Origin of the sequence: Bradyrhizobium sp. 191, from assembly GCF_023100985.1 — a bacterium.
Taxonomy (GTDB): domain Bacteria; phylum Pseudomonadota; class Alphaproteobacteria; order Rhizobiales; family Xanthobacteraceae; genus Bradyrhizobium; species Bradyrhizobium diversitatis.
In genome coordinates this window covers 5735572-5791841 of record NZ_CP064692.1, presented here as the reverse complement: position 1 = coordinate 5791841, position 56270 = coordinate 5735572, and the positions used below count along the sequence as shown (strand labels likewise).

The 56270-nt window shown below is 65.8% G+C and carries 49 protein-coding genes and 1 pseudogene (1 of these 50 running past the window's edge); 25 read left to right on the top strand and 25 right to left on the bottom strand.

The features are described from left to right. From IVB23_RS27010 to mdlC, 3 genes are all read left to right on the top strand, one after another. A protein-coding gene (locus IVB23_RS27010; protein ID WP_247800625.1) for a CaiB/BaiF CoA-transferase family protein crosses the window boundary here: on the top strand, positions 1–959 show its 3' portion. Its footprint begins 160 nt before the window's first position; only the last 959 of its 1119 coding nucleotides appear in the window; its start codon lies off the left edge, out of view; the stop codon is at positions 957–959. Then, positions 956–1807, top strand: coding sequence for a MaoC family dehydratase N-terminal domain-containing protein (locus IVB23_RS27005; protein ID WP_247800624.1), 852 nt, complete (start codon positions 956–958; stop codon positions 1805–1807). Before IVB23_RS27010 ends, IVB23_RS27005 begins: the two co-directional genes overlap by 4 nt. A 139-nt stretch (positions 1808–1946) precedes the next feature. Next, positions 1947–3581 carry a benzoylformate decarboxylase gene (gene mdlC, locus IVB23_RS27000; RefSeq protein WP_247800623.1) on the top strand — a complete coding sequence of 545 codons (1635 nt, stop codon included), beginning with the start codon at positions 1947–1949 and terminating at the stop codon, positions 3579–3581. Positions 3582–3749: 168 nt separating this feature from the next. Here mdlC and IVB23_RS26995 read toward each other — a convergent pair whose 3' ends face one another. Beyond that, positions 3750–4526 carry a glucose 1-dehydrogenase gene (locus IVB23_RS26995; protein ID WP_197967185.1) on the bottom strand — a complete coding sequence of 259 codons (777 nt, stop codon included), beginning with the start codon at positions 4524–4526 and terminating at the stop codon, positions 3750–3752. Positions 4527–4601: 75 nt separating this feature from the next. On the opposite strand from IVB23_RS26995, the gene IVB23_RS26990 reads away from it, so the two are divergent. Further along, positions 4602–5057 carry a MarR family transcriptional regulator gene (locus IVB23_RS26990; RefSeq protein WP_247800622.1) on the top strand — a complete coding sequence of 152 codons (456 nt, stop codon included), beginning with the start codon at positions 4602–4604 and terminating at the stop codon, positions 5055–5057. 192 nt (positions 5058–5249) lie between these two features. Here IVB23_RS26990 and IVB23_RS26985 read toward each other — a convergent pair whose 3' ends face one another. Together IVB23_RS26985 and IVB23_RS26980 are read right to left on the bottom strand one after the other, a co-directional pair. Beyond that, positions 5250–6044 carry an SDR family oxidoreductase gene (locus IVB23_RS26985; protein ID WP_131869338.1) on the bottom strand — a complete coding sequence of 265 codons (795 nt, stop codon included), beginning with the start codon at positions 6042–6044 and terminating at the stop codon, positions 5250–5252. 55 nt (positions 6045–6099) lie between these two features. Next, complete coding sequence (locus tag IVB23_RS26980) at positions 6100–6795, bottom strand: hemolysin III family protein (RefSeq protein ID WP_061878960.1); 696 nt, start codon at positions 6793–6795, stop codon at positions 6100–6102. 181 nt (positions 6796–6976) lie between these two features. On the opposite strand from IVB23_RS26980, the gene IVB23_RS26975 reads away from it, so the two are divergent. After that, positions 6977–8446, top strand: a complete 1470-nt coding sequence (locus IVB23_RS26975; protein WP_247800621.1) for a YcjX family protein — start codon at positions 6977–6979, stop codon at positions 8444–8446. Further along, the gene (locus IVB23_RS26970; RefSeq protein ID WP_197967181.1) at positions 8443–9471 is read left to right on the top strand and encodes a TIGR01620 family protein; all 1029 of its coding nucleotides are present in this window, start codon (positions 8443–8445) and stop codon (positions 9469–9471) included. The genes IVB23_RS26975 and IVB23_RS26970 overlap by 4 nt, the downstream gene beginning before the upstream one ends. 207 nt (positions 9472–9678) lie before the next feature. Here the strand turns inward: IVB23_RS26970 and IVB23_RS26965 are convergent, their stop codons facing one another. Then, positions 9679–11184 (bottom strand): glycosyltransferase family 39 protein, encoded by a 1506-nt coding sequence (locus IVB23_RS26965; protein WP_247804970.1) that lies wholly within the window; start codon positions 11182–11184, stop codon positions 9679–9681. 457 nt (positions 11185–11641) lie between these two features. On the opposite strand from IVB23_RS26965, the gene IVB23_RS26960 reads away from it, so the two are divergent. The 4 genes from IVB23_RS26960 (at position 11642) to IVB23_RS26945 (ending at position 15625) form a co-directional block, all read left to right on the top strand. Then, positions 11642–13375: an adenylate/guanylate cyclase domain-containing protein gene (locus tag IVB23_RS26960; RefSeq protein WP_247800620.1), complete on the top strand. Its 1734-nt coding sequence runs from the start codon at positions 11642–11644 to the stop codon at positions 13373–13375. Positions 13376–13697: 322 nt separating this feature from the next. Then, positions 13698–14897: a molybdopterin-dependent oxidoreductase gene (locus IVB23_RS26955; RefSeq protein WP_247800619.1), complete on the top strand. Its 1200-nt coding sequence runs from the start codon at positions 13698–13700 to the stop codon at positions 14895–14897. 12 nt (positions 14898–14909) lie between these two features. Further along, positions 14910–15218 (top strand): hypothetical protein, encoded by a 309-nt coding sequence (locus tag IVB23_RS26950; RefSeq protein WP_061878995.1) that lies wholly within the window; start codon positions 14910–14912, stop codon positions 15216–15218. A 206-nt stretch (positions 15219–15424) separates the two neighbouring features. Next, positions 15425–15625 carry a cold-shock protein gene (locus IVB23_RS26945; protein ID WP_008563500.1) on the top strand — a complete coding sequence of 67 codons (201 nt, stop codon included), beginning with the start codon at positions 15425–15427 and terminating at the stop codon, positions 15623–15625. 168 nt (positions 15626–15793) lie between these two features. Here IVB23_RS26945 and IVB23_RS26940 read toward each other — a convergent pair whose 3' ends face one another. Beyond that, the gene (locus IVB23_RS26940) at positions 15794–16255 is read right to left on the bottom strand and encodes an Lrp/AsnC ligand binding domain-containing protein (RefSeq protein ID WP_028182007.1); all 462 of its coding nucleotides are present in this window, start codon (positions 16253–16255) and stop codon (positions 15794–15796) included. 114 nt (positions 16256–16369) lie between these two features. Here IVB23_RS26940 and putA point away from each other — a divergent pair, with 114 nt between their 5' ends. The 3 genes from putA to IVB23_RS26925 all read left to right on the top strand — a co-directional run bounded on the left by putA (position 16370) and on the right by IVB23_RS26925 (position 21669). After that, on the top strand, positions 16370–19381 hold the full coding sequence (putA, locus tag IVB23_RS26935) for a bifunctional proline dehydrogenase/L-glutamate gamma-semialdehyde dehydrogenase PutA (protein WP_247800618.1): 3012 nt from the start codon (positions 16370–16372) through the stop codon (positions 19379–19381). A 116-nt stretch (positions 19382–19497) separates the two neighbouring features. Further along, complete coding sequence (locus IVB23_RS26930; protein WP_247800617.1) at positions 19498–20703, top strand: CoA transferase; 1206 nt, start codon at positions 19498–19500, stop codon at positions 20701–20703. 318 nt (positions 20704–21021) lie between these two features. Further along, entirely contained in the window at positions 21022–21669 is a 648-nt protein-coding gene (locus IVB23_RS26925; protein ID WP_247800616.1) for a glutathione S-transferase family protein, read from the top strand. A 146-nt stretch (positions 21670–21815) separates the two neighbouring features. Here the strand turns inward: IVB23_RS26925 and IVB23_RS26920 are convergent, their stop codons facing one another. The 6 genes from IVB23_RS26920 to IVB23_RS26895 form a co-directional block, all read right to left on the bottom strand. After that, positions 21816–21980 carry a hypothetical protein gene (locus IVB23_RS26920; protein WP_165935865.1) on the bottom strand — a complete coding sequence of 55 codons (165 nt, stop codon included), beginning with the start codon at positions 21978–21980 and terminating at the stop codon, positions 21816–21818. Positions 21981–22004: 24 nt separating this feature from the next. Next, positions 22005–23555: a hypothetical protein gene (locus tag IVB23_RS26915; RefSeq protein WP_247800615.1), complete on the bottom strand. Its 1551-nt coding sequence runs from the start codon at positions 23553–23555 to the stop codon at positions 22005–22007. Positions 23556–23647: 92 nt separating this feature from the next. Continuing rightward, complete coding sequence (locus IVB23_RS26910) at positions 23648–24610, bottom strand: hypothetical protein (protein ID WP_247804969.1); 963 nt, start codon at positions 24608–24610, stop codon at positions 23648–23650. A gap of 327 nt (positions 24611–24937) precedes the next feature. Further along, a complete protein-coding gene (locus tag IVB23_RS26905) occupies positions 24938–25435 on the bottom strand; it encodes a TPM domain-containing protein (protein ID WP_247800614.1) in 498 nt (165 codons plus the stop codon). A gap of 5 nt (positions 25436–25440) precedes the next feature. Further along, positions 25441–26355: a YgcG family protein gene (locus tag IVB23_RS26900; protein ID WP_247800613.1), complete on the bottom strand. Its 915-nt coding sequence runs from the start codon at positions 26353–26355 to the stop codon at positions 25441–25443. Between the two features lie 132 nt (positions 26356–26487). After that, entirely contained in the window at positions 26488–27096 is a 609-nt protein-coding gene (locus IVB23_RS26895; RefSeq protein WP_061878947.1) for a LemA family protein, read from the bottom strand. Positions 27097–27351: 255 nt separating this feature from the next. Here IVB23_RS26895 and IVB23_RS26890 point away from each other — a divergent pair, with 255 nt between their 5' ends. The 3 genes from IVB23_RS26890 to IVB23_RS26880 are packed head-to-tail and all read left to right on the top strand — an operon-like array spanning position 27352 to position 30572. Beyond that, on the top strand, positions 27352–28206 hold the full coding sequence (locus tag IVB23_RS26890; RefSeq protein ID WP_247800612.1) for an enoyl-CoA hydratase: 855 nt from the start codon (positions 27352–27354) through the stop codon (positions 28204–28206). 5 nt (positions 28207–28211) lie between these two features. Next, complete coding sequence (locus IVB23_RS26885) at positions 28212–29360, top strand: acyl-CoA dehydrogenase (protein ID WP_247800611.1); 1149 nt, start codon at positions 28212–28214, stop codon at positions 29358–29360. 15 nt (positions 29361–29375) lie between these two features. Continuing rightward, positions 29376–30572 (top strand): acyl-CoA dehydrogenase family protein, encoded by a 1197-nt coding sequence (locus IVB23_RS26880; protein WP_247800610.1) that lies wholly within the window; start codon positions 29376–29378, stop codon positions 30570–30572. Positions 30573–30823: 251 nt separating this feature from the next. Here IVB23_RS26880 and IVB23_RS26875 read toward each other — a convergent pair whose 3' ends face one another. From IVB23_RS26875 to IVB23_RS26865, 3 genes are all read right to left on the bottom strand, one after another. Next, the gene (locus IVB23_RS26875) at positions 30824–33148 is read right to left on the bottom strand and encodes a xanthine dehydrogenase family protein molybdopterin-binding subunit (protein ID WP_247800609.1); all 2325 of its coding nucleotides are present in this window, start codon (positions 33146–33148) and stop codon (positions 30824–30826) included. Between the two features lie 126 nt (positions 33149–33274). Next, positions 33275–34375: a trypsin-like peptidase domain-containing protein gene (locus IVB23_RS26870; RefSeq protein WP_247800608.1), complete on the bottom strand. Its 1101-nt coding sequence runs from the start codon at positions 34373–34375 to the stop codon at positions 33275–33277. Between the two features lie 171 nt (positions 34376–34546). Further along, a complete protein-coding gene (locus tag IVB23_RS26865; RefSeq protein WP_247800607.1) occupies positions 34547–35422 on the bottom strand; it encodes a dihydrodipicolinate synthase family protein in 876 nt (291 codons plus the stop codon). A 174-nt stretch (positions 35423–35596) separates the two neighbouring features. Between IVB23_RS26865 and IVB23_RS26860 the strand changes: the two genes are divergently transcribed. Further along, entirely contained in the window at positions 35597–36733 is a 1137-nt protein-coding gene (locus tag IVB23_RS26860; RefSeq protein ID WP_247800606.1) for a GGDEF domain-containing protein, read from the top strand. A gap of 15 nt (positions 36734–36748) precedes the next feature. Here the strand turns inward: IVB23_RS26860 and IVB23_RS26855 are convergent, their stop codons facing one another. Next, a complete protein-coding gene (locus IVB23_RS26855; RefSeq protein ID WP_247800605.1) occupies positions 36749–37714 on the bottom strand; it encodes a VOC family protein in 966 nt (321 codons plus the stop codon). 184 nt (positions 37715–37898) lie between these two features. Between IVB23_RS26855 and IVB23_RS26850 the strand changes: the two genes are divergently transcribed. Beyond that, entirely contained in the window at positions 37899–38765 is an 867-nt protein-coding gene (locus IVB23_RS26850; RefSeq protein ID WP_061878939.1) for a S1C family serine protease, read from the top strand. Continuing rightward, a complete protein-coding gene (locus IVB23_RS26845) occupies positions 38762–39133 on the top strand; it encodes a helix-turn-helix transcriptional regulator (protein ID WP_061878938.1) in 372 nt (123 codons plus the stop codon). Before IVB23_RS26850 ends, IVB23_RS26845 begins: the two co-directional genes overlap by 4 nt. Before the next feature lie 12 nt (positions 39134–39145). Here IVB23_RS26845 and IVB23_RS26840 read toward each other — a convergent pair whose 3' ends face one another. From IVB23_RS26840 to IVB23_RS26825, 4 genes are all read right to left on the bottom strand, one after another. After that, the gene (locus IVB23_RS26840) at positions 39146–40222 is read right to left on the bottom strand and encodes a HAMP domain-containing sensor histidine kinase (protein ID WP_247800604.1); all 1077 of its coding nucleotides are present in this window, start codon (positions 40220–40222) and stop codon (positions 39146–39148) included. Beyond that, positions 40209–40901 carry a response regulator transcription factor gene (locus tag IVB23_RS26835; RefSeq protein WP_247800603.1) on the bottom strand — a complete coding sequence of 231 codons (693 nt, stop codon included), beginning with the start codon at positions 40899–40901 and terminating at the stop codon, positions 40209–40211. Before IVB23_RS26835 ends, IVB23_RS26840 begins: the two co-directional genes overlap by 14 nt. 100 nt (positions 40902–41001) lie before the next feature. Further along, entirely contained in the window at positions 41002–41466 is a 465-nt protein-coding gene (locus IVB23_RS26830; RefSeq protein ID WP_247800602.1) for a hypothetical protein, read from the bottom strand. Between the two features lie 193 nt (positions 41467–41659). Beyond that, positions 41660–43996: a Tex family protein gene (locus tag IVB23_RS26825; RefSeq protein WP_247800601.1), complete on the bottom strand. Its 2337-nt coding sequence runs from the start codon at positions 43994–43996 to the stop codon at positions 41660–41662. 281 nt (positions 43997–44277) lie between these two features. Between IVB23_RS26825 and IVB23_RS26820 the strand changes: the two are divergent. After that, positions 44278–44538 (top strand): annotated as a pseudogene (locus IVB23_RS26820) (ring-opening amidohydrolase); the annotation flags it as partial. A gap of 193 nt (positions 44539–44731) precedes the next feature. Beyond that, positions 44732–46207 carry an amidase gene (locus IVB23_RS26815; protein WP_061878932.1) on the top strand — a complete coding sequence of 492 codons (1476 nt, stop codon included), beginning with the start codon at positions 44732–44734 and terminating at the stop codon, positions 46205–46207. Between the two features lie 19 nt (positions 46208–46226). Here the strand turns inward: IVB23_RS26815 and IVB23_RS26810 are convergent, their stop codons facing one another. Beyond that, complete coding sequence (locus IVB23_RS26810; protein ID WP_247800600.1) at positions 46227–47453, bottom strand: LON peptidase substrate-binding domain-containing protein; 1227 nt, start codon at positions 47451–47453, stop codon at positions 46227–46229. A gap of 184 nt (positions 47454–47637) precedes the next feature. Continuing rightward, positions 47638–47958 carry a hypothetical protein gene (locus tag IVB23_RS26805; RefSeq protein WP_061878930.1) on the bottom strand — a complete coding sequence of 107 codons (321 nt, stop codon included), beginning with the start codon at positions 47956–47958 and terminating at the stop codon, positions 47638–47640. Between the two features lie 151 nt (positions 47959–48109). Between IVB23_RS26805 and IVB23_RS26800 the strand changes: the two genes are divergently transcribed. Next, complete coding sequence (locus IVB23_RS26800; protein WP_247800599.1) at positions 48110–49018, top strand: PaaI family thioesterase; 909 nt, start codon at positions 48110–48112, stop codon at positions 49016–49018. A 69-nt stretch (positions 49019–49087) separates the two neighbouring features. Next, the gene (locus IVB23_RS26795) at positions 49088–49453 is read left to right on the top strand and encodes a hypothetical protein (RefSeq protein ID WP_061878928.1); all 366 of its coding nucleotides are present in this window, start codon (positions 49088–49090) and stop codon (positions 49451–49453) included. 65 nt (positions 49454–49518) lie between these two features. Here the strand turns inward: IVB23_RS26795 and poxB are convergent, their stop codons facing one another. From poxB to IVB23_RS26780, 3 genes are all read right to left on the bottom strand, one after another. Further along, complete coding sequence (gene poxB, locus IVB23_RS26790) at positions 49519–51255, bottom strand: ubiquinone-dependent pyruvate dehydrogenase (protein ID WP_061878927.1); 1737 nt, start codon at positions 51253–51255, stop codon at positions 49519–49521. A 114-nt stretch (positions 51256–51369) separates the two neighbouring features. Further along, on the bottom strand, positions 51370–51996 hold the full coding sequence (locus IVB23_RS26785) for a 2-dehydro-3-deoxy-6-phosphogalactonate aldolase (RefSeq protein WP_247800598.1): 627 nt from the start codon (positions 51994–51996) through the stop codon (positions 51370–51372). Position 51997: 1 nt separating this feature from the next. Further along, positions 51998–52924, bottom strand: a complete 927-nt coding sequence (locus tag IVB23_RS26780; RefSeq protein ID WP_247800597.1) for a 2-dehydro-3-deoxygalactonokinase — start codon at positions 52922–52924, stop codon at positions 51998–52000. A gap of 217 nt (positions 52925–53141) precedes the next feature. Here IVB23_RS26780 and IVB23_RS26775 point away from each other — a divergent pair, with 217 nt between their 5' ends. Together IVB23_RS26775 and IVB23_RS26770 are read left to right on the top strand one after the other, a co-directional pair. Next, entirely contained in the window at positions 53142–54239 is a 1098-nt protein-coding gene (locus tag IVB23_RS26775; protein WP_247804968.1) for an LLM class flavin-dependent oxidoreductase, read from the top strand. A 57-nt stretch (positions 54240–54296) separates the two neighbouring features. Next, positions 54297–54851, top strand: coding sequence for a flavin reductase family protein (locus IVB23_RS26770; RefSeq protein WP_247800596.1), 555 nt, complete (start codon positions 54297–54299; stop codon positions 54849–54851). A gap of 31 nt (positions 54852–54882) precedes the next feature. Here IVB23_RS26770 and IVB23_RS26765 read toward each other — a convergent pair whose 3' ends face one another. Next, positions 54883–56190: an FAD-binding protein gene (locus IVB23_RS26765; protein WP_247800595.1), complete on the bottom strand. Its 1308-nt coding sequence runs from the start codon at positions 56188–56190 to the stop codon at positions 54883–54885. Positions 56191–56270: the final 80 nt, after the last annotated feature.

Here is a 56270-nt window from a genome sequence, read left to right as displayed (position 1 = left end):
GCAGCTATTTCGTCTGGCTCAACCGCGGCAAGCAATCCGCGGTGGTTGACCTCACGACAAGGGAAGGCCGCGACGAGCTGGAGAAGCTGATCGCCGGCGCCGACGTGCTGATCCAGAACCTCAAGCCCGGCTCGATGGACAAGCTCGGCTTCTCGCGCGAGCGGCTGTTGAAGGACTATCCCAAGCTGATTTCCTGCACCATCACGGGCTATGGCGACGAGGGACCCTATGCGCATCGCAAGGCCTACGACTTGCTGATCCAGGCCGAGAGCGGGCTTGCCTCGATCACCGGCAATCCCGACGGCGCCTCGCGCGTCGGCATGTCGATCGTGGATGTGGCGACCGGCGCCACCGCCCATGCGGCGATCCTGGAAGCGCTGATCGCGCGCGGGCGCACCGGCAAGGGCGCCGATATCCGCATCTCCATGTTCGACGTGATGGCGGACTGGTGCACCGTGCCGCTGCTCAACTCCGAAGCCGGCAACCCGCCCAAGCGGATGGGCCTGCGCCATCCCTCGATCGCGCCCTATGGCGTGTTCACCTCCAAGGACGGCAAGGACATTTTGATCTCGATCCAGAGCGAGCGCGAGTGGAAGACGCTGTGCGCCAAGGTGCTGGACCAGCCCGATCTGCCGGCCGATCCGCGCGTTGCCAACATGGTCGAGCGCGTGCGCAACCGCGACTTCACCGACCAGACGGTGGCGGATGCCTTCGGCAGGATGACGCGCGATGAGCTGCTGAAGCGGCTGTCGGATGCCGACATTGCGTTTGCCGAGGTCAACACCATGGCCGACCTCGCCAACCATCCGCATCTGCGGCGGATCGAGGTCGACACGCCGAACGGCCGTGTCAGCTATCCCGCGCCGGCGCCGATCATCGTTGGCGAGACGCGGAGCTACGGCGCCGTGCCCGCGATCGGCGAAAAGCCCCAGAAGAAGTCACAGAGCGAGGCGTCATGACCGAGAAGCTCGACATCGATCATTTGCGGCAATGGATCGGCCGCAGCCAGGATGCCACCGACATCGTCACCGCGCAGCTCGTGATGGGCTTGCGTGCAACGCTGTTCCAGGAGGTCAGCGAACCCAAGAAAGGCGACGCCGCGCCGTTCACGGTGCATTGGTGCCTGGCGCAGCCGGTGTTTCCGATGTCGATGCTCGGCCCCGACGGTCACCCGACCCGTGGCGGCTTCCTGCCGCCGGTGCCGCTGCCGCGCCGGATGTGGGCCGGCGGCGAGATCGAATTCCTGCAGCCGCTGCAGGTTGGCGATGAATCGACGCGGACCTCGCGCATCGCCGATGTGCAGGTCAAGTCAGGCTCGACCGGCACGCTGTGCTTCGTCTCGGTCGAGCACAGCATCTCCTCGCCGAGGGGCACGGCGATCCGCGAGCGGCAGGACATCGTCTACCGCGAGATGACCGGCAGCACGCCGGCTGGCGGCAAGGCGCCGCCTCCGCCGCCGAAGGCGCAGCACCGCGAGACGCATGTGTCCGATCCCGTGCTGCTGTTTCGCTACTCCGCGCTGACATTCAACGGCCACCGCATCCATTACGACCGTGACTACGTCACCAAGGTCGAGGGTTATCCGGGCCTGATCTTCCACGGACCACTGCAGGCGGCGCTGATCGTCGAAATGGCGGCCAAGCTTCGCGGCGGCAAGGCGCCGAAGAAGTTTACCTATCGCGGCCTGCAGCCGCTGTTCGAGGGCAGCGAGTTCTCGGTCAATGCCAATGAGATCGAGGCGGGCATGGAGCTGTGGACCGCGAACGCGGAGGGACAGCCGACGATGAAGGGCATGGCGGTGTGGTGACAGTCTCTCCCCGTCATTGCGAGGAGCTCTTGCGACGAAGCAATCCAGACTGTCACCTTTGAGGCAGTCTGGATTGCTTCGCTTCGCTCGCAATGACGAGTGGGGCTGATAGCGGCGAGAAGCAACAGGGACGGAAACCATGGCCAAGAACGGCAAGAGCTTTGGCAAGAGCGGCAGCAAGTCCGTCACCGTGAAGCAGGCAACGCTCGACCTGCTGCGGGCCTTCGGCATCACAAAAGTGTTCGGCAACCCCGGCTCGACCGAACTGCCGTTCCTTAGCGACTGGCCTGACGATATCGACTATGTGCTGGCGCTGCAGGAGGCGTCCGCGGTCGGCATGGCCGACGGCTATGCGCAGGCGACGCGCAATGCCGGCTTCGTCAACCTGCATTCGGCGGCCGGCGTCGGCAACGCGCTCGGCAACATCTATACCGCGCATCGCAACCAGACGCCGCTGGTGATCACCGCGGGCCAGCAGGCGCGATCGATCCTGCCCTTGCAGGCGTTCCTCTATGCCGAGCGCGCCTCGGAATTCCCGCGGCCTTACGTCAAATACAGCGTCGAGCCGGCCCGGCCCGAGGACGTGCCGGCCGCGATCGCGCGGGCCTATTACACCGCGATGCAGCCGCCATGCGGGCCGGCCTTCGTGTCGATCCCGATAGACGACTGGGCGCATGCGGCTGCTCCGATCGAAGCGCGCAAGGTCAGCCGGGAGATCGGTCCGGAGGCTGACGCGATGAAGGCGCTGGTTGCCGCACTCGGCTCCGCAAAACACCCCGCCCTCGTCGTCGGCCCCGGCGTCGACCGCGCCGGCGCGGTCGACCTGATGATGCGCGTCGCCGAGAAAGCGAAAGCCAGCGTCTGGGTGAGCCCGTTCTCTGCGCGCTGCTCGTTCCCCGAGCGGCATCCGCAATTCGCGGGCTTCCTGCATGCTTCGCCCGCGCAGCTCTCCGATGCGCTACGCGCGCACGATCTCGTCGTGGTCGTCGGCGCGCCCGTGTTCACGTTCCATGTCGAGGGCCATGCCGCGATCTTCGATGGCGCGGCGACCATTTTTCAGATCACCGATGATCCGGATGCCGCCGCGGTGACGCCGGTCGGCACCAGCATCATCGCGACGATGAAGCCGGCGCTCGCCATGCTGCTCGAGTTGCTGCCGGAGAGCAAGCGCGCGGCGCCGAAGGGCCGGACGCTGCCGCCGGCACCGCAAGCCGCCGATCCGTTGCCGGTCGAATTCCTGCTGCACTCGCTGTCGCAAGCGATGCCGGACGGGGCGTCACTGGTCGAGGAAGTGCCCTCGCACCGGCCGGCGATGCAGAAGTTCATGCCGATGCGCGGCCAGGACAGCTTCTACACCATGTCGAGCGGCGGTCTCGGCTACTCCCTGCCCGCCGCCGTCGGCATGGCGCTCGGCAAGCCGAGCAGCCGCACCGTCTGCCTGATCGGCGACGGCTCGGCGATGTATTCGATCCAGGCGCTGTGGACCGCGGCGCAGCGCAAGCTGCCGCTCACCGTCGTCGTCATCAACAATTCCGGCTACGGCGCGATGCGCTCGTTCAGCCAGGTGATGCAGGTGCGCAACGTGCCCGGGCTGGAGCTGCCGGGAATCGATTTCGTGCGACTCGCCGAAGGCATGGGCTGCCATGCGGTGCGGGTGACCAAGGCGGCGGAGCTGGGCGAAGCGCTGAAACGCGGGATGGCCTATGCAGGCACGAGCCTCGTCGAGGTCATCGTCGATTCAGCGGTGCCGGTGTTGTACGGGCAGAAGCATTGAGGATGTCGTCCCTGCGAACGCAGGGATCCATACCGCGTGATCTGTCAGTCAAGCGCAGGTGTCAGTACCGCGGGCAGAAACACTACCAGTCTTCGCCAAACTTCTCCCTGGGGATATGGGTCCCTACGTTCGCAGGGACGACACTGAATTTGTCGCGCCACCTCGACATCACGACGCCAGAAATCCGCCGTCCGCCGCCAGCACATGCCCGACGACATAGGATGACGCGTCGGACGACAGCCACACCACGGCTTCCGCCACTTCTTCTGGGCTTCCCATCCGCCGCAGCGGCAGGCCGGCGCTGACGGTTGCGACATCGCCGACGCCGGCACGCAGCATCATGTCGGTGACGACGCGGCCGGGGGCGATGGCGTTGATGCGGATACCGCGAGGCGCGTTCTCCATCGCGGCCGAGCGCGTCAGCGAGATCGCGGCGGCTTTCGAGGCCGAATAAAGCGAGAAGCCGGGATTGGGATTGCGCACGCCGCTGACGGAGGCGTTGACGACGATGCTGCCGCGCCCCTGCGCCAGCATTGCCGGCAGTTGGTGGCGCAGGCACAGGAACAGCGCGCGGACATTGGTATTGAACACGTTATCGTAGATCTCCGTGCCCTGCTCCTCCAGCGGCGCGCGGCGCTCCTGGAATCCGGCATTGTTGAAGGCAACGTCGAGCCGGCCGCAGCGCTCGACCGCCGCGCGCACCATGCGCGCGACGTCGTCCTCCTCAGTGATATCGGTCTTGACCGGCACGGCCTCCGCACCGAGCTCACGGCACGCCGAGGCGGCGGCGTCGATCTCGGCTTCGCGCCGGCCGGCGACGAAAATCGCTTCGGCGCCTTCGGACGCCATCCTCATCGCCGTGGCGCGGCCGATGCCGCTGCCGCCGCCCGTGACGAGGCAGACCTTGCCCCTCATCCGCATCCCGGTTGGCAAAGTTCCGCTCATCGTCCACTCCAAAACGCTTGCGCGCGGCGTTGCGCCCATTTAGTTGTATGATACAACTATATGCCGGGAGTCAAGATGGCCGAGCTTTCGCTGATCGACGACATCCGCGCCGCGTCGCGCCTGATGGTGCGCGAGCTCGGCTTCATGGACGCGACGGTGGCGGCATCGGACTATCCGCCCTCGGCGGTCCACACCATCCTGGAAATCGGCATCCGCGGCCCGATGACATCAGGCGAGCTCGGTGATTTCCTGCGTCTGGAGAAATCGAGCGTCAGCCGCCTGGTGCGCAAGCTGATCGACTGCGGCGAGGTCAGGGAGACGCCGGACGAGCTTGATGCACGCAGCAAGCTGTTGTCGCTGACGGCGAAAGGCCGCCGAACGCTGGAAGCGCTGCATGCATTCGGGCGGCAGCAGGTGCGTGGTGCGCTGGCGGCGTTGACGCCGGCCGAGCAGCGCATCGTGCGCGAGGGCATGATGCTCTATGCGCGGGCGCTGAGGGCGAGCCGGGAGGAGCATGAGGCTGCAGCCTAGTCACCGGTGTCGTCCCTGCGAACGCAGGGACCCATACCGCGTGATCTATCGAGGAAGTGGGGCGTCAGTACCGCGGCAACGGCAACTAGCAGCCTCCGCCAAACTTCTCCCTGTGGTTATGGGTCCCTGCGTTCGCAGGGACGACAGCGAGGAGTTGGCGCGAGCTAGCCTCAATTGGACCGCCCCTAACGGTCACTTCCCGAACTCTTCCCGCATCTTCGCCTGGATCTTGGCCATGCCGCCGATCCAGCGGTCGTAATTCTCGGTCTTCTTGCGCATGTAGCCGAGCACCTGCGGGTGCGGCAGGATCAGGAACGTTTCCTGTTCGAGGCCGGCGAGCACGTCTTTCGCCACCTGCTCCGGCGTCAGGTCGCCGTCGCCGGATTGCGGGCCCTTGGGGATCGAGCGCAGCATGTTGGTGTCGACGCCCTGCGGGCAGAGGATCGAGACCTTGATGTTGTGGGCCTTGTGCGAGATCGCGAGATTCTCGGCAAAGCCGACTGCAGCGTGCTTGGTCGTCGAATAAGCGGGGCTGCCGACCTGCGACAGCAGGCCCGCGGCCGAGATGGTGTTGAGGAAATAGCCGCCGCCGCGCGCCCTCATGCGGGGGACGAGATGCCGCGCCGCGTAGACGTGGGCCATGACGTGGATCGCCCAGCTGCGCTGCCAGGGTTCATCCGAGGCGCCGCCGGCATTTTCCGACATCGGATCGAAACCGCCGCCGATGCCGGCATTGGAGCAGAACAGCTCGATCGGCCCGAACTGACGTTCGGTCTCCTCGATGACGTGAGCGATGTCCTTTTCCTGAGCGACGTCGCATTTGAAGGCGGCGCCATCAACCATGGCTGCGACCGCCCGCGCATTGGCGGCGTCCATGTCCGCGACCACAACCTTGGCTGCGCCCGCATGGTGAAAGGCCTCGCACAGCGCCTTGCCGATGCCGTTTGCGCCGCCCGTGACGACCACGACCTTGCCGGTCACCTGCATGCGACGTCTCCTCTTGCCTTACCGCGTTTCTTATCCCGCTTCGCGGGAAACCTGCTCAGCTCAACACGAGGTCGAGCACCGCGGTATAATGGCATGCCGCGCCGGCCAAGACAAAGCCGTGCCAGATCGCATTCTGGAATCGCAGACGCCGCCAGGCGTGGAAGATCACGCCGAAGCTGTAGAGCAGGCCGCCCGCAACGATGAAGCCCAGCACCAGCGCGGGCAACGCCCTGACCACGGCGTCGTAGAGCATCATGCCGCTCCAGCCCATCGCGAGGTAGATGCCGACCGAGACCCGGTCGAACCGGCCGGGATAGAGAAGCTTCAACACGATGCCGAGGATTGCCACGCACCAGACCCCGGCGAGCAGCACCAACGCGAACACGCTGTCCTTCACCTCCAGGATGAACGGCGTGTAGGTCGCCGCGATCAGCAGATAGATCGCGGAATGGTCGAACCGGCGCAGCAGCCATTTGGCCGGCGAGACCGGCCAGAGATTATAGGTCGCCGACAGCACCAGCATCGAGAGCAGGCCGGCGACGTAGATCGAGACGCCGACGACGTCGGTCGCATCCGCATAGATCGCCGTCAGCACCACCAGCACGGTCGCGGCGACGATACCGGCGAAGACGCCGACCGCGTGGATGACACCGTCGGCGATCAGCTCGGCACGGTCGTAATGCCAGCCGACCATGTCGGCTGCGGCGTGGACGGAGCTGGATGCGAACTCTTTCAATTGGAAGACGGTCATGGGCAATCCGCTAACGTGAGGCAATCGTCCTCTTGTATGGGTGCTTCGGGATCGGCACATCGTTCAAACGGCTGACTGGCCGACAAAGGCGGTGGAAGTATGGAGCTTGATTTTCCTCACGCAATTGCCACTTTTGTGATCGGCCGCACATTCCTCCCGCCCCGGATCCTCTTACGTTCATATGGCATTCAGTTTCCAGGATATGGTCGAAGAGGCGCGGCTGTCGGCAAGGGCGCTGATCGACTATGGCGAGCACTTCTTCAACCCCACGGTGCGGCTCGGCGTCACCGGGCTGTCACGGGCGGGTAAGACCGTATTCATCACCGCCCTGATCCACGGCCTGACGCGCGGCGGCCGGTTTCCGGTGTTCGAAGCCTATGCCTCCGGCCGCATCGCGCGGGCGCATCTGGCGCCACAGCCGGACGACGCCGTGCCGCGCTTTGCCTATGAGAACCACCTGCGCGCGCTGATCGAGGAACGGCGCTGGCCGAACTCGACGGTCGACATCAGCGAGCTCAGGCTCGTGATCGAGTACCAGCGCCCGAACGGCGCGGACCGCAATTTGACGCTCGATATCGTCGACTATCCCGGCGAATGGCTGCTCGATCTGCCGCTGCTGCAGAAAAGCTATGAGCAATGGTCGGCGGAAAGCCTGGCGCTGTCGCGCGAGGCACCGCGGGCGCATCTCGCGGCGGACTGGCACGCGCATCTCGCAACGCTCAAGCCCGAAGCGCGCGAGGACGAGCAGGCGACGCTGACGGAAGCAAAGCTTTTCACCGATTATCTGCGCGCGTGCCGCGAGGAGCGCTTCGCGATGAGCCTGTTGCCGCCGGGCCGCTTCCTGATGCCCGGCAATCTCGCAGGCTCCCCCGCACTGACCTTTGCGCCGCTCGATCTGCCCGCTGGCGGACAAGCGCCCGACGGCTCGCTCTGGGCGATGATGGTGCGCCGTTTCGAGGCCTACAAGGATGTCGTGGTGCGGCCGTTCTTCCGCGATCATTTCGCGCGGCTCGATCGCCAGATCGTGCTGGCGGATGCACTCGCCGCATTCAACTCGGGCCCCGAGGCGCTGCACGATCTCGAAGCCGCGCTTGCCGGCATTCTCGGCTGCTTCAACATCGGCCGCAGCACCTTGCTCTCCAGCCTGTTCCGGCCGCGCATCGACCGCATCCTGTTTGCGGCGACCAAGGCGGACCATCTGCATCATTCCAGCCATGACCGGCTCGAGGCCGTGCTGCGCCGCGCCGTATCGGGCGCGGTTGCGCGCGCGGAAAATACCGGTGCGGCGATCGACGTCGTTGCACTCGCCGCCGTCCGCGCCACGCGCGAGGCGCAGGTGTCCCGTGGCCGCGACAAATTGCCGTCGATCCTGGGAACACCGGCCGCGGGCGAAAGCGCCGGCGGCGAGTTCTTCGACGGCAACACGGAAGTCGCGACCTTTCCGGGGGATCTACCCGTCGATCCCGAGCCGCTGTTCAACGACACCGATGCATTCCGCGGGCTCTCGACGGAGGCGGCCGAGACAAGCGACTTCCGCTTCCTGCGCTTCCGCCCGCCCAAGCTCGAACGCGAGGGCAACGACGAGCCCACACTGCCACACATCCGCCTTGACCGTGCCCTGCAGTTCCTGATCGGAGACAAGCTGTCATGACGGAGCGATCCCAGCAGCGGCGGCCGGCGACGTTCCGGCTCGACGATCCCGGCGTCGTCGTCACCGAGGCCGACGAGACGGGACGGCTCGGTCGCGGCACGATCCAGATCACGCCGGAGAACGATCCATCGACGCTGCCGGTGCCGATTCAGGCCACACTTCCCGCGCGGCGCCGCTTTCCCTGGGGCGCGCTGTTCTGGTCCGGCCTCGCCGGGTTGACGCTGCTCGGGGTCGGGCTCGGCGTCGTCCATCTGATCGAGGATTTGTTCGCGCGCAGCGAGAGCCTCGGCTACGTCGGGCTTGCCTTTGCGCTCGTCACTGCGTCGGCGCTTGCCGTCGTGATCGGACGCGAGGCGTTTGGACTGGCGCGCCTCGCAACAATCGAGAAGCTGCATCAGCGCGCCGCCGACGTGCTCGCCAGTGACGATCGCGCCGAGAGTCGCGTCATCGTGCAGGACCTGCTGAAGATCGCGCACCAGAACCCGCAGCTCGCGCGGGCCCGCGCCACGCTGGAAAGCCATGCCGGCGAGATCATCGACGGCGCCGACATGATCCGGCTCGCCGAGCGCGAACTGATGTCCCCGCTGGATGCGGAAGCGCGGCGGCTGGTGTCGTCAGCCGCGCAAAAGGTCTCGATCGTCACAGCGGTCTCGCCCCGCGCGGCGATCGACGTGCTGTTCGTGTTCGTCGCCGCGCTGCGCCTGATCCGCCAGCTCGCCTATCTCTATGGCGGCCGCCCTGGCGCGCTCGGCATGATCCGCCTGCTCCGTCACGTCATCGCCCATCTCGCCATCACCGGCGGCATGGCCGCGAGCGACAGCCTGGTGCAGCAGATGCTCGGCCATGGCATCGCGGCGAAGCTGTCGCAGCGGCTGGGTGAAGGCGTGCTGAATGGATTGCTGACGGCCCGATTGGGCCTTGCCGCGATCGACGTGACGAGGCCATTGCCGTTCGCGGCACTACCGCCGCCGAAACTGTCGGATTTGGCGACGGATTTGATACGGAAGAAGGATGAGGAAGAGTAGCCTCTCGCCACGCGCTCTCTGTCACCTCTCCCCTTGTGCGAGACGGGTGAGGGGTATCTCTCCGCGTACGCAGCTTTTGCCGTGTGGATAGATACCCCTCATCCGGCGCCATAGCCGAGCTCCGCTTCGGCGTTCTTGAGAACGGCGGCCGAAGGCCGCCTATGCCACCTTCTCCCACAAGGGGAGAAGGGAAAGAGGTCTGCCGCTCTATCCGAGCGAACGCTCTTCAAACTCCCCCGCCAACACCCGCCACTGGAACAGCGGCGAGTCCTTCGGCGGTGACAGCTCCGGGGTCCAGCCGGTGAGCTTTTCAAGCACATAGGTGTCCATCACGAGGCCGCGCCAGCGGCGCTCGGCGTCGCCGAGCTGCTCGCGCCTGGCCGGGATGTTCTGCCACAGCGACGAACGATCGTCCGGCGCGCGCCCGACATAGACGCCCGCATGGTCCTTGATCCTGTCCATGCCGGGATCGCGGAAATCCTGGAAGCGGCCGCGCTCGTTGATCTCGATCACGGGCACGCGGCCCCTGAACAGCCAGCGCATCATGGCGTAGGTGCGGTAGTCCGACGTTGCGATCCAGGTCGCGCCGGTCTCATCCAGCGCGGCCTGCACGCGCGCGGCGACCTGCTCATAGCCGGCCTCGGCGCCGATCGGATCGATCCTGCCGAGGAAGTTCCATGGCGCGGCGACGTAATAGAGAAACACGACGACGACGAAGGCGATGCCCGAGACGATTGCAGTCCTGGCCCAGAACAGTGACGATTTGAGCATCCGGGCCGACCATCCCTCTTTCGTCATCGTTGCGAGGTTCACCCCGGTGGCCGCGAAGCCGACCGGCCACATGAACATTGGCCAGGTGTCGCCGACCCGGAGCGTCATCGACTTCGCAAGGAAATAGAGGAACGGCACCAGCACGGCGGTCGACAGCAGGATTGCGACCGGCTCGCGCGTGCGATAGCCGCGCCAGGCCGTCAGCACCAGGCCCGTCAGAACCACCGGCAGCATGACGAAGCCGACCAGGCCGAATTGCAGACCAATGTAATCGCCGATCGTCCGCAGCGAGATGCCGTAATTGGCCGTGGCGCGCACGCCCTGGAAGCGGAACGAGGCCCAGTCGTGCTGCGCATTCCAGATCAGGACCGGCGAGAACACGGCGATCGCAACCAGCACGGCAAGGTAAGGATAAGGGCTCCGCAGCCAGCGCCAGCGCCAATCCGGCACCAGCAGGAAGGCGGCAACCGCCGGCGCGAACATGATCGCGGTGAATTTCGACAGCATCGAAAGGCCTGCGAACAGGCCCGCCGCGAGCCACCAGCGGCCGTCGCCGCCCTGTGCGAGCCGCACAAGCGACCACACCATCGCCATCGCACACGGAATCATCGCGACATCGGGCGCGACCTTGGCCATCAGCAGGCCGTAATAGAGCGCGGCCTCCGGCATCAGCACCGCGAACATGATCGCGCGCGCATCATGGGTGAGGCGACGGACGATGTCGGCGAGCAGCAGCTGTGTCACCAGCATGGCGACGATGCCGCCGAAGCGGACGCCGAGCGCAGTGTCGCCGAAGATCGCGGTACTGAGGCGGATCATCCAGGCGACGCCGGGGGGATGATCGAGAAAGCTGAGCGCCGTTTCCTTCGACCAGGTCCAGTAATAGGCCTCGTCCGTGCGCAGTTCGATGGCGGAGGCGTAGACGATGCGCATCACCGTCATCGCGGCGATGATCGCTGCGGCAACGAGGATGAGACGACGTTCGGCGCCGTCCGGCTTCGCAGAAATGTCGGGAGCGATCGTCACGGCCGCGCTTTTCCCCGACTTGAGAGGGGGAGTCAATGTGGGGCAAGCTCGCTCCCCGAGTCGTCCCGGACAAGCGCAGCTCCCGACAACGCGTAGCGTTGTCTAGAGCGGAGCGCAGATCCGGGACCCATAGCCACAGGAGGGGGTTTGGCGAGGACTCGGAGTTACCAGCCTGCCCTCAACTACTCCCTGTGATTATGGGTCCCGGATCGGCGCGCGCTTTGGGCGCGCTTGTCCGGGACGACAGCGGAGGTTAGACGCGCCCACCCTACGATTTCGTAACCCTGCCGCGCATGTGATTGGCGAGCCTGTCCACATCGGGAATTAAACGCTACGCTGGCTGTTCTCCTTGGTGAACTGATACAAGCGAATCATGGCCACCGCTCCCGTACACATGCCCGAGCTCGTCCGCGCCACCGGCGTCCGGCAACTGCGGCTCATCTGCGGAATCATCCTGTTCGCCTATGTGGTCAGCCATTTCCTCAACCATGCGCTCGGCAACATCTCGGTGGATGCCATGGAGGTCGGGGTCTACTATCATACCCTGTTCTGGCAGTTCCTCCCCGTCGCGATCGTGTTCTACACGGCTGCACTCACCCATATGGGCCTCGGCATCTACGCCCTGTATCAGCGCCGGCAGTTCCGCTGGCGGACGATCGAGCCGCTCCAGCTGGTGCTGGGCCTGAGCATCCCCGCTCTGGTCATGGGGCACGTGGTCGGGGTGCGGCTCGGTTACACGCTGTACGATCATCAGAAGCTCTATCCGCAGGAGCTCTATCTGTTCTTCGTCGCAGCGCCGGGCCGGCTTTGGCAGATGACGATCCTGCTCCTCATTGCATGGGTGCACGGCTGCATCGGCATTTTCTTCTGGCTTCGCCTGAAGCCGTTCTTCACGCGCGCGGCGCCCTATCTGCTCGCGGCCGCCGTGCTGATCCCGACGCTGTCGCTGCTCGGCATCTATCAGGGCGGCCGCAGCGTCGCCGTCGAGAGCGAAGATCGAGAGTGGCGTAGCCAGAACCTTACCCGCGATCAGGTCGGCACGGTCGCTGAAGGCAATACACTCGACCGCATCGCGGGCGGCCTCACCACCGGCTATTTCGGATTGCTCGCCTTGGCGCTGGCGGCACGCGGCGCGCGGGCCTTGCGCGAGCGGCGCGGCGGCATGATCGCGCTGTCCTACGGCAACGGCAAGACGGTGCGCGTGCCAAAAGGCCTCTCCGTGCTGGAAGCGAGCCTGCGCCACAACGTGCCGCATGCCAGCGTCTGCGGCGGCCGCGCCCGCTGCTCGACCTGCCGCATCCGCATCATCGGTGATCATGAGGCCCTGCCCGAGCCATCGCCGCGCGAGGCCTTCGTGCTCACCCGCGTCGGCACTTCCGATCCCTCGATCAGGCTCGCCTGCCAGCTGCGGCCGACCTCCGACCTCTCCTTCTTCCAGCTCTTCACACCGCACACGGTCTCCGCGAATGCGCAGGCTTCGACGCCTGCCAGCATCGGCCAGGAGCGCTATCTCGTCAGCCTGTTCGTGGACATGCGCGGCTCGACGCAGCTTGCCGAGAAGCGGCTGCCGTTCGACACGGTCTTCATCGTCAACCGCTTCCTCGGTGCGGTCTCGCAGGCCGTCATCGAGAATGGCGGCCTGCCGAACCAGTTCGTCGGCGACGGCATGCTGGCGCTGTTCGGGCTGTCGGCGGACCCGCAAACCGCGTGCCGGCAGGCGCTGAAGGCCGCCGCCGGAATCGCCACGCATATCGATGAGCTCAACGAGCTCCTGAGCCACGATCTTCGCCAGCCGATCCGCTTCGGCATCGGCATCCACGGCGGCGAGGTCATCATTGGCGACATCGGCTATCGCGACCACATCGTCTTCACGGCGCTGGGCGATGCCGTCAACGTCGCCGCCCGCCTGCAGGACATGACCAAGACCCTGGCCTGCGAGGCGATCGTCTCGGAGGAAATCCTCCGCACCGCGGACCTCGCCGACGACGCCCTGCCGCAGCAGGAGGCCGCAATCCGCGGCCGCGACGAGCCGATGGCGGTGCGCGTCGTGGCGGATGCAAGGACGTTGACGGCGCTGGTCGATCGAAGCGAGCGCGTCGCGGCCTGATGTCTTCACCTCTCCCCGCTTGCGGGGAGAGGTCGGATCGCTCTTGCGATCCGGGTGAGGGGGTACATGTCTCACGACAATTTCACTCGCGGAGAGAGGCCCCTCACCCCAACCCTCTCCCCGTAAGAACGGGGCGAGGGAGCGCACTGCCTTCGCCGCGTCAGCTCGATCTCATGACAGACGTAACACCGGCCCGCTGCAACACAGCGGCATGGGCTTGCTGCGAAAGCACCAATTGACATCATCCAGATCGTTGCGACAGATGAGCGCAGGATCGCGGTGATGACCGCTGGTCCAACAAAAGCTCCGGGAGGAGACCAGAATGTTCGACCGACGCGACCTGCTCAAAGGAGCGGGCCTTGCCGCCGTTGCGGCTACATTGAACTCCACCAAGGCGCTGGCGCTCGACACCGTCACCCTGCCCTTCGCCAATGGCGAACGACCGCTGGTGAAATATCCGCAGAAGCGACCGATGATCGGCCTGACCAGCCGGCCGCCTCAGCTCGAGACGCCGTTTGCCGTGTTCAACGACGGCCCGATCACGCCGAGCAACGCGTTCTTCGTGCGCTATCACCTCTCCGACCTGCCTTACGATCTCGACCCCGACAAGTTCACGCTCGAGGTCAAGGGCAAGGTCGACAAGACGCTGAAACTTTCGCTGAAGGACATCAGGAAGATGAAGGCGACGGAGATCGTCGCCGTCAACCAGTGCTCCGGCAACAGCCGCGGTTTCTTCGAGCCGCGCGTCGCCGGCGGCCAGCTCGCCAACGGCGCGATGGGCTGTGCGCGCTGGCGCGGCATACCGCTGAAATCCGTGCTGGCGATGGCCGGCGTTCAGAGTGGCGCCAAGCAGGTGACGTTTGGCGGCATGGACGGACCGGTCAGCGACAAGACGCCCGATTTCGTCAAGGCGCTCGATCTCGATCACGCCACCGACGGCGAGGTGATGCTGGCCTATGGCATGAACGGCGAGGACCTGCCGTTCCTCAACGGCTTCCCGCTGCGCCTGATCGTGCCTGGCTATTTCGGTACCTACTGGGTCAAGCACCTCAACGAGATCACCGTCATCGACAACGTCTATGACGGCTTCTGGATGAAGTCGGCCTATCGCATTCCCGATACGCCCGACAACGCGGTCGAGCCGGGCACCGCGCCGAAGGCGACCATCCCGATCAACCGCTTCACCATCCGTTCCTTCATCACCAGCGTCCCCGATGGCGCCAGGCTGAAGGCGGGAGCTGTGACCCTGCGCGGCATCGCCTTCGACGGCGGCAAGGGTATCAAGGAAGTCGAGGTCTCCACCGATGGCGGCAAGACCTGGACCCGCGCAAGGCTCGGCAAGGACCTCGGCAAATACGCCTTCCGCGAATGGAAGCTGCCGGTGAAGCTCGCCGCCGGCAGCCATGAGCTCAAGGTGCGCGCCACCGGCAATGGCGGTGAGACGCAGCCGGACACGCCACGCTGGAATCCGGCGGGTTATCTGCGCAACGTCGTCGAAACCGTCCGCGTGACGGTCGCCTGAAGGAGAATGATCATGCAGCGCACCGTTCTCCTCGCAGTGATGCTCGCCCTCGCCGCCGTGGCGGGTTCGGCACTTGCCGCGCCGGTCAATTACAAGACTCCCGACGAGGTCGCCGCCTTCAAGCCCGGTCCCAATCTGGAGGTCGTGCAGGGCAATTGCAGCGCCTGCCACTCGTCCGACTACATCGCCACGCAGCCGCCGATGAAGGACAAGAAGAGCTTCTGGCAGGCCGAGGTGACGAAGATGATCAAGGTCTATGGCGCGCCGATCGACGATGCCGATGTCGGCAAGATCGTCGACTATCTGGCTGCGACGTATTGACGAATGCGGGGACGCGTACGGGCATTTGACCGCGAAACGGGCAAAACCGGCAAAAACGCCGCGAAGTTGAGCGGAATTCAGCGAAATGCCGATGTGGTTTGAGCTACCAAGCCTGCCACATTCCGCGTATCCTGTAGGACCGAACCGGCCGGTTGGCGGGGACTGGCGGTTCGCGATCTCGGAGGAAGACCCGCGGAGAAGTCGTGATGGCTAAAGGTACGGTCAAGTGGTTCAACCCGACGAAGGGTTATGGATTTATCCAGCCTGCGTCGGGGGGCAAGGATGTGTTCGTGCATATCTCGGCAGTGCAGAAAGCCGGTCTGTCGACCCTCAACGAGGGACAGACGGTGGAATACGAAGAGATCGCAAACCGGGGCAAGACCTCCGCAGAAAACCTCAAAGTATAAGCCCGCCAGCATTTGCTGCCTCCTGGACTAATCCGGGAGCCGGGCCAAGAAATTTAGAAGACGGCCAGTGCAGTCGACGACAGGCGTTGCGATTGCACGGGGATAGTTATTTTTCCTTGGAAGACCGCTTGTCCACGCCACAGCAATGACAATCGCGACGGCATGTCGTCAGCCTACCGGCAACGGTGCGTCGCGCTTGATCTCCTCCATCACCGCATAGGTCCGCGTCTCGCGCACGCCCGGCATCGACAGCAGGGTCTCGCCGAGAAAGCGTCGATAGGCGGCCATGTCCGCAAGCCGCGCCTTCACAAGATAGTCGAAGCCGCCGGCAACCATGTGACACTCCAGCACCTCGGGCGCGAGCTTCACCGCGCGTGCAAAGCGCTCGAAATTGTCGGGCGTGGTCTTGTCGAGCAGCACCTCCACGAACACCAACAGGCCGAGTCCGAGCCGGTGCGGGTTGAGCCGCGCACCATAGCCCTCGACAAAACCCTCGCGCTGCAAGCGCTTCAGCCGTTCGCCAATCGACGTTGGCGACAGCCCAATGCGCTCGGCGAGCTCGACATTGGCGATGCGCCCATCTTCCTGGAGAATCGAGAGGATTCTGCGGTCGATTCGATCAAGTTCCATATTATATCTGCTAACATCCAGAATTTTCTTCATTTTCTAAGGCAATTCCGCTAATTTGTCTATCGAACTACGGTAACGTTGGCCTTATCCTGTCATTCAGCCACAGGACACGTTATGCCGAACTCCCCGCCTCCCTTCTCCGCTCCTTACGCCTCCGACGACACCGAGATCGCCGCGCGTCTCTTGCCGGCGTCGCAGCTGTCCCCGCCACAGGAGGCGCGGATCGACCGCAGCGCGACGCGGCTGATCGAGGCGATCCGCAAGCGTGACGACCGGCTTGCAGGTAACCTTGGCGGGGTCGAGGACATGCTGCGGGAGTTCGCGCTCTCGACCAAAGAGGGGCTCGCGCTGATGGTGCTGGCCGAGGCGCTGCTGCGCGTGCCGGACGCGCGCACCGCCGACCAGTTCATCGAGGACAAGCTCGGCGAAGGCGACTTCATCCACCACGAGACCAAGTCCACCGCGTTCCTGGTTAACGCCTCGGCCTGGGCGCTCGGGCTCTCCGCGCGCGTGATCCAGCCCGGCGAGACGCCCGACGGCACCATCGGCCGGCTGGTGAAGCGGCTCGGCGCACCGGCCGTGCGTACCGCCACGCGCCAGGCGATGCGGCTGATGGGCAATCATTTCGTGCTGGGCGAGACCATCGAGCAGGCGCTGGAGCGGGGCCGGCCGCGCTCCGGCCAGAAGACGCGCTATTCCTTCGACATGCTCGGCGAAGGCGCGCGCACGGCGGCGGATGCGAAGCGCTACTTCGACGCCTATGCCAGCGCCATTGAAACGATCGGCAAGGCGGCAGGCAGCCATCCCTTGCCCGACCGGCCCGGCATCTCGGTCAAGCTCTCGGCGCTGCATCCGCGCTTCGAGGCGATCAGCCGCGAGCGCGTGATGGCCGAACTGGTGCCGCTGCTGCTGGACCTCGCCCAGCGCGCCAAGGCCCATGACCTCAACTTCACCGTCGACGCGGAAGAGGCCGACCGTCTGGAGCTGTCGCTCGACGTGATCGCGGCGACGCTCGCCGACCCCTCGCTCGGAGGCTGGGACGGATTTGGCTTGGCCATCCAGGCCTATCAGAAGCGCGCCGGCGCGGTGATCGATTATGTCGATGCGCTTGCCCGCGCACATGATCGCAAGCTGATGGTGCGGCTGGTCAAGGGGGCCTATTGGGACACCGAGATCAAGCGCGCGCAGGAGCGCGGGCTCGGCGGCTATCCCGTGTTCACGCGCAAGGCGATGACGGATCTGAACTACGTCGCCTGCGCGACGAAGCTGCTGGCCTTGCGGCCCCGCATCTTCCCGCAATTCGCCACCCACAACGCGCTGACGGTCGCGACCGTGCTGGAGCTTGCCGCCGGCAGCGGCGGCTTCGAATTCCAGCGCCTGCATGGCATGGGCGAAGCGCTGTACGAGCAGCTGGCAAAAGATCACCCGGACATCGCCTACCGCACCTACGCGCCGGTCGGCAGCCATCGTGATCTGCTCGCCTATCTGGTGCGGCGGCTGCTCGAGAACGGCGCGAACTCGTCCTTTGTGGCGCAGGCCGCCGACTATCGCGTGCCGGTGTCGGCGCTGTTGCAGCGTCCGGCAGATGCCATCGTCCGGCCGCAGGCGGCGGCCCATCCAAGAATCCCATTGCCCTGCGATCTCTTCGCGTCGGACCGGCGCAATTCGCGCGGCATCGAATTCGGCGAACGCGCCGCGCTCGACCGGTTGCTGACCGACGTCAGGGCCGAGACGGCCCGCCTCGAGGTGATCGCCGAAGCCTCGCCGGATCAGGCCAATGCGGCAGTCGCCGCGGCACGCGCCGGCTTTGCCGCCTGGAGCCGCACGCCGGCAGGTGGGCGCGCGGCGGCGTTGGAGCAGGCCGCGCACCTGCTGGAGAGCCGCGGCGCTCACTTCATCGCGCTGCTGCAAGCCGAGGGCGGCAAGACGCTTGACGACGCGCTGTCGGAGCTGCGCGAGGCCGCCGACTTCTGCCGCTACTACGCCGCGCAGGGCCGCAAGCTGTTCGGGGTCGAGGCTGCCATGCCGGGCCCGACCGGCGAGAGCAACGCGCTCGCCCTGCGCGGCCGCGGCGTGTTCGTCGCGATCTCGCCTTGGAATTTTCCGCTGGCGATTTTCCTGGGGCAGGTCACGGCCGCGCTGATGGCCGGCAACAGCGTCGTCGCAAAGCCCGCCGAGCAGACGCCGCGCATCGCGCGCGAGGCCGTGGCCCTGCTGCACGAGGCGGGCATCCCCAACAGCGCGCTGCACCTCGTCACCGGCGATGGCCGCATCGGGGCCGTGCTGGCCGCGCACGCTGACATTGCGGGCGTGGTCTTCACCGGCTCGACCGAGGTGGCACGCTTGATCAACCGGACTCTCGCCGCCAAGGACGGGCCGATCGTGCCGCTGATCGCGGAGACCGGCGGCATCAACGCGATGATCGCGGATGCCACCGCGCTGCCCGAGCAGGTCACTGATGACGTCGTCACCTCCGCGTTCCGTTCCGCCGGCCAGCGCTGCTCGGCGCTGCGGCTGCTGTTCGTGCAGGAGGACGTCGCCGACCGCATGATCGAGATGATCGCGGGCGCCGCGCGCGAGTTGAAGATCGGCGATCCCGCTGACCTCGCAACCCATGTCGGGCCGGTCATCGACGAGGAGGCCAAGCAGCGCCTCGACGCGCATATCGCGCGGATGAAGCACGAGGCACGGCTGCACTTTGCAGGCCACGCACCGGACGGCCGCTTCGTTGCGCCGCACATCTTCGAGCTCAGGGAGCCCGGCCAGCTCACCGAGGAGGTGTTTGGCCCGATCCTCCATGTCGTACGCTATCGCGCCGAGAACCTCGAACGCGTCCTGCAGGCGATCGAGCGCACCGGCTACGGGCTCACCCTCGGCGTCCATTCCCGCATCGACGACACCATCGAGGCGATCATCGACCGCGCCCAGGTCGGCAACATCTACGTCAATCGCAACATGATCGGCGCCGTGGTCGGCGTGCAGCCCTTCGGCGGCAACGGCCTATCCGGAACCGGCCCAAAGGCCGGCGGCCCGCACTATCTGTCGCGCTTCGCCACCGAGCAGACCGTCACGATCAACACCGCCGCGGCTGGTGGCAACGCTGCCCTGCTTGCGGGGGAGGAGTGAGGCCCTGCGCCAGGCGCCGTTGCATCCCGCGGAAACATCGGTCTAATGCTGCCACGACTTGGCCCGCGCCAATTCCAGCGCGCGGGAAACGACAAGAGCGAGGGAGCAACGCCGCGATGGACAAGGGCATTTTTGCGGGGCTGAAGGTTCTGGACTGCGCGAGCTTCATCGCAGCCCCCGCGGCTGCGACCGTGCTGTCGGATTTCGGCGCCGACGTCATCAAGATCGAGCCGCCCGGCACCGGGGACCCCTACCGCAATCTGCCGAACCTGCCGGGCTATCCGACCGGCGAGCACAATTTCGCCTGGCTGCTGGAGGCCCGCAACAAGAAGAGCATCGCGCTCGACCTGTCCAAGAGCGAAGCGCAGGCTGTGCTCTACAAGCTGGTGGCGGAGGCCGACGTCTTCATCACCAACATGCCGCCGCCGGTGCGCGCCAAGCTCGGCATCACCTACGACCATCTCGCCCATCTGAACGACCGGCTGATCTACGCCTCCTTCACCGGCTATGGCGAGAAGGGCGAGGAAGCCAACAAGCCCGGTTTCGACAGCAATGCCTATTGGGCGCGATCGGGCCTGATGGACCTCGTCCGCGCCGACACCGACACCACCCCGGCGCGTTCGGTCGCCGGCATGGGCGATCATCCCTGCGCCATGGCGTTCTACGGCGCCATCGTCACCGCGCTCTATCAGCGCGAGAAGACCGGCAAGGGCTCGCACGTCGCCTCCAATTTGATGGCGAACGGGGTGTGGGCGGCGAGCGTGCTGGCACAGGCAAAGCTCTGCGGCTCCAAGTTCGGCGAGCGGCGGCCGCGCGAGCGCGCGCTGAACGCGGTCGCCAATCATTATCAGTGCAAGGACGGCCGCTGGCTGATCCTGTCGCTGCTGAGCGAGGAGAAGCAGTTTCCGACGCTGGCCCGCTGCCTCGGACGCGAGGATTTGATCAACGATCCCCGCTTCGCCACCAAGGCCGACCGTCACGCCCGCTCGGTCGAGCTGATCAAGATCCTGGACGACACTTTCGCCACCAGGAATCTCGCCGAATGGCGGGAGATCCTCGACGGCAACGGCCTCGTGTTCGGCGTCGTTGCCATTCTCGACGACATCCCGAACGACAAGCAGATGCTCGACAACGAGGTGCTGGTGCCGTTCGAGAACGACACCATGCTCACCATCAACAGCCCGATATGGATCGACGGCGCGAAGAAGGTGCAGCCGCGCAAGCCGCCCGCCGTCGGCGAGCACAGTGACGAAATTTTGCGCGGCGCGGGATATGACGAAGCGGCGATCAAGGCGCTGCGGGGGGCGGGAGCGGTGGGGTAAGGCGGCGCCTCGCGCCCCACTGTCGTCCCGGGGCGCGCATAGCGCGAACCCGGGACCCATAACCACAGGGAGTGGTTATCGGGCACGACTGGTCACTCCGAGTCTTCGCCAAACACTTCCCTGTGATTATGGGTCCCGGATCTGCGCTCCGCCCTGGACAACGCTACGCGTTGCCAAGAGCTGCGCTTGTCCGGGACGACGATAGCGAAATAGCTCGCGCGCGCGGATGCATGGCTGGATTGCTTCGCTGCGCTCGCAATGACGATGCCGGACGATCCCGCTACAAACCTAGGGCAACATCACGCCTCGCGAGGTCCCATGCCGAGCTACCGCCTGCACTACTTCCCGGAATCCGGCAACAGCTACAAGCTGGCGCTGATGCTGACGCTCTGCGGCGAGACGTTCGAGCCGGTGTGGACCGATTTCGCCGGCGGCGTCACGCGCACGGCGGAGTGGCGCAATTCCGTGAACGAGATGGGCGAGATTCCCGTGCTCGAGATCGACGGCGTGAAGATGACCCAGACCGCGCCTCTCCTGCTCAAGCTTGCCGATCAGTACGGCCGTTTCGGCGCCGAAGCGGACGACGAGAAATTCGAGCTGCTGCGCTGGCTGTTCTGGGACAACCACAAGCTCACCGGCTACATGGCGACCTACCGCTTCATGCGCGCCTTCACCGAGAAAAACGATCCGCAGGTGCTGAAGCATTTTCGCCGCCGGCTCGAGGATTTCCTCGGGATCCTCGACGGACACCTCCAGCACAACGCCTTCGCGATCGGCGCAAGGCCGACGGTCGCCGACATCTCGATGATGGCCTATCTGCACTATCCGAGCGACGAGCACGGCTTCGATTTCACGGCGAGCCATCCCGCCATCCACGCCTGGCTCGGCCGCATGGCCGCGTTGCCCGGCTGGAAGCCGGCCTATGAGCTGCTGCCGGGCAAGCGTATGACGAATTACGCCAAGTGAGGGAGCCAAAGCCTCGGCGCCATCATGGCCGGGCATAGCCGTCCGAAGGACGGCGTCGCCTATGTCCCGGCCATCCACGATCTTGAGCGCGGGGACGAGAACGTAGATGCCCGGGACAAGCCCGGGCATGACGAAAGAGAGCGAAGCTACCGCAGCGACAGCCAGCCGAGCGTGAACAGGATCCCGCCGATGATGACAGCCGCCGCGACCGCCCAGGTGCTGACGCGGACGCTGCCGGTGACCTGCTTGGCTTCCTCATTGCGCGCGATCTCGCGATTGCGCTCCTTCGTGGACTCGCTGGTATCTGTCATGGGTCATCCAAATCGCTTGTTGGTTTAACGTGTCTTGATGAAGCACATGCCGATGCGGCGCGAGGCCGCCGCAGCCTGACAGGTGAGACCGCTAGCACAGCTCCATGACGTAAAACTCCTGTCCGGCGTTCCCGATCCCGCATCCTGCAGGGAACAATGCGCGCCCCAGCCGTCCTGATATTCGGTACCGGCGAGTTCCTTACCTCCGCGGGTCTGCGGCCGGCTGGCAAATCCGCGTGAGAAATCAGGCCGCTTGCCGGAGGCGAACGCGGTCAGAATGTCGCGGCGGCGGAGCTGGTCGCCGAAAAAATGCGGCGAAGCCGGCACGATGGCGGAATTGGACGGGTTGTCCGCGAGCCAATCGACGCCAGGAAAATGAAAGCCGCCGATGCCGCGGGTCTGGTGGCAGCCGGCGCAGGTGACGTCGTTGAGACGGCGCTGGAAACCGGCGACCGAGCGGACGTTCTGCATGTCGGCACCGCGTGCCGCCGCCTGCTTCAACGCGCTGACCACGTCACCGTCAGTGAAGACGGGATCGCCTTTGCCTTCCGCTTGTCCCTCTCCTTGCATCATGCCGAACTCGGGCTGCAGCGCCGAGGCATCGAGGCCGGCGGGGGTCGGCACCACCGCGGCCCTGGCGAGGAATTTCTCCGGGATCAGCACGGTGCCGCGATCGAACTCGCGCAGATGATCGGGCGCGAGCAGCCAGGCCTTGAAGTCGCGCCGGAGCGCATCGTCGGCGAGGATCCTGTCGCGATCGATCTGGTTCTCCAGCGTCGATTCCTCGAACGTCTTGGTGGCAGCGTCGTACTTGAACACCTTGAGCAGATAGTCGGAGCGGAAATCGTGCAGCGCCGATTTCGGCGCGACCGAGACCTGGATGTTGGTCTCGATGCGGTCGAGCATGGCGTCGTAAGGGGGGATACGACTGCCGATCAGGCCTTGCCAGTCGCCATTGTCGAGCCAGCGCCGGGCGACCTCGGCACAGGTGACCGGTTTGCCGTTCGCATCCGTCTGGCGCGGATCGCGCGCCTTCATCACCAGATTGAACGTCATCGGCAAGCGCGTTGCGGTCTTGCCGCCATCCGGCCTGCCGTCGAAACGTGCGAGACGGTAGATCAGCCGGATCTCGCCGCAGGACTCGTCCGACACATAGGCACGGTCCATGCGGTTCACGATCCCGGCCAGCACGAATCGCGTATCGCGCGATTTCAGGTTGGCGAGGTCGAACAGTTGCACGTCGAAGCCCTCGCCGACGCCGATGGTCTCGGTCGGATATGTCGCCTTGTACCGCGCGATGTAGCGGTCGAATTCCGCATCGATCGCCGGCGGAATCGCTTTCAGCTGGGGCAGCGACGCGAACATCAGGTCGGTCGTGAGCGGGACGTCCGTGTTCCGCTCCGGCGAGAGCAGACGCGAGATCGTCAGCGTATTGTTCTGGTCGAGCTTGCGCAGGAGATCGGGATCGGTGATCGCAGTGCCGCGCGTCAGCGCAGTAGTCTCCGCCGCGAATAGCGAAGCGACGCCGCCGAACAATGCGGCGGCAGCAATGAGAATTCGCAACGCGCGGCTCATGCCTCAGGTAACACCGCGCAGGGACGCCTATTCAAGTAAAAAGGCGCCTCACATGGTGGTGAAGCGCCTTTTTGAAAGTCGGTAGCGAACGCTCAGCGCGACACGATGAGGCCCCTACTGGTGACGACCACCCAGCGGCCGTCCTGACGACGGATCGCATCGACGCGGCCGACGCCGGGGATGGGATCGCCGGGATAGACCTCGTAGAGCCCGTCGCGGCCCTCGATCAGCGCACCGCCATTGCTGGCATTGCGCAGCCTCCAGCCTTCGATCGTCGGCAGACGCCCGACCTCGGTCTTGGGCGCGGCAGGCGCCGGTGCCGCGGCGGCGGTCGCAACCTGGGTCGGCGCGATCGAGCCGGTGGTCTCCCTGGCAGGAGCTGCTGCAGCCTGCGCGGACGCTGCGGGCGGCGTGGCGCGGAGCTTATCGACGGTCTCGGACAGTTTTGCGATCTTGGCCAGCGGCTCGGCCTGCGCCTTCTCGAGCTTGTCGAGGCGGTCGTTGGTCCGGTTGAACTGGCTGACGCCGGTTTTCGAGCTCTGCTCGACATTGGCCTTCAGCGCGACAAGGTCGGCATCGATCCGGGCGACCGAAGCATCCAGCGCGCTGGTGTCGGCGACCTGCACCGGCGCCTGGGCCGGGGCGGCGAAACGCATCATGCCGGCGGTCGCAAGCGCCCCGCTGATTGCGCCGACGCTGGCGGCGATCGCCACCACCGCGGCCATCGCAGACAAGCGGCGCTTGCCGCCGGTCTCGCGCGGCTCGTCCGCCTTCACATGGGGGGCGAAGTCCTCGCGGTCCCAGGACCGGTCCGAGGGCGCCATGACGATCAGCTTGCCCGGCTTTGCCTCGGGCTCGGGTTCGGCTTTCGCTTCGAGTTTCGGCACGTCGATCCGCGGCGGCTCGACTTTGGGAGCATCCGTCTTGACCGGATCCGGCTTGGGCGGCGCCTCGTGGTCGGGGGCGATCGAGGGGGCGTCGATACCGGCGGCAACCGCGAGGGCCTGCGGCGCTGCGTCGGCAGCACCGGAATCCTGGGCGGCCTGGTCGGGCATTGGTTCGCTCACGGCTCAAATACTCCAGTCTGGATTGACCTTTTGGTAACTTTCATTGCTTGCGAAATCCTTACCTTCGGACCCGCTTACCGAAACTTTAGGAATTGATCCGGGGCCGAATTGGGCCGGGAAAATGGAACCGGCGTGGCGGGTGTGAAACAATTTGTAACCGGGGGAAGATGAACGGCGGCGCAACGCCCGGGCCGTCGCCCTTCGAGCCTCGTCGCGCTCGAGCCTCAGGGTAACCGCGATGGAGCGAATGCCCGCTGCCTCCACATCGTCACTACGACGGAGGGGCCACCACCTGCAGTCCCAGATCACAGTCCGTCACATCACCACCGGCGCGTCCGGCAGCTCGTTCGATTGCGGGCCCTGCGGCGGGAAATGCCGCGCCAACTCGCGCGACACCGCCTCGATGCCGCCGACCACGCCGCGCTCGAACCGGCCCGACCTGAACTCGGCCTCCATTGCGCGGCAGATGCTCTCCCACCCTTCGGCACCGACCTTCGCATCGATGCCGCGATCGGCGACGATCTCGACGTCACGGTCGGCGAGCAGCAGATAGATCAGGACGCCGTTGTTGTGCGCGGTATCCCAGATACGCAAATACGAGAACACGTCGAGTGCGCGCTCGCGCGCCGGCTGGTTTCGGAACAGCGGCGCGCCGTCAAGCGCGCCTTCGACGACGAAGCGGACCTGACCGGAATGGGCGGCCTCGCCGCGCTTGATCGCCTGCTCGACGCGATCGAGCACGGCTTGCGGGAAAATCTGCTTCGCCCGCCAATGATGCTGCACGAGATGCCTGGCAATGCGCTTGATGCTCATGACCGCTACCAGCTCCCCGAGGCGCCGCCGCCGCCGAAACTGCCCCCGCCACCGCTGAAGCCGCCGCTGCTCGACGATCCGCTGCTCCAGCCGCCTCCCGATGAGCCGCTCGACCAGGAGCCGCCGCGCGAGCGCCCGGTGCCCGGCGCCATCGCCGAAAACAGGTCGGCGACGAAGCCGATGACGAAGCCGAGAGCGCCGAGCGCCATGGCGAGTGCGAAGGAGCCGAGAATGAGCCAAGTCAGCGCCGCGATGATGCCGCCGACCGCCAGCGAGCCGAGCAGCCGCCCGAACACGGCCCGGAAGAATCCGCCAACCCCGATCGAGGCGAACAACGTCACGATGAATAGCGGCGCGAGATCGTCCAGATTGTGGGCGAAGTTGACGCTGCGCGAGGGAACCGGCAGCGGCTCGCCGTCGATCACCCGGATCATTCGATCGACGCCGTCGGAGATGCCGCCGGCAAAATCGCCGGTCCTGAATTTCGGTGTGATGACCTCGTCGATGATGCGCCTTGACGTGACGTCGGTCAGCGCACCTTCGAGGCCATAGCCGACCTCGATGCGCAAATGCCGGTCGTTCTTGGCGACGACGAGGATCGCGCCGTCGTCGACCTTCTTGCGGCCGATCTTCCAGGCCTCCGCGACCCGGATCGAGAATTGCTCGATCGTCTCCGGCTGCGTGGTCGGGACGATCAGAACGGCGATCTGACTGCCCTTGCGGTTCTCGAAGTCACTCAGCTTCTGCGACAGCGCGGCGATGTCGCTGCCGGAAAGCGTGCCGGTTTGATCGACCACGCGGCCGGTGAGCTGGGGGACGGCGACGTCGGCGTGGGTGGGGAGCGCAAGGGCGAGAAGCAGTGTGATGGCGAGGACAAGCGCGGTGAAGGCCGAATAAGCCCACCACAACCTCGCTGTCATCGTCCGGCTCGACCCGGCGATAAAGTATTCCAGAGACACCAGCGGACTATGGAGAAGCCGCGGCGTACTGGATTCCCCGCTTTCGCGGGGAATGACAGTGGTGGGTGGGATGCGCATCGGGGCCGATCGCGCTTACTTCGATGGCGCCGGGGCCGGGTTGAAGTCCACCTTCGGCGCGGTCGAGATCGCCTTCTCGTTCTCGACCGAGAAGTTCGGCTTCTCCTTGTAGCCGAACATCATCGCCGTGAGGTTGCTCGGGAACGAGCGGATGGTGACGTTATAGTCCTGCACCGACTTGATGTAGCGGTTGCGCGCCACCGTGATGCGGTTCTCCGTCCCCTCGAGCTGCGACATCAGGTCCTTGAACAAGGCATCGGACTTCAGCTGCGGGTAGTTCTCGGTGACGACCAGCAGTCGCGACAGCGCGCTGGAGAGCTCGCCCTGCGCGGCCTGGAATTTCTGGAACGCGGCGGGATCGTTCAGCACCTCCGGCGTTGCCTGGATGCTGCCGACCTTGGCCCGGGCGTTGGTGACGCCGAGCAAGACGTCCTTTTCCTGCTGGGCAAAACCCTTCACCGAGTTGACGAGATTGGGCACGAGATCGGCGCGGCGCTGATACTGGTTCACGACCTCGGACCAGGCAGACTTGATCTGCTCGTCCTCACTCTGGATCGCATTGTAGCCGCAATTGGTCAGGCTCAGCGAGGCCAGCGCCGCCAGCACGGTCAGGATCTTGCGCATCAAATTTCTCCCGGTGGAATCCGGCGCAAACTACCAGATCGAGCACGCGAGACGCCAGCTTCCCAACGTCATTCCGGGGCGATGCGCAGCATCGAACCCGGAATCTCGAGATTCCGGGTTCGCTTCGCGCCCCGGAATGACGGCGACAAGAGTTGCGCACGGCAGCTCCAGCCGGCTGACGCAAGCCTCTTGCCTATCGCAGGCCGACATAGTCAACTCCGGCAAAACAAAAGCGGAAACGCCGGAGGAGACGCCATGTCCTCGTTCGAGACCATCCTCGTGGAGAGGCCGGATCCGGCGATCATCCGGGTCGTGATGAACCGGCCCGAGGCGCGCAATGCGCAGAACCTGCAAATGACATACGATCTCAATGCCGCTTTCGACGCGGCGGTGCAGGACGATGCGGTCAAGGTCATCATCCTCGCCGGCAATGGGCCGCACTTCTCGTCCGGCCATGACCTGCGCGCGGGCGGCAAGAATGCCGCAGGCGTCGATTTTCCGCCGATCGGACATTGGGGCGGTTTCGCCGAAGCCGGCGCCCATGGCCGCTTCGCGCGCGAGCAGGAAATATATCTCCAGATCACGCGGCGCTGGCGCAATCTCGCCAAGCCTGTCATCGCCGAGGTGCATGGCAAGTGCATCGCCGGCGGGCTGATGCTGGCCTGGGCCTGCGACCTCATCGTCGCCAGCGATGATGCGCAGTTCTGCGACCCCGTCGTCACCATGGGCGTCTGCGGCGTCGAATGGTTCGTGCACCCTTGGGAACTCGGCCCGCGCAAGGCCAAGGAATTCCTGTTCACGGCCGACAGCTGGAGTGCGCAGGAAGCGCACCAGCTCGGCATGGTCAACCAGGTCGTGCCGCGCGCGGAATTGTCTTCGCGCGTGCTCGAGCTGGCGCGCCGGATCGCGGCAAAACCGTCCTTCGCGCTGAAGCTGACCAAGGAAGCGGTGAATCGTTCGGTCGACGTGATGGGCCAGCCGGCGGCGATCGACCAGGCTTTTGCACTGCACCAGCTCTGCCACGCCCATAATCTCCAGGAGTTCGGCATGATCGTCGATCCCTCCGGACTGCATCCCTCCGTGCGCAAGCCGCCGGCGGCCGCGGAGTAGACGCGATGGACCTCAATCTGAGTGACGAGCAAAGATTGCTGCGCGAAAGCGCGGACCGCTTCGTGGCCGAGAGCTACGATGCCGATCACCGCCGCAAGATGGCGAACGACCCGCTCGGCTTCAGCCCGTCGGTGTGGAAACAATTCGCCGAGCTCGGCTGGCTGGCGCTGCCGCTTCCCGAGGAGTTCGGCGGGCTCGGCGGCGGCGCGGTCGAGATCGGCATCTTGATGGAAGCCTTCGGTCGCGGGCTGGTGTCGGAGCCCTATGTCGCAACCGCGGTGCTAGGCGCGGCGCTGATCGCGAGATGCGGCACCATCGAGCAGAATCAGGCGAGCCTGCCCAAGGTGGCGGATGGATCACTGAAGCTTGCCTTTGCACATTCCGAGCGCGCGACCCGGTTCGATCTTGCCAAGGTCACGACCAGCGCCAACAAGACGGCGCAAGGCTGGCGCCTCGCCGGCAGCAAGGTCGCCGTGCTCGACGGACACGCCGCCGACCAGATCATCGTCTCCGCGCATATCCATGACCATCGAGGGCCGTCGGGGCGGATCGGCCTGTTCCTCGTGCAGGCGACGACGCCAGGCCTTGTCATCAGCGACTATCCGCGTCTTGGCGGCGGACGTGCCTGCAACATCGAGCTGTTCGACTTGCATCTGCCGGAAGACGTGCTGCTCGGTGACGGCAGCGATGCTCTGCCGGCGATCGAATGGGCCGTCGACCGCGCCATGGCAGCATTGGGTGCGGAAGCCGTCGGCATCATGCAGACGCTGCTGGACACGACGCTGGAATACACCAAGATCCGAAAGCAGTTCGGCCGGCCGCTTTCCGCCAACCAGGTGATCCGCCACCGCCTCGCCGACATGGCGATGCAGGTCGACGAGGCCCGCTCGATGGCGCTGCGAGCAGCATTGAAGGTGGATGCTGCGCCGATCGAGCGTGCCCGGGCTGCATCGGGCGCGAAAGCGAAGATCGGCAGATGCGCGCGCTTCATCGGCGAGCAGTCGATCCAGCTCCATGGCGGCATGGGCGTCACCGAGGAGCTCGAGGTCGGCGCCTATTTCAAGCGGCTCGTCGCCTTCGACACGCTGTTCGGCGGCAGCGCCCATCACTACGGCCGCCACGCCGAGCTGAGCCGCAGGGCCGTCCCGGCCTGACACAAGGAGCGCATCATGGATCTCTCGTTCAATGCCGAGGAGCGTGCCTTCCAGGACGAGGTGCGCGGCTTCATTGCCAAGAACCTCACCGACGAGACGAAGCGCGCGACGGCGCTGACGCCGTCGGTGTTCTCCGACCCCGATATCGGCATGGCCTGGCAACGCGCGTTGCACCGCCAGGGCTGGGGGGCTCCTGGCTGGCCTGTCGAACATGGCGGGCCGGACTGGACGCCGGCACAGCGCTGGATTTTCGAGACCGAATGCGCGCGCGCCGGCGTGCCCAATGTCAACGTGATGGGCGTGAAGATGGTCGGTCCCGTCATCATCGGCTTCGGCAGCCCCGAGCAGAAGAACTTCTACCTGCCTCGCATCCTCTCCGGCGAGGACTATTGGTGCCAGGGCTATTCCGAGCCGGGCTCCGGTTCCGATCTCGCCTCGCTGAAGACCTGCGCGGTGCGCGACGGCGACGACTACATCATCAACGGCACCAAGATCTGGACCACGCATGCCCACCACGCCAACCGCATGTTCGCGCTGGTGCGCACCAGCGATGGGCCGCGGCAGCAGGACGGCATCAGCTTCATCCTGATCGACATGAAGACGCCGGGCATCACCACGCGCCCGATCCTGACCATCGGCGGCGACCACGAGGTCAACCAGGTGTTCTTCGACGACGTGCGCGTGCCGGTCGCCAACCGCGTCGGCGAGGAAGGCAAGGGCTGGACCTACGGCAAATATCTGCTCGAGTTCGAACGCGGCGCGGGCATCGCCTCGGCCAAGCTGCGCGAGGGATTGAAGGCGATCGCGGATCTCGCCGAGTCCGACCTCACGGGCCGCGCCATCGACAGCCCCGACATCGCAACGCGCATCTCCGAGGTCGAGGTCGACATCGACGCGCTGGAGATGACCGAGCTGCGCGTGCTCTCGGCGCTGCAGACCGGGCAGAATCCCGGCGCGGTGTCGTCGATCCTGAAGCTGCGCAATAGCGAGATCCGCCAGGCCGTGACGCGGCTGGGCGCCGACGTGATCGGCCACGACGCCCTCGCCGTCGAGCCGATGCGCCCGCTCTACAAGCTCAACCACGAGCCGGCGACGCCCGAGGAGATGCTGACGGTGATGCCGGAATATCTCAACGGCCGCGCCTATACCATCTTCGGCGGCACGTCGGAAATCCAGCGCGACATCATCGCGAAGATGATGCTGGGGATTTAGCCGGGCTGACGCTACACACTCGGCGTCGTCCCGGACAAGCGCAGCTCTTCGCAACGCGTAGCGTTGTCCAGGGCGGAGCGCAGATCCGGGACCCATAACCACAGGAAGATGTGGTTACGGGGACTCGGACTGATCACTCCGCGCGACAACCACTCCCTGTGGTTATGGATCCCGGATCGGCGCGCGCTTTTGGCGCGCTTGTCCGGGACGACAGCGGAGGATGTGGCAGCAGCCAGCGCGATAACTCGACGCTAACCCGCCGCCTTCGCGTCCCGGATCGCCTGCCAGATCTTCTGCGGGGTCAGCGGCGTGTTGAGCTGGGTGATGCCGAGCTCGGCGAGCGCGTCCATGACGCCGTTGGTGACGCAGGGCGGGCCGCCGATGGCGCCGGATTCGCCGCAGCCCTTGGCGCCGAGCGGATTGGTTCGGCAGGGCGCGGTGTCGTCGAGCGTCACCACAATCGGCGGGACGTCGTCGGCGCGCGGGATGCAGTAGTCCTGATAGCTGGCGGTAAGGAGCTGGCCGTCGGCATCATAGGACACGCCTTCGTACAGCGCCTGGCCGATGCCCTGCGCCACGCCGCCATGGATTTGGCCGGTGACCAGCATCGGGTTCACGGCGACGCCGACGTCGTCGACCGTGGTGTAGCGCACGACCTTGGAGACGCCGGTCTCGGGGTCGATCTCTACCTCGCAGATATGCGTGCCGTTCGGCCAGCTCGGACCATCGACCTCACCTTCGGAATCGACGCTGAGCCTGGCGCCGTTTTCCTTCTCGGCGAGATCGAACAGGCTGATGCGACGGTCCGTGCCGACCACGGTGAGCATGCCGCCCTGATACTCGATGTCCTCGACCGAGGTCTCCAGCACGTTGGCCGCCTTCTCGCGCGCCTTCTGGATCAGATCATTGGAGGAAACCGCGACCGCCGTCCCGCCGACGAACAGCGAGCGCGAGCCGACGCTGCCGAAGCCCATGGCGAGATCGGTGTCGCCCTGGACCACGTCGATCTTGTCCATGGGAATGCCGAGCGTGTCGGAGATCATCTGCGTGTAGGTGGTCTGCAAGCCCTGCCCCATCGCCATGGTGCCGGAATGCAGCACGACGCGCCCTTGCGAGGTCGCGTGCAGGCTGACCTTCTCGGTGTGCGCGCGGCCGCCGGTCCACTCGATGTAAGAGGTCAGTCCGCGGCCGTAGAGCAGGCCCTTCTTCTTCGCCGCCTTCTTGCGCGCGGCAAAGCCGTCCCAGTCGGCGAGCTTCACGGCCCGATCGAGCATGTGCGCGAAGGCGCCGGAGTCGTAAACCTGGCCCGCCGCATTCGTGTATGGCAGCTGCGCCGGCTTGATGTAGTTGGCCTTGCGGACCGCGCGCGGATCCATGCCGATTTTTCGCGCAGCAGCGTCGAACAGGCGCTCGACGATGAAGACAGCCTCGGGCCGCCCCGCGCCGCGATAGGCGCCGACCGGCGCGGTATGGGTCATCACCGACTTCACCTCGAAATGCACCAGCGGCAGATCGTAGACGCCGGTCTGCACGAAGGGCCCGAGCACCAGCGGGATGATGTTCGCCGCACCCGAAGAGTACGCGCCGGTGCAGCCGATCGACTTGACGCGATAGGCCAGCACCTTGCCCTTCTCGTCCAGCGCGAAGGACGCCGTGGAGGTGAGATCGCGGCCATGGGTGCCGCCGACGAATTCGTCGGTGCGGTCGCCGCGCCAGCGGATCTTCTTGTTCAGCTTGGTCGCGGCATAGGCGACGATGCCGTCCTCCGGATAGAGGTTGGTCTTCTGGCCAAAACCGCCGCCGATGTCGCCGACCAGCACGCGGACGCTGTCCTTCGGACGCTTCAGCACGGCTTCCGCCAGCACGTCGCGGGTCGACGCCGGCGTCTGCGACTGCACATGCAGCAGGAGACGGCCGGACTTCTTGTCGATCTCGGCAATGGTCGAGCGCGGCTCCATCGCGGAAGGCACGAGGCGCTGACTGACGAGATCGAGCTCGACGGTGTGCGCGGCCGTGGCGAAGGCCTCGTCCACCTTGGCGGCATCGCCATAGCTCATGGCGCCGACGATGTTGTCGGGCGCCTCCGGCCACACCACGGGCGCGCCGGGCTTCACGGCCTCGACGGGATCGACCACCGCGGGCTGAACGTCGTATTCGACGACGATCGCTTCGGCGGCGCTCTGCGCCTCGACCCGCGACGAGGCCACCACTGCGGCCACGGCCTCGCCGGCATGGCGCACGACCTCGTGGGCGAGCAGCCGGCGCGGCGGCACCGTCATCGGCTTGCCGTCGGGGCGCTTGAAGATGTTCAGCGTCGGGATGCTACCGACGTCGTCCTTGACGAGGTCGGCGCCGGTGTAGATTGCGGTGACGCCGGGCATTCCGGCCGCGGCGCTGGTGTCGATCGAGACGATCTTCGCGTGGGCGTGCGGCGAGCGCAGCACGTGCAGCCACAGCGCGCCGTCCTCCGGCTTGTCGTCGATGAATTGCCCCTTCCCGGTGAGCAGCCTCTGGTCTTCCAAACGCTTGACGGGCTGGCCCGCTCCGAAACGCAAATTGCCGGGAAGAATGTTCATTCCGTTATGTCCTCGAAATCCGGAAAACGACCGCGGCGGTTTTAACCGATTTTGCGGGCCAGACAACCGAGCCCTGGCACATCTGCAATGCGCGTCAGAGCCCCTTTGCTGGCGCGGATCGGCCGGCTAGGACCTATCGATGTCGATGATGCCTAGATTCACGTCACGGGTGTCCGAGCCCCGCTTGACAGTGAGGCGAACGGTCTTCCCGGCGCCGGCCTGCTCGAGCGCATCGGTCAGGTCGGAGAGGCGCCGCACCGGCTTGCCCTCGACCGCGGTGATGATGTCTCCGACCGCTCCGGTCGAAAAATTGACACCGCGGATCCCCGCGCGCTCGGCAGGGCTGCCGGGGGCCGTCCGCACCACGATCACCCCTTCGACGCCAAGCCGGGTCGAAACATCCTCGCCGGCGGCCACGATGCCAATGCCGGGTGTCGGCACGCGACCGCTGTGAATGAGCTCGGGCACAATCCGGTTCACGACGTCGACCGGGACCGCAAAGCCGATGCCGGCGTTCGAACCGGACGGCGAGATGATCGCCGTGGTGACGCCGATCAGCCGGCCGGCGGAGTCGAGCAACGGTCCGCCCGAATTGCCGGGGTTGATCGCGGCATCGGTCTGAATGACGTTGGCAATCTCCCGGCCGCCATGGGTCGGAAGCCTGCGCTTGAGCGCGCTGATAATGCCGCTCGTCATCGATTGATCCAGTCCGAAGGGATTGCCGATCGCGAAGGCGGATTGCCCGACCTTCAGGTCGCTCGAACTGCCGAGAGCCACCGGCGGCGGAAGCTCGCGCACGCTGCGAATCCGCAGCACGGCGAGATCGTAATTGGGAGCCGTGCCGACGAGGTCGACCTCGGCCACCTCTCCCGAGGCAAAGCGCACGGCGATGTCGCCGCCACTGGCGACGACGTGATTGTTCGTCACGAGATGCCCGTCGCGATCCCATACGAATCCCGTGCCGGACGAGCCGCCCTGGCCTTCCTCACCCATGAGGGGATTGGCCGCGGATTTCACCGCCACCTGGACGACCGAAGGAGACACGCGCTCGAAGATCTCGATGGTCGCCTTCTCGCCATCGGACAGCGGACCGCGCTGCTCGACCGCGCGTGCGGAGGGCGCCGCCCATGGGACATGCAGCATCGGGACATGCAGGATCTTCGCGGCAGTGACGGCAAGCAGCAGGGCGGCGAAGGCTGCCGCGGCAATCGCATAGGGACGATTCATCGGTGACCACCGTCTCCAGTGCTGAATACGGCCTTGGGATACATATGCATGGGGCGACAGTTCCGGCTCACGCAGCAACGTCGCAAACGAACGGAAGTTTCCCGGTTGCGGAGGTAAGGGCTTTTCTGGCTGATGCACGGGTGCCGGGGCATATTGCCGCGTGCCAAACAGCTAGGTCAGCTCGCGCAGCGCCATTTCCACGACCTTCCTTGCCTCGGCCGTGAGCGGCGCCTGCGGCGGGACGGGATCGCCGACGTCGTAGCCCTGGATCGAAAGCCCCGTCTTGATGCAAGCGGCGAGGTTGTAGCGGGCGAAGGCTTCGTTGATGCGCCACAGCCGGCGCTGCAGCGCCATGGCCTCGTCCCAGCGGCCGGCCCTGCAGAGGTCGTACAGCGCGACGCTCTGGCGCGGGATGATGCAGGCCGGGCCCGCCATCCAGCCGCGGCCGCCGATCAGCATCACTGCGGCGGGGATATGAGCCGAGGCGGAGAAGACCTGCAAGGCATCGCCGCAGCGGTTCATGATCGAGAGCAGCCGGCCGGTGTTGGTCGAAGCATCCTTGATGTAGCCGATGCGCGGATGTTCGGCGAGGCGCGCAATGACGTCGAGGGTGAGATCGGAACGCTGAAATTGCGGATTGGTGTAGATGACGACGGGGATGTCCACGGCTTCAGCGATGGCGCGGAAGTAGGATTCGACCTGGGCGTCAGTGAGCGGGAAATAGGCTTCCAGGATTGCCAGGATGCCAGCGGCGCCGAGCCTCTGGCAGGCCCTTGCCTGCGCCACCGCATCCGCCGTCGAGGTGGAGGCGACGCCGGCAACGACGGGCACGCGGCCCTGCGCGGCCTCGATCGTGGTCTGCACGATCGCCGTGCGTTGCTCGGCGTTGAGGTAGGCGAATTCTCCGGTCGAGCCCAGCGGCGTCAGGCCGTGCACGCCGGCGCCGATCAGGTCGTCGCAGAGTTTTGCCAGCACATTGGTCCGCACCGTGCCGTCGGCATCGATGGGCGAGACGAGATAGGGAAAGACACCGTGGAATTCGGACATGTCAGGTGCATTCGGGACATCAGGCCGCCATGGCGCGCCTCGATCGCTGCTAACACGGGGCAAAATCGCCAGCAAGCCTGTGCATTGACGACTTTTTAAGGACGTTGCGCAGCAACGATCATCCCGTGTCCCTTCCCTACCCCTTATTAGGAACAAGCAGAGATGGTGCCGGCCATGACTCTGACAATGTTGTCCAGATTCCTGCATCCCGATCCGCGCATCCGGCGCGAACTCGTGGATCTCCTGTACACGTCGCTTCCGCAGGTGTCCGCCATTGGCGTCACGTCGGTGACCGGTGCAGCCACGCTGACGCTCATGAGCGGCGATACCGGCTATGCGGTGATCTCGGTCTTCATCTCCATCACGGCCGCAGTCCGGATCGCATCCCTGTTCCGCTACAAGTCGCGCGCGACGCAATTCTCCGATGCCGACGTGATCCGCTGGGAAGGGCTTTACGGCGCCGGCGCGTCCGCCTTCGGCCTTGCGCTGGGCATGTTGTCGTATCGCGCGCTCGAGCTCGACGACGGACCCGGCGCCTGGATCGCGTTCGGCCTTTCGATGTCCTTCTGCGTTGGCATGGTCTCGCGCGCGGCGATCCGACCCTGGATCATCCTGACCACCGCCGCAGTGCTGTTGATGCCGACCATCCTGGCCGGCCTGCTACATCCCGAGTTCGCCTACAAGCTCGGCGCGATCATGCTGGTGTTCTTCTGGCTCACATTGCGTGAGGCGTCGAAACATCTCAGCGCCGCCTTCGTCGAGCGGCTCGAAGCAAAGCACCGGCTGGCGCGCCAGGCGACCCACGATTTCCTGACGGGATTGCCGAACCGCGCCGCGTTCTTCCAGGCGCTGGCGGAGACCCGCGGAAACTTCGCCATCATCGCCATCGATCTCGACGGCTTCAAGCCGGTCAACGACCGCCACGGCCATCACGTCGGCGACGATCTGTTGCGCCAGGTCGCAGAGCGGCTGTCGGTCTGCATCGGCAATCCAGGCATAGCCGCACGGTTCGGCGGCGATGAGTTCATGATGCTCAAACCGGTTGCTTCAGGCGATGCCGGCTGTAACCAAGCGCTCGCGCTGGCCCGCCAGGCCATTCGCGATCTCTCGATGCCGTTCTTGCTTACGGACATTCCGGTCCGCATCGGCGCAAGCGCCGGCATTCTGGTCAGCGCTGATGCGGCCACCGCCGGCTCAACGTCGCAGCTCATGGAGAGGGTCGATCGTGCGCTCTATACGGCGAAACGTGCCGGAGGCGGCCGTTGCGCTTGGTCGGATGAGGGCGCCGAGCTGGAACGCGCAGCGGGCTGAAGCTGCCGCTTTCGATCACGCCTTGAGCAGCCGCACCCGCGTGCCCCATGGATCGATCGCCTCCACGCCATTCGCAAGCGTGGTGAGCTGCGCACCGCCCTTGCGCAGGCGTTCCTCCTGTGCGGCGAGAATGTCCTGCTTCGCCGTCACCAGCGAGAACCATGCAAGGCCCGTGGTGGCATCGTCGCGCCGTCCGGCGCCCTGACTCTGCCAGACATTCAAGCCGAGGTGATGGTGATAACGGCCCGACGACAGGAACGCGGCGCCGCTGCGCTTGCGCGTCGGATCAAGGCCGATCGTGCCGTGATAGAAGCTCTCGGCCTGCGCGAGGTCGCCGACGCGCAGATGCATGTGGCCGACGCGCAAGCCGTCCGGCGCCCTGGCATAGTCGGCGACGCGTGGATTGGTCAGCGACAGCAGGTCGGGGATGTTGAGCTCGTCGGTCGCCATCTTGACGCTGCCCTCGCTCCATTGCCATTGCGAGGGATCGCGGTCGGCATAGATCTCGATGCCGTTGCCCTCGGGGTCGTCGAGATAGACGGACTCGCTGACGAGGTGATCGGCAAAACCCGACAGCGGCACGCGATGCGAGGCGGCATGCACCAGCCAGCGCGCGAGGTCTTTTCGCGTCGGCATCAGGAAGGCGGTGTGGTAGAGGCCGGCGGCATTGCGCGGCTCGATTTCCGCATCGGGACGGGCCTCCAGCACCAGCAGCGCTATGCCGGCCGTGCCGAGCTTCGCGGCGGTCGCCGAACGCTCCATCACGGCAAGCCCGATCACGTCGCGGTAGTAATCCGCAACCTTGTCGAGATTCTTCACCCGCAGCGTCACCATGCCGACCCGCATCGGCGTGCGGCTGGCAAAGGTCGGCCCGCCGCCTTGAGGAACGCCCTCCGCGCGCGCCGCGGCTGCAGCCGCCATCGCGAGCGAGGTTGCGCCGGCGAGTTGCAGCAGGGTGCGGCGGGTGAGATCGATGGTCATCGGTCAGGGCTCGGTCAAAATGGTTGAGGGCCATGCGGCGCAATGTCGGCCGATTGCTACACGTTCCCGTGAGCGGGTCCCAATCACATGTTCGTCGGTCGCGCGGAGGGAAGTCCTGGCCACCCGGCCAGTTTCGCAGGGGCCCGCAATATCCCAGATTGAGGACAGCTTACAGGAGCCTGCCATGACCGCCCCTACTCCCCTGTCTTCGCTGTCGTCCGCCCTCGCGGACATGGCGGCGCGCACGGCGCCGTCCGTCGTCTCCGTGCATTCGCACCGCTCCCGCGCCACCGGCTTCGCCTGGAAACCCGGCCTGATCGTCACGGCCGACGAGGCACTGGCGGACGAGGGCGCGGTCGAGATCGGCCTTGCCGACGGAAGCACCGCGGCCGCCACGATCGCCGGCCGCGACCATACGACCGACATCGCGCTGCTGCGCGTCGATGCCGCCGTCGCGCCGGTCAAGCTCGCCGCGACGGTCCCGCCGCTCGGCGCCTTGTCGGTGGTGGTCGCCACCAATCGCGAGACGCCGAGCGCCGCGCTCGGGATGGTGTCGACATCCGGCAAGAGCTGGCGCTCCCTGCGCGGCGGCGACATCGATGCCCGGATCGAGCTCGACGTCCGTCTGCGCGGCAGCCAGCAGGGCGGCCTCGCGCTCGATGCATCGGGCGAAGCCTTCGGCATGGCCGTGCTCGGACCGCGGCGCGTGCTGGTGATCCCGGCGGCGACGATCGAGCGCGTCGCGGCGCAACTGGAGGCGCGCGGCCGCATCGCGCGGGGATATCTCGGCCTCGGGCTCCAGCCGGTGCGGCTCGACGACGGCATCGGCGCCATGGTGATGAATGTCGACAAGGCCGGCCCTTCGGCCGCGGCCGGCATCCGTCAGGGCGACGTGATCGTCGCAGTCAACGACCAGAAACTGTCCGGCGTGCGTGCGCTGTCGCGGACGCTGGGACCTTCGAGCGTCGGCACGGTGGTCGATGTCGCGGTGCGTCGCGGCGACGAGCCGGCCAGCTTCAAGGTCACGGTCGGCGAGAGGCCGGAGACGTGAGCGAGGACAAGACGGCCGAGATCGTGCTCGCGCTGGAGATCGACGCCCCCGCCCTCGCCGATCGCCTGACGGCGCTGCTCGGCAATATCCCGGGGCTTCGTCTTGCTGCGCCTGGCGAGCAGGCGGCCGCGGCGATCGTCGCGCGCGATCCGCGCATCATGCCCGAGGACATCGCGCTGACGCAGCGCGAGCTCGACGTGCTGGCGTTAATGGCGGAAGGTGCCTCGAACAAGATGATCGCGCGTCAGCTCGGCATCTCCGTCCACACCGTGAAGTTCCATGTCGGCTCGCTGCTCGACAAGCTGGACGCGACCGGCCGCACCGATGCAGTCGCGCACGCCGCGCGTCGCGGCGTGATCGAGCTTTGACGCCGCCCAGCCTCACGGCGCTGACGCCGCCGGGAAGCTGAGCTTGACCGTCAGGCCCGGCGCATTGTCATGCAGCGCGATCTCGGCGCCATGAAGGTGCGCGACCGCGGCGACGAGGCTGAGGCCGAGGCCATTGCCCGGCGTGTAGCGGCTCCGTTCGAGCCGGTAGAAGCGCTTGAAGACGTGATCGCGCTGCTCGGTGGGAATGCCCGGACCGTCGTCGGCAATCGCGATCACCGCAGCGCCATCGGCTCTGCGGCAAGTCACGGTCACCCGCCCGCCCTTGCAGCCGTGCTTGATCGCGTTGTCGACGAGATTGGCAATGGCGTCGAACAGCAAGTCGCGATCGCCCGTGATCGCCACGTCGCGTTCTCCGGCAAGGCTGAGCCTTGTGGCAACCTGCTCGGCGGCGGCATCGTAGAGCTCGACGACCTCGCCGGCGATCTCGGCGAGATCAAGCGCGCGGAAGGCGCCGGTGCGGGCGCGGGTCTCGATCTCGGAGATCCGGGTGATGGAGGCGAACATGCCGAGCACGGCATCGAGATCGGCGATGGTGTCCCCGATCAGCGCGGCGTCGGTCTCGCTGTTGCGCGGGGCGTGATAAGCTTTCTCCAGCCGGCCGCGCATGCGCGTCAGCGGCGTGCGCAGATCGTGTGCGACATTGTCGCTGACCTGCTTGACCTCCCCCATCAGCGTCTCGATGCGGTCGAGCATCTGGTTGAGGTTTTCGGCGACGCGGTCCCACTCGTCGTTGCTGCCGCGCAAGGGGATACGCTGGTCGAGGCCGGAGAGCATGATGGCGCGGCTGGTAGCGTTGATCTGTTCGATCCGCCCCACAGTGCGCCGCGTCACCAGCACGGCCGCGAGCCCGGCGAGCACCAGCAGCAGCATGGCGACCGCGACCATCGCGAGCTCGATCATGCCGGTGAAGCCGTCATGATCGACGGCCCCGCCGAGCCGGCGCTCTACGTAAGCGAGCGTCCCGAAATAGACGTAGGCCATGATCGCCGCGACGATCAACCCGAACGCCGCGATCGCGATCAGCGCGAGGCGGAAGGTCGAGGAGCGAAGGGTCTTAGCCAGGAGCACGGAGGCAATATCCGATGCCGCGGATGGTGTGGATCAGCGGATAGTCCTGGGCATCGTCGACCTTGCGACGAACGCGCCCCACATAGACGTCGATGATATTGGTCGACGGATCGAAATGCAGGTCCCAGACGTGCTGAAGCAGCATCGCGCGGGATACGACGCGGCCCTCGTTGCGGACGAGATATTCGAGCAGCTGGAATTCGCGCGGCAGCAGCGGAATCTTGCGGCCGCGGCGGGAGGCGCTGCGCGCGATCAGGTCGATCGCGAGATCGCCGACGCGCAGAAGCGTCTCCTTGGCGATGGTCTCGCTGCGGCGGCCGAGCGCTTCGAGGCGCGCCAGCAATTCGGTGAAGGAGAACGGTTTGACGAGATAATCGTCGCCGCCGGCGCGCAGGCCGCGCACGCGGTCGTCGACTTCGCCGAGCGCGGAGATGATCAGGAACGGCGCGGCGATGCCCTCGTCGCGCAACTGGCGCATCACGCTGATGCCGTCGATATCGGGCAGCATGCGGTCGATGGTAATCACGGCATAGTCGCGCGCGGCGCCGTGGCTCAGGGCTTCGCGGCCATTGGTTGCGAGGTCGACGTCGTAGCCCGAAACAGTCAGCTCCTCGACGAGCTGACCTGCGGTTTCCGGATCGTCCTCGACGACCAGGATGCGACGGTGACCTCCGCTCATGACAAGCTCCGCGCGACGATCGCCACCAGACTATCCCGTTCCGGGGCTGAGCGGAACCGCCCGGTGGCGATCGCGACAATGGTGCGGTACGGCGATGCGACTACCAGTAGTCTCCGCACACATTGACCCATTGCCATCCATAGGGCGTCCAGCTCCTGCTCCAGCAGCCGTCATTGTAGCCGCCGTAGAAATAGGGCGCGCCGAAGACGGCGAAACGACGGAAATGGTGGTGACGGAAGCCGTGGCGGCCGTGCCAGCCTGCGCCGGCGAAGCGCGGACCGATCGCCGCGTGCGCGAAACGCGGGCCGCCGAAGGCAGGCCCGCCAGCAAAGCGTGCGCGACCCATGCCGCCGAAACCACCGGCGCGCATGCCGCCGAAGCCGCCGGCGTGCATGCCACCGCCGAAATGGCCGCCACCGCCAAAGCCGCCATGACCGCCACCGCCGAAGCCACCACCGCCATGGCCTCCGCCACCGCCGCCGCCACGGGCGAGCACCGGTGAAGCGAGCGCCATCGCGGCGACGACCGTCACCGCGGTGAAGCCTTTGAGAAGCCTGTTGTTCATCGAAGCATCCTCCTTGCAGTGCGGCGGTCACCGCGCCGCACGAGGATGGTCAGATGAAAGGAAGGGACCGGCACCTTCAACTTACAAACACGCCAGATTCTGACGCGGGTGTCAGGAAGGCACCGCCCTCCCCACGACGTGGAGAGAGCTTGATCTGATCTCTCGCCGCAACGAGCGGGGAGAGGTCAAGGACTCACACCCGCTTGCCGCCACTCTTCTCGGCCGCGCGTCGCAGCGCCTCCGCAAGCGCACCGCCGCCCGAAGACTCCTGCTTGCGCGGAGCCGACGAGGTCATGCGGGCGGGATTGCGTGAGCTGTTGTCGCGCTGCATGCCGGGTGCGTCCTTCTTGGGCCCGACCTCGTCGTCGAGGCGCAGCGTCAGCGAGATGCGCTTGCGGGCGACCTCGAAGTCCAGCACCTTCACCTTGACGATATCGCCCGGCTTCACCACCTCGCGCGGATCCTTGATATAGGTCTTGGACATCGCCGAGATGTGCACGAGACCGTCCTGGTGCACCCCGATGTCGACGAAGGCGCCGAAGGCGGCGACGTTGGTGACGGTGCCCTCGAGGATCATGCCCTTCTTGAGATCCTTGATCTCCTCGACGCCCTCCTTGAACACCGCGGCCTTGAACGCGGGGCGCGGGTCGCGGCCCGGTTTTTCCAGCTCGCGCAGGATGTCGGTGACGGTCGGCAGGCCGAAAGTCTCATCGACGAAATCCTTCGGCTTGAGGGTACGCACGATCTCGCTGCTGCCGATCAGCGCCTTGATGTCGCTCTTGGTCGCCGCGAGAATCCGGCGCACCACCGGATAGGCTTCCGGATGCACGCCGGAGGCATCGAGCGGGTCCTCGCCGCCGAGGATGCGCAAGAAGCCCGCGCATTGCTCGAACGCCTTCGGCCCGAGCCGCGGCACGTCCTTCAGCGCCTTGCGCGACTTGAACGGACCATTGGCGTCGCGGTGCGCGACGATGCTCTGCGCCAGGCCAGAACCGACGCCTGACACGCGGGCGAGCAGCGGCGCCGAGGCGGTGTTGACGTCGACGCCGACGGCGTTCACGCAGTCTTCGACCACCGCATCGAGCGACTTGGCGAGCTTGGCCTGGCCGAGGTCGTGCTGGTACTGGCCGACGCCGATCGCCTTCGGCTCGATCTTGACGAGCTCGGCGAGCGGATCTTGGAGCCGTCGCGCGATCGAGACCGCGCCGCGCAGGGTGACGTCGAGGCCCGGCAGCTCCTCGGACGCGAAGGCCGAGGCCGAATAGACCGAGGCGCCGGCTTCCGACACCACGATCTTGTTCATCTTCAGCTCGGGCAGGCCCTTGACCAGCTCGGTCGCGAGCTTGTCGGTCTCGCGCGAGGCAGTGCCGTTGCCGATCGCAATCAGCTCGACGCGATGCTTGATCGCGAGCCGGCCGAGCGTTGCCAGCGATTCGTTCCACTGCCGCTGCGGCTCGTGCGGATAGATCGCGATGGTGTCGACCACCTTGCCGGTCGCATCGACGACGGCGACCTTGACGCCGGTACGGTAGCCGGGATCGAGCCCCATGGTGACGCGGGTGCCGGCGGGCGCAGCCAGCAGCAGGTCGCGCAAATTCGAGGCGAACACGCGCACGGCTTCGGTCTCGGCCGAATTCCACAGCCGCATGCGCAGGTCGATGTTGAGATGCACCTGGATCTTGGTGCGCCAGGCCCAGCGCACGGTGTCGATCAGCCAGCGGTCGCCGGAACGCTTGAGGTCGGCGATGCCGAACCGCTTCATGATCTTCAGTTCATAGGCGCTCGGCACGCCCGGCGGCGGCGCTTCAGCCTCGGCCTGGATTTGCAGATCGAGAATCTCTTCCTTCTCGCCGCGGAACATCGCGAGGATGCGGTGCGAGGGCAGCTTGGTCAGCGGCTCGGAGAAATCGAAATAGTCGGCGAACTTCTCGCCCTCGGTCTTCTTGCCGTCACGCACCTTGGAGGCCATGCGCGCATTGGTCCACATCTCCTCGCGCAAGGCGCCGATCAGGTCGGCGTCCTCGTCGAAGCGTTCGACCAGGATGGCGCGGGCGCCGTCCAGCGCGGCGGCGGCGTCAGCGACGCCCTTCTCCGCGTTGATAAAGGCTTCCGCCACGACCTTCGGATCGTTGCCGGGCTCAGCCATGAGCTGATTGGCGAGCGGCTCGAGCCCGGCTTCCTTGGCGATCTCCGCCTTGGTGCGACGCTTCGGCTTGAACGGCAGGTAGATGTCTTCGAGGCGGGCCTTGCTGTCGGCGGCCATGATGGAGGCTTCAAGAGCGGCATCGAGCTTGCCCTGCTCGCGGACCGATTCGAGAATGGCCTTGCGGCGGTCCTCGAGCTCGCGCAGGTAAACCAGGCGCTCCTCCAGGGTGCGCAATTGCGCGTCGTCGAGCGCACCGGTCGCTTCCTTGCGGTAGCGCGCGATGAAGGGAACCGTGGCGCCGCCGTCGAGCAGCGTCACCGCCGCCTCGACCTGCTCGGCGCGAACCCCAAGCTCCTGCGCAATTTTGTGGTTGATGTTTGCCACGCGAGATTCCCTCTATCAAAGCACGCGACGCAGGTCGAAAACCACCGGCCGCGGGACGCCGCTTATGGACCAACCGAGGTTGATTCATCAAGGTGGGGCGCGCAACCGTCGACAGAGGATTTTTTGCCGGATCGATGCGATCTCGCCACATTCGTGGGGACGCGCGGCTTCTCTCTTGCGTCGCGGCAGACCAGGATAGCCGACCCGTCATCCGGCTTGACAGGAGCCGCCGTTCAGCGGCTGTTTGCGCCGCCAGGCCCCTGAACTCCACAAGGACAGTCATGCGTACAACATCGGTCGGCGTCTTCAGGATCGCCACCACGGGCCCCGGCGACGTCTCCGGTCTCATGGCCATGATCGGTTCGGGCGCGATCGACCCGCGCGAGATCCTGGCGATCCTCGGCAAGACCGAGGGTAATGGCGGCGTCAACGATTTCACGCGGGAATACGCCGTCAGCGCGCTGTGCGCGGCGCTGGCACCCCACCTCGACCTGCCGCCGCACGAGGTCGAGCAGCGCATCGCCTTCGTGATGTCCGGCGGCGCCGAGCACCAGGGTCCGCCGGGCGGCGGGCCGGTTGCAGCGATTGCACGACTGTCGGATTGATACGACCCGGCATCTTCCGGGGCTTGCGACCTGTCCGCCCCACGCAACCCTGCCCCTCGCGCCGGCTCGCTTGATTCGGACCGTTGCTTGCGAAAGGAAGATAGCCGCTATCCAAGAGGATTTTGACGTCATGACTTTGCCGATGAGCTGGAATGAATGGGCGCAGCACGACGGAGTCGCGCTGGCAGGGCGCGTCCGCAAGGGCGAGCTGACGGCGAAGGAATTGGCGCGGCAGGCTGCGGCAGGCGTTGCCAAGGTCAATCCGGCACTGTCGGGCGTGGTCGAGCTGTTCGAGGATGTGATCGCCGACCCCGCCAAGGACGGCGCGAATCTCGCCGGCCCGTTCGCCGGCCTGCCTTTCCTGATGAAGGACCTCGGGCCGACCATGAAGGGACGGCTCCAGGAGATGGGTTCGCTGCTGATGCGCGGCAATCGCGCCGGCGCGGACACGTTCCTGACCGGAAAATTCCGCCAAGCCGGACTGAACCTGATCGGACGCACCACGACGCCGGAATTCGGCGTGTGCAGTTCCGCCGACAATCCCGCCGTCTACGTCACGCGCAATCCCTGGAATACCGACTACACCACCTGCGGCTCGTCCGCAGGCAGCGCGGCGATGGTCGCCGCGGGCGTGGTGCCGATCGCGCATGCGACCGACGGTGGCGGCTCGATCCGCATTCCCGCCGGCGTCAATGGCAATATCGGGCTGAAGGTCTCGCGCGGCGTGTTCTCGCTCGCGCCGCACATGTCCGATCTCACCGGCCTCGTCTCGATCCAGGGCTGCCAGTCGCGCTCGGTGCGCGACACCGCCGCCTTCGTCGACCATGCCCGCGGACCGGCACCCGGCGAATTCATGCCGTTCTGGACCACGGCGCAGCCCTATTGCGAGATGATCAAGCGCGACCCGTCAAAGCTTCGCATCGCGGTGTCGCACACATGGGGCGACTATACCGCCACGCCGGAAATCGCCGCCGAGCTGGAGAAGGCCGGCCGCTTCCTCGAAGGCCTCGGCCATCACGTCGACTACGCGTTGCCCGAGCTCGATTTCCGTGCCGCGTTCGCGGCGCAGACTACCTGCTACATCTCGAATTTCGCGGTGGTGATCTCCAATATGCTCGCTGCGCGCGGGCTGGAGAAACCGCCGGAAGATCTGATCGAACCCATGAACATCCGCATCTGGGAAGCCGGCCGGCACACCAGCTTCGCCGAGCGGGCGAAGATGCAGGGCGTGTTCAACACGACCTCGCGCGGCTTCGGCGCCTTCTTCGAGCAGTGGGACGTGATCCTGACGCCGATCACGGCGCTGCCGACGCCGAAGGTCGGCACCAGGGAATACCTGACCATCTCCGACAATCCCGACGTGCTCGACTGGTTCGGCAATCTCTGGCGCAACTTCGCCTTCACGCCGCTCGCCAATCTCTGCGGCATGCCGGCGATCTCGATGCCGATGGCAACTCAGGAGCATGGCCTGCCGCTCGGCATCCAGGCCATCGCCAAGCAGGCCAATGACGGCCTCTTGCTGCAACTCGCTGCCCAGATCGAGCGTGCGCTCGATGGCAAGTGGAACGGCGGCAAGACCGCAAAGGTGCATGTGACCAAAGCGTGAGCTGCCGCCGCGTCCTCCTCTAACCCTCGTCCTTGGCACTGGCTTTCGCGATGGCCTTGTCCACGCGCCAGCGCGATACGTCTTGCTCGGCGAGGAAGCGCACCGCGGGACTTCGTGTCTCCGGAAACAGGGCGACGAGTGCATTGGCGCCGGTCACCGCGGGATTGCCGGCCTCCTGGGCAAGCAGCGCGGCCCGACGATCGACGCGCTGGAATGCAGCAGTCGGCGCTGCGGTACCGGTCTCGACCACAATGTGAGCGAGGTCCTTGTCGAGATAGTCGGTCAGGCTCTGCCTGAGCCTGCCGAGATTGGCGTTGCAGGCCTGCAGGACAGGCGCGGCATCACCGTCTTCGGTCAACGCCAGCAGAAGGTGTTCCAGCGTTGCAAACTGATGGCGCCGCCGGTCGGCAAGATCAAGCGCCCGGCGGCGCGTGGCGACATAGGCCGGAGCGAACGAGCGAGACGACACGTCGAGCAACGCGTCGATCTTCTCCAGCCGCTTCACGGGATCGAGGATTGCCAGCAGCTCGTACTTGTCCTTGACCGACAGCTTCATCCGCGTCGCGATCGTATCGGCGATACGCCCGACGTCGCGCGTCTGATCGAAGAACAGCCAGACATCCGGCATCAGCAGACCGTGGGCCGCCGCATAATCCTCGAAGCGCTGGATGGTTCGGCGGACCAGGTCAGGCGCGTCAGCAGACGGGCTGACAGGCAATTCGAACGCCTCGGACCGGTAACCGTTGTTCGTCGCCGCGAAGCTGCGAAGCCCGACGCGGCGGATTCCGCTCGTCAACACCCTGATCGAGCCGTCGGAGAGCCGCTCGAGCTCGACCAATTGAGCGAGCAGACCGATCTCGTAGACGTCGGCAAATTGCGGTTCATCGACGGTCGCGTCGCGCTGAATCGCACAGACCATCTCGCGTGCGCCCTCGAACGCATGGTTGAGCGCCAGCACCGTATTCTCGCGCCCGACGAACAGCGGAAAGCTTGCGTTTGGAAGCGGCACGAAATCGCGTAACGGGACCGCGGGATAGACTGCAGTCGAACTCTTGAGCCTTGCGATCGGCACAGGCGTGTCGCGACGCCCGGTCTGAAGCATTGCCGACAATGTATTCCAGTCGGCAACGCCCAGCATCCTCGAAACCAGTTCGAGGCTTTCGCTGTGACTGATGGTGACGGCCTTGGTGGTCAGGGATTCGCGCAGGGTCTGCGCCATAGCCTTGGCATCGCGAAAATCACGCATTGGTTCGTCCTCTGCATGAGCGATCCAGATGTATCAGGCGGTTGCGTTGCTGACCCGGACGCTCGGGCAAAGGGGAGGCCGATGAAGGCTCGATACGTTCACCATTCCACGGAGGGTGCAACCGGCAGGTCGTATCAACCTGCACGGAAGGTGACGCAAAGATAAATCGCTGTCAATTGCGACCTCAGTTCTTCACCGCCGGAATTTCCTCCGGCCGCGGCTGCTGCTGGCCCTGCTGGTACATCGCGAGCGCCTTGTCGAGCGCTTCGCGCAGCGCCAGCGCCGCGGCCACGCTGCAACGCAGGTGCGCGGTCTGGACCACGTCGACCCTGACGGCGGCGCCGACCGGCATCAGGAGGTTCGCGGCGAGCTCGATCTGGATCGCGCCGTTGTGGTGACCGAAGCAGGATGCACCGTCGAAATAGATGATCGGCGCCCGCTCCGAGCTCGAGGTGGAAATCGTGACGGGCCCCTGATTGGTGCCGGGTGTCTCGGGGTCGGTCATGGGCGCTCCTTGCGGGCATGGGACGAACGAAGCGCCCACCATCGTTGCTTTGGCCCGGCCTGTCGAGGCCAAACCGCCCCCGGCAGGGCGTCCCGGACAAGGCACATTCGGGGGTTTTGCGCGGCGCTCGGCACTGGTTTAGAACATCGCCATGTCCACTGTACCTGTCACGCTCCCGTTCGAGGAACTCGCCGAAGCCATCAAGGGCCGCCGCTCCGATTACGGCCATATCAGCGGGCTCCAGCTCGACCGCTTCGCGCCAGCCGAGGCCTGGTCCAGCCTGCCCTACCGGCCCGTCTTCGTCGGCGACACCGAGACCGGCGTGCTGCACGGCGGTGTCGTCACGGCAATGCTGGACGAGAGCTGCGGCATGGCCGTGCAGCTTGCGCTCGACGGCACGCGCGCGATCGCAACCCTGGACTTGCGCATCGACTATCAGAAGCCGGCGACGCCGGGCCTCGACATCAAGGCGCATTCGGTCTGCTACCGCACCACACGCTCGATTGCCTTCGTGCGCTCCACCGCCTATCAGGAGTCGGAGGACGATCCGGTCGCGACCGCCACCGCCTGCTTCATGATCGGCGCCAACCGCACCAACATGCTTGCCGACCGCCGTATGGATACGCGCAGCATCCCGTCGCTGGAGGCTCCTGAGGTTCCGGATGGGCCGTTTGCGCGCAGCCCGTTCGCGCGGTGTCTCGGCATCCGCGTCAACGACGACGGCACGCTGACGATGCCGTTCTCGCCGAAGATCATCGGCAATCCGATCCTGCCCGCGATCCATGGCGGCATGACCGGCGCCTTCCTGGAGACCACCGCGATCGTCGGCGTGGCGCGCGAGCTCGGCGCTGCCGCGCCGCCCAAGCCGATCGGCCTTACCGTCAACTATCTGCGCTCCGGCCGTGCCCTCGACACGTTCGCCGACGTCTCGATCGTGAAGCAGGGCCGGCGAATCGTGGCCTTCGAGGCGCGGGCCTGGCAGGATGATGCCACCAAGCCGATCGCCACCGCCTTCGGTCACTTCATGCTGCGCCCGACGCCGGGAAGTGACGAGGAATAAGCGCATTTTGACTTGACGGCCGAAGTTTCGGCCACAACGATAGCACACGTCCCCGCGAGAGGTATTAGATTGCGGCATCCGCTCGATATCGTCGCCATGTTCGCCGCGCTCTGGCTGCTGGCATCGATGGTGCTCGACGCGCTGACGCCGAAGGAGCTGACGGCGATCATATTCGCGATCGCCATCGGTCCTGCCATCGTTATCACTGCCGTGCTCTATTACCTGCGCTGCCCGCGCACGGACTTTGCGGTCATATTCGCAGCGCTGTGGCTGATCTCGGATATTGCGATTGCCTTCGTTTCAGCGAAGGCGCTGCCGCATTTCCTGATCGGGCTCGGCTTTGTGCCGGCGCTGCTGGTCGGCATCGCACTGCACTGGCAACGCTTCCAACGCCGCCATGAGCAGATGCCCGTGCCATCGGTGAAGCGGGGCTGAGGCCCGCGCAGTCCGTGGTTCACCTCGCCCGGTGGGAGAGGTGAACCGAACCGCCTCGGCTGAAATCAGCGCGGCAAGAGATTGGTCTTGGCGAGGTCCAGCACCTCGTCGCCGCGGCCGTTCATCACCGCGCGCAGGACCCAGAGGCTGAAACCCTTGACCTGCTCGGCCGTGATGGTCGGCGGCATCGACAGCTCCTGCTTGGCGGTGACGACGTCGAGCAATGCCGGCCCATTGTGCGCCAGCATCTCCTTCATCGCGCCCGGGAGTTCGCCGGGATCCTCGACGCGTTTCGCGAAGATACCCATCGCGCGCGCCATCGCGGCGAAATCGGGGTTCTCCAGATCGACACCGGTGTCGACGAAGCCCGCCGCCTTCATCTCCAGCGCGACGAAGCCTAGCACGCCGTTGTTGAACACGACGACTTTCACCGGCAGCTTCTCTTGCGTCAGCGTGATCAGATCGCCCATCAGCATGGTGAAGCCGCCGTCGCCGGAGAGCGAGATGACCTGGCGGCCGGGCTGTGCGGCCTGCGCGCCGATCGCCTGCGGCATCGCGTTGGCCATCGAGCCGTGCGCGAAGGAGCCGATCAGCCGGCGGCGGCCGTTCATGTCGAGATAGCGCGCGGCCCACACGGTCGGCGTGCCGACATCGGCAGTGAACACGGCATCCTCGGACGCATGGTCGCTGATGACCTTGGCGAGATATTGCGGATGGATCGGCTTGCTTCCCGGCGTGCCCCTGGCGAGCGAATCGAGCCCTTCGCGAGCCTTCTTGTAGTGCGCGACAGCATCGTCGAGATGCTTGCGCTGCGTCTTGGTCTTGAGCAGCGGCAGCAGCGCCTCGATGGTGAGTTTGACGTCGCCGACGAGGCCGAGATCGATCTTGCAACGCCGGCCGAGATTTTCCGGGCGGATGTCGATCTGCGCGACCTGGCAGTTGGTCGGGAAGAACTGCTTGTACGGAAAATCGGTACCGAGCATCACCAGCGCGTCGCAGGCGTGCATGGCGGCATAGCCCGAGGAGAAGCCGATGAATCCGGTCATGCCGACGTCGTAAGGGTTGTCGTACTCGACATGCTCCTTGCCGCCGAGCGCATGCACGATCGGGCTCTTCAGAGCTTCCGCCAGCTGCATCAGCGGCGCATGCGCGCCGGCGCAGCCTCGGCCGCAGAAGAGAGTGATACGCTCGGCGGCGTTGAGGAGGTCCGCCAGCGCCTTCAGCTCATCGGCCTCCGGCACGACCTTCGGCGCCGACAAGGCAAGGCCGCGCGCCGTCGACAGCTCACGCTTCGGGGGACTGCGGAAGGCGACGTCACCGGGCATGGCAACGACGGCAACGCCGCGCAGGCCGACGGCGGCGCGAATCGCGTTCTCCAGCACGTAGGGAAGCTGGCTCGAATCCGACACCAGCTCACAATAGTGGCTGCATTCGCGGAACAGGTTCTGCGGATGGGTCTCCTGGAAATAGCCGCCACCGATCTCGGCGGTCGGGATCTGCGCCGCAATCGCGAGCACCGGAACGCGGCTGCGGTGAGCATCGAACAGCCCGTTGATCAGATGCAGATTGCCCGGGCCGCAGGAGCCGGCGCAGACTGCGAGGCTCCCGGTCATCTCGGCTTCGCCGGCCGCTGCAAACGCTGCAACCTCCTCGTGCCGGACGTGGATCCACTCGATGGTGCCGCGACGGCGCAGCGCCTCGGTGAGCGCATTAAGACTGTCGCCGACGATGCCGTAGATGCGCTTGACACCCGCTTGTTCGAGCGTTGCCACGAACAGATCGGCTACGTTGTTGATCGCCATTGTCGGTCTCCTGCTTCAGCCAGTCACATGTGCACGATGCGCAAACATCGGTTGCGACACCGCGAGGGACAATAAGCTATGACACGATCACCGCTTGTCTGTTCCTGCTCAATTTTACGCAATCGCCCGATCGTAGGCCGCGACCGTCACCTTCGCGCGAGCTGCGACGTCCGCTGCCGTCATGCCGGGCTTGTAGAGGCTGGAGCCGAGCCCGAACGCGGTCACACCGCCCTTGATGTACTCCGCAAAGTTCTGGTCGGAGACGCCGCCGACGGCGGCGATCATCACGCCTGATGGCAGCACGGCCCTGATCGCGGCGATTCCGGAGGCGCCGAGCACGCTCGCCGGGAAGAATTTCAGGCTCGACGCACCCGAGCGCGCGGCAAGCAGCGCCTCGGTCGGCGAGAACACACCGGGCATCGTCACCATGCCATGCTGATGCGCGCGCGCGAGCACCTCGGTGTCGACATTCGGCGAGACCATGAGCTTGCCGCCGACGTCATCGAGACGATCGACATCTGCCGCGGTCAGCACCGTGCCGGCGCCGATCAATACGCCTGATGGCGCCTGCTTCACCGCCATCGCAATGGAGCGGAACGGATCGGGCGAGTTCAGGGGAATCTCGATCGCGGTCATGCCGGCCTCGATCAGCACGCCGACAATGGCCTCGGTCTCCTCGGGCTTGACGCCGCGCAGGATCGCGACCAGCGGCCGCTTCATCGGCGGAAAAGCAACGCTCATCTCAAGAATCCTTCTGCTTCGTCCAGATCGCGGCAGCCGCCATCGACAAACCGCGGCGCACGGCCTCATCCGCATCGATCGGCCTTGCGGTCATCGACAGCGCCTCGAAAGCCAGCCGGTACAACCGCGCGAGCCGTCCCGAGGCGATCAGCATGACACCCGACTGCGGCACGGTGCCGGAGAGCCCTGCCGCCAGCTCGACACCGATCAACGTGCCCGACAGCGTCTCGCGCGCCGCGGCCGGCGTGCCGCCGAACAGAAGCTGTCGCGACCGCGCGCCGAACAGAAGATTGGCGGCGAAGGCCGGTGCCTCGTACGCAGCTTTCACGGCCGCCTGGAAGCTTGCGACATCCTCGGCGTCGTCTGCGCCGGCGACCGCGAGCGACAGGATCGTCTCGCGCGAGACAGCACTGAACAGCTCGCCGGTCATGAAAGTGGAGAAATGCGCGACCGTGCCATCCTTCACGCGAACCCATTTCGAATGCGTGCCGGGCATGCAGACCAGCGCCTCGCCCGCGGCGTCGAGGCCGAGGGCGCCGAGCAGTTGCGTCTCCTCGCCGCGCATGACGTCCGGCGCCTCGGCGTCGCGCTGCGCGATGCCCGGCAGGATCCGGATATCGCGCGCCTCGCCCGGCACACGCACGGCCTGCTTCAGAACGGCAGAGAGCGGCGCCGGCGCGTCGACATAGCCGGCCTCGACCCAGCCGGTGCGGGCACCGGCCATGCCGCAGACGAGCACCGGCAGATGATCCGGCGCTTCGACCGCCGCGAGATGCGATCGCAGCACCGCCGGGAACCCGACCTTCGCCGCGGCCAGCATGCCCTCGCCGCTGCGGCGCTCGGCCAGCACCTGGCCGGCGCCATCGATCAGCCAGAGCCGGAAGCTGCTGGTGCCCCAGTCCACCGCGACATAAGCGGGTTCGGTCATGTCAGGTCTCGTCCTCGTCTCACGGCTGAGACGCCGTCTCGCGACAAACGAGACGATGTCTTGCAGGCTCCCGTCGAGATACCGGCTATTGCGCAGGCAAACCAGCGCTTTCTCTTCGATTCGAAGTCCCGCCGCGCTGGCACACCGCTTGCTGAAGACTGGTCGTTCAACGCCGTCAACGCGCGACAAGACGCGTCAACATCAGATGAGGAAACCCATGGAGATCGGCTATTTCACGATGCCTTCGCATCCGCCGGAGTGCGGCCTGAAGGAAGGGAACGACTGGGACCTGCAAGTCATGCGCTGGCTCGACGAACTCGGCTACCAGGAAGCCTGGGTCGGCGAGCACCACACCGCGCCCTGGGAACCCAATCCCACGCCCGACCTCCTGATCGCGCAGGCGCTGATGCAGACGAAAAAGCTTCGCATCGGGCCGGGCGGCTTTCTCTTGCCCTATCATCATCCGGCCGAGCTCGCCAACCGCGTCGCCATGCTGGACCATCTCTCCGAGGGCCGGCTCAATTTCGGCGTCGCCGCATCCGGCCTGCCGAGCGACTGGGCGATGTTCAACGTCGACGGCATGAGCGGGCAGAACCGCGACATGACCCGCGAGGCGCTGGAGATCATCCTGAAGCTGTGGTCCGATCCCGCGCCCTTCACCTACAAGGGCAAGTTCTGGACGGTGACCAAGCCGGACACGATGTTCGACTTCCTGAAACCCCATATCAAACCGTTGCAGGCGCCACATCCGCCGATCGGCGTCGCCGGGCTGTCGAAGAACTCGGACACGCTGAAGCTCGCCGGCGAGCGCGGCTTCATCCCGATGAGCCTCAACCTCAACCCGGCCTATGTCTCCAGCCACTGGGACTCCGTCGAGCTCGGTGCTGCCAAGACCGGCCGCAAGCCGAACCGGCAGGACTGGCGGCTGGTGCGCGAGGTGTTCGTTGCCGACACCGATGAAGAGGCCTGGAAGCTCTCGACCGGCGACATGATGGGCCGGATGATGAGCGAGTACTTCCTGCCGCTGCTCGGCCATTTCGGCTTCAAGGACTATCTGAAGCACGCGCCCGACGTGCCCGACAGCGACGTCACGGTCGAATATTGCGCCAAGCGGAACTGGATCGTCGGCTCGCCCGCGACGGTCGCCGAGAAGATCGAGAATATCTACGAGGAGGTCGGCGGCTTCGGCGTGCTCCTGGTGTTCGGCTTCGACTACAAGCACAAGGCCGAAGCCTGGCACCATTCGCTCTCGCTGCTGAAGAACGAGGTGATGCCGCGCCTTGCGCATCTCGGCTCGGCGAAGAAGGCGGCTTGACGCTCAGCGGGTGCGGCGCGATCGTGCCGCACCCGCATTCATTTCGGAGATTTCCGCGTGACGGTCGATGCCAAGGAGTTCAAGCAGGCGATGCGCCAATGCGCCGGCGCCGTCGCGTTGGTGACGGTGGGTGCCGAGCACGGCAAGCGCACGGGCCTGACGGTGACCTCGGCCTGCTCGCTGTCGGATTCGCCGCCATCGATGATCGTCTGCGTCAACCGCAACGCCAGCGCCCACGCGCGCATCCGCGAGGAAGGCGCGTTTGCGATCAACTTCCTGCACGAGGATCATGCGCTGCTCGCGCTCACCTTCAGCGGCCAGAAGGGCGTCAATGGCGACGACCGCTTCGCATTCGGGCAGTGGAGGCGTGGAGCAACCGGCGCGCCGGTGCTGAGCGACGCGGTTGCCGCGTTCGACTGCGTGCTGGCGCAGGAATTCGAAACCAGGACGCATTCGATCTTCGTAGGCGAGGTGCGTGACGTCTCGCATTCAGCCATGGCGACGCCGCTCGTGTACTTGCGCAGCAACTTTCATACGCCGCGGGAGATGCGCGAGGGCGTGACGATCGGCGACCTCGACGCGCGGCATCTGAGCTGGACGGATTTCTCCTGACGATGCCGCGGCCGATGCCGGATCCGGCGATCTAGAACAGCTCATAGCCCGGAGTGAGATGGCTGCCGGGGTCATGCCTCTCCTTGGCTTCGCGCAAAAGCGACCATCGCACACCGAAATGATCCGCCCAATCGCTGGACGACATCGGAAACGCGCTCACTGGATACAGCACACCACCTGCGCTGCGAATACGCTCGTAGAGCTCGCGGTTTCGCATGACCAGCCGCTCCGCATTCGCCCTGTCCGCCGACGCCGGGATACGGATGAGATTGAACGGAAACACGACGCGTTCGTCAGGAAGCCGAAGCAGGGGCGTGCGGCATCCGTCCGTGAACATCGGATAGTAGGTGGTGCGCCCGAACGGACCCAGATCATCGCTGTTCAGCTCGGCAATGACATCGCTCGCGATCTTCAGCGCGTTGCTGCCCGGCAGATAGGTCAGGAGCCAGGGATGCGGATTGAGCCATTGGCCATTCGCCCGCAGGATTTTTTCGAGCTTGGCGAATGCGTTCGCGTCCTCGCCAAAGGTCAGGTCGGAGACGGTCTCGCGCTTGTCCACCAGGCCCGCGAGCAAGGCCCCGTCGTCAGGAGGCATCGTGCCGTCGTAGAAGACACCCGCCTCCAGTTGATAGCGCCAGCCACCGGTGCCGTCGGGCACGACAGCCCCCTGCAACTGATCGAAGCGCGCCTCTTCCAGAACGCGCCGTTGATCTGCCGTGAGCGAGGCAAGATCGGGATAGGACAGCTGAAATCGGCGAACCCGCTCGGGTGCGCGCACCAAGCGAAGCGTCGCCCTGATGATGATCGCGCATTGCGCAAGGCCGGCTCGAACCGCATCGAAGAGCTCGGGATGCGAGGTCGGCGAACAGGACAGTTCCACGCCTTCGCCGGTGACGACGTCGAGTTCCAGAACCTGATCGGTCTGGAAACCGTGCCGGGATGAGGATCCCCCGATTCCCCCCACGGCAAGCGTGCCGCCGACGGACAAATCGAGGTAATTGGTCAAGACCAGCGGAACGAGCCCTTTGGCCAAGGTCGCATCCAACACCTTGTGCCAGGCCGCACCGGCATCGACCAAGACGCGATCTGGCTCGATCCGATGGATGGTGGCCAACATGCCAAGATCCATCACGATGCCGTCTTCGGCCATAGCCCGGCCATAGGTTGCGTGCCCCTGCCCGCGCGCCGCAACCTTCAGCCCTTGGGCTTTTGCCCAGCGCATGATGTCAGCGACCTCGCCGCCCGTCGCAGGCTTGCAGACGGCCCGAGGCCGTCTATCCACGATGTGGCCGAAATCCTGCGCGGCTGCCGCGCGAGATTCTGCGTCGTTCGCGAGCAAGGGCTCGGGCGATCGCGAATCGCGCGCGCCGGATGACTGTCCGGCAAGAGTAGCGGAGGCCAGCGTCGCGGTGACGCCGA

What these genes read in the sequence shown, in the direction of transcription:
- IVB23_RS26800 (WP_247800599.1), top strand. Translation starts at nt 48,110, where the DNA reads ATGTCCACTGTACCTGTCACGCTCCCGTTCGAGGAACTCGCCGAAGCC.
- IVB23_RS26965 (WP_247804970.1), bottom strand. Translation starts at nt 11,184, where the DNA reads ATGACGGTGATGCGCATCGTCTACGCCTCCGCCATCGAACTGCGCACG.
- IVB23_RS26885 (WP_247800611.1), top strand. Translation starts at nt 28,212, where the DNA reads ATGGACCTCAATCTGAGTGACGAGCAAAGATTGCTGCGCGAAAGCGCG.
- IVB23_RS26920 (WP_165935865.1), bottom strand. Translation starts at nt 21,980, where the DNA reads ATGACAGATACCAGCGAGTCCACGAAGGAGCGCAATCGCGAGATCGCG.
- IVB23_RS26830 (WP_247800602.1), bottom strand. Translation starts at nt 41,466, where the DNA reads ATGAACAACAGGCTTCTCAAAGGCTTCACCGCGGTGACGGTCGTCGCC.
- IVB23_RS26780 (WP_247800597.1), bottom strand. Translation starts at nt 52,924, where the DNA reads ATGACCGAACCCGCTTATGTCGCGGTGGACTGGGGCACCAGCAGCTTC.
- putA (WP_247800618.1), top strand. Translation starts at nt 16,370, where the DNA reads ATGCCGAACTCCCCGCCTCCCTTCTCCGCTCCTTACGCCTCCGACGAC.
- IVB23_RS26975 (WP_247800621.1), top strand. Translation starts at nt 6,977, where the DNA reads ATGGCATTCAGTTTCCAGGATATGGTCGAAGAGGCGCGGCTGTCGGCA.
- IVB23_RS26960 (WP_247800620.1), top strand. Translation starts at nt 11,642, where the DNA reads ATGGCCACCGCTCCCGTACACATGCCCGAGCTCGTCCGCGCCACCGGC.
- IVB23_RS27005 (WP_247800624.1), top strand. Translation starts at nt 956, where the DNA reads ATGACCGAGAAGCTCGACATCGATCATTTGCGGCAATGGATCGGCCGC.
- IVB23_RS26895 (WP_061878947.1), bottom strand. Translation starts at nt 27,096, where the DNA reads ATGCGCAAGATCCTGACCGTGCTGGCGGCGCTGGCCTCGCTGAGCCTG.
- IVB23_RS26875 (WP_247800609.1), bottom strand. Translation starts at nt 33,148, where the DNA reads ATGAACATTCTTCCCGGCAATTTGCGTTTCGGAGCGGGCCAGCCCGTC.
- IVB23_RS26900 (WP_247800613.1), bottom strand. Translation starts at nt 26,355, where the DNA reads ATGACAGCGAGGTTGTGGTGGGCTTATTCGGCCTTCACCGCGCTTGTC.
- IVB23_RS26910 (WP_247804969.1), bottom strand. Translation starts at nt 24,610, where the DNA reads ATGCCCGACCAGGCCGCCCAGGATTCCGGTGCTGCCGACGCAGCGCCG.
- IVB23_RS26980 (WP_061878960.1), bottom strand. Translation starts at nt 6,795, where the DNA reads ATGACCGTCTTCCAATTGAAAGAGTTCGCATCCAGCTCCGTCCACGCC.
- IVB23_RS26865 (WP_247800607.1), bottom strand. Translation starts at nt 35,422, where the DNA reads ATGTCCGAATTCCACGGTGTCTTTCCCTATCTCGTCTCGCCCATCGAT.
- IVB23_RS26915 (WP_247800615.1), bottom strand. Translation starts at nt 23,555, where the DNA reads ATGAGCCGCGCGTTGCGAATTCTCATTGCTGCCGCCGCATTGTTCGGC.
- IVB23_RS26905 (WP_247800614.1), bottom strand. Translation starts at nt 25,435, where the DNA reads ATGAGCATCAAGCGCATTGCCAGGCATCTCGTGCAGCATCATTGGCGG.
- IVB23_RS26775 (WP_247804968.1), top strand. Translation starts at nt 53,142, where the DNA reads ATGGAGATCGGCTATTTCACGATGCCTTCGCATCCGCCGGAGTGCGGC.
- IVB23_RS26815 (WP_061878932.1), top strand. Translation starts at nt 44,732, where the DNA reads ATGACTTTGCCGATGAGCTGGAATGAATGGGCGCAGCACGACGGAGTC.
- IVB23_RS26810 (WP_247800600.1), bottom strand. Translation starts at nt 47,453, where the DNA reads ATGCGTGATTTTCGCGATGCCAAGGCTATGGCGCAGACCCTGCGCGAA.
- mdlC (WP_247800623.1), top strand. Translation starts at nt 1,947, where the DNA reads ATGGCCAAGAACGGCAAGAGCTTTGGCAAGAGCGGCAGCAAGTCCGTC.
- IVB23_RS26990 (WP_247800622.1), top strand. Translation starts at nt 4,602, where the DNA reads ATGGCCGAGCTTTCGCTGATCGACGACATCCGCGCCGCGTCGCGCCTG.
- IVB23_RS26925 (WP_247800616.1), top strand. Translation starts at nt 21,022, where the DNA reads ATGCCGAGCTACCGCCTGCACTACTTCCCGGAATCCGGCAACAGCTAC.
- poxB (WP_061878927.1), bottom strand. Translation starts at nt 51,255, where the DNA reads ATGGCGATCAACAACGTAGCCGATCTGTTCGTGGCAACGCTCGAACAA.
- IVB23_RS26970 (WP_197967181.1), top strand. Translation starts at nt 8,443, where the DNA reads ATGACGGAGCGATCCCAGCAGCGGCGGCCGGCGACGTTCCGGCTCGAC.
- IVB23_RS26860 (WP_247800606.1), top strand. Translation starts at nt 35,597, where the DNA reads ATGACTCTGACAATGTTGTCCAGATTCCTGCATCCCGATCCGCGCATC.
- IVB23_RS26870 (WP_247800608.1), bottom strand. Translation starts at nt 34,375, where the DNA reads ATGAATCGTCCCTATGCGATTGCCGCGGCAGCCTTCGCCGCCCTGCTG.
- IVB23_RS26985 (WP_131869338.1), bottom strand. Translation starts at nt 6,044, where the DNA reads ATGCAGGTGACCGGCAAGGTCGTGGTCGTCACGGGCGGCGCAAACGGC.
- IVB23_RS26805 (WP_061878930.1), bottom strand. Translation starts at nt 47,958, where the DNA reads ATGACCGACCCCGAGACACCCGGCACCAATCAGGGGCCCGTCACGATT.
- IVB23_RS26955 (WP_247800619.1), top strand. Translation starts at nt 13,698, where the DNA reads ATGTTCGACCGACGCGACCTGCTCAAAGGAGCGGGCCTTGCCGCCGTT.
- IVB23_RS26880 (WP_247800610.1), top strand. Translation starts at nt 29,376, where the DNA reads ATGGATCTCTCGTTCAATGCCGAGGAGCGTGCCTTCCAGGACGAGGTG.
- IVB23_RS26995 (WP_197967185.1), bottom strand. Translation starts at nt 4,526, where the DNA reads ATGAGCGGAACTTTGCCAACCGGGATGCGGATGAGGGGCAAGGTCTGC.
- IVB23_RS26850 (WP_061878939.1), top strand. Translation starts at nt 37,899, where the DNA reads ATGACCGCCCCTACTCCCCTGTCTTCGCTGTCGTCCGCCCTCGCGGAC.
- IVB23_RS26930 (WP_247800617.1), top strand. Translation starts at nt 19,498, where the DNA reads ATGGACAAGGGCATTTTTGCGGGGCTGAAGGTTCTGGACTGCGCGAGC.
- IVB23_RS26855 (WP_247800605.1), bottom strand. Translation starts at nt 37,714, where the DNA reads ATGACCATCGATCTCACCCGCCGCACCCTGCTGCAACTCGCCGGCGCA.
- IVB23_RS26835 (WP_247800603.1), bottom strand. Translation starts at nt 40,901, where the DNA reads ATGAGCGGAGGTCACCGTCGCATCCTGGTCGTCGAGGACGATCCGGAA.
- IVB23_RS26945 (WP_008563500.1), top strand. Translation starts at nt 15,425, where the DNA reads ATGGCTAAAGGTACGGTCAAGTGGTTCAACCCGACGAAGGGTTATGGA.
- IVB23_RS26950 (WP_061878995.1), top strand. Translation starts at nt 14,910, where the DNA reads ATGCAGCGCACCGTTCTCCTCGCAGTGATGCTCGCCCTCGCCGCCGTG.
- IVB23_RS26890 (WP_247800612.1), top strand. Translation starts at nt 27,352, where the DNA reads ATGTCCTCGTTCGAGACCATCCTCGTGGAGAGGCCGGATCCGGCGATC.
- IVB23_RS26785 (WP_247800598.1), bottom strand. Translation starts at nt 51,996, where the DNA reads ATGAGCGTTGCTTTTCCGCCGATGAAGCGGCCGCTGGTCGCGATCCTG.
- IVB23_RS26940 (WP_028182007.1), bottom strand. Translation starts at nt 16,255, where the DNA reads ATGGAACTTGATCGAATCGACCGCAGAATCCTCTCGATTCTCCAGGAA.